Raw genomic sequence first — 57,671 nt, 5'->3', positions numbered from 1 at the left:
TCGATAAATACGGAATAAATCATCGTTTAAATGTTGCTCTTTTGATTGGTGGGGTATCTTTTGAACTCCAAGATCGCAAACTTGAACGAGGAGCTGATGTTCTTATAGCAACACCAGGGCGCCTTCTTGATCATTTCGAGCGCGGTAAATTGCTCCTGATGGGCGTTGAAATCCTTGTTATTGATGAAGCTGATCGCATGTTGGACATGGGCTTTATTCCTGATATCGAACGCATCTGTAAACTAACACCTTTTACACGTCAAACTTTGTTCTTTTCTGCAACAATGGCACCAGAAATTACAAAACTAACGAAACAATTTTTACATTCTCCAGTATCTGTTGAAGTTACAAAAGCTTCCTCAACAGCAACCACAATTACACAACGGCTTGTTAAATCTGGAAATAAATCATGGGACAAAAGAGCAGTTTTACGAGAACTTATCCAAAATGAAGGTGCCGAGCTTCAAAATGCTATTATTTTCTGTAATCGCAAGAGGGATATCTCTGAACTTCTTAGATCACTCATTAAACATAACTTTAATGTAGGTGCATTGCATGGGGATATGGACCAATATTCACGTATGAACACCCTAGCCGATTTTAAAAATAATAAACTTACACTTCTGGTTGCTTCTGATGTTGCAGCCCGTGGTCTCGATATTCCAGCCGTAAGCCACGTATTTAACTATGATGTTCCTACACATGCTGAAGACTATATCCATCGAATTGGTCGTACAGGGCGTGCAAATCGTAGCGGAAAAGCTTTTACAATTGTCACAAAAGCTGATCAAAAATATATCAATGCCATTGAGGAAATGAGTAATGAAAAAATTGAATGGCTCAATGGAGATCTCTCAACTTTAATAGCCGATGATCAAACAGAAGATATTGTTGTAAAGAAAAAGTCTTCAAAATCATCAAAGAAAACTGCTCCTAAAGAGCCTGTTGCTCACACTAAAAAATCTGTAGAAGAGAATAAAACAGAATATATCAAAAACGCAAATAATAAGGAGAAGCCATCTGAGCAACAACGCTCACGAAAAAATAAGAATTACACGCCCCTTGGATTTGGTGATGATATTCCTGCATTCATGCTCATAAAAACGCGTAGATAGACTCGTCCTTTACTCTCTGTAAGCATAAAGTAAATAAAAGATGCCTTTTAAAAGTTTCTCTTATTTCTTAGAGAGCCTTTCTATTACCTTTTCACGCCCTAAAAGCTGCAAAAGCTTTCCCATTTCAGGTCCATGATCCATGCCCGTAAGTGCTTGACGTAATGGCATAAATAAAGATTTTCCTTTCCGACCTGTTTTTTCTTTTAATGCTGTTGTCCAAATTTTCCAACTTTCCTCATTCAAAGCACCTTCAGGTAAGAAATCGAGTGATTGACGCACAAATGCACGATCCTCTAGTGCTACTGTATCAAAATTTTGTTCATCATGAATGATTTTCCACCACAAAACAGCATCTTTGACTTTATCAATATTGCGTCTTATCGCGTTCCAGAAATATTCCACCTTATCTCCCTCAATAGAAAGTTTTTTAAGGCGTGTTTTAACTTCCTCATAGGGTAGTTCATGGACAAGATGGCTATTCAAAGTACAAAGATCAGTAATATCAAATTTTGCAACGGATCTTGACGTATCTTGGAGATTAAAATGTTCTAAAAGCGCAGCTTGATTGGGATAGGGATGCACATTTTGCGATGTCCCAATCAAAACAGCAAGACATTGAACAGCGATAGATTCAAATCCTTCTTCCCGTAGAGAACGAATAGAAAGATCATTATTACGTTTTGAAAATCCTTTTCCTAAAACTGTCGCCAATAAATTGGTATGAGCAAAAACCGGTAATTCTGCATTAAGGGCTTTAAAAATAGCAATTTGAGCGCCTGTATTTGTAATATGATCATCCCCGCGAATAATATGCGTAATAGCCATATCTACATCATCAACAATAGACGGCAATGTATAAAGATAGCTTCCATCTTCACGAATAAGAACAGGATCTGAAAGAGAAGCCAAATCAATCGTCTGCTTCCCCTTTATCGCATCATTCCAGCAAACTTCTGTTCGCTTTGTTTGCAAAGGATCACTTTCAAAATTAGGAAGAAGAAAACGCCAATGGGGTTTACGACCTTGAGATTCAAAGTTTTTTTTCTCTTCTGCCGTCAATTTTAATGCTGCACGGTTATAAATAGGAGGCAATTTGCGTGAAAGCTGAATTTTACGACGCCGCTCTAATTCTTCTGCAGTCTCATAACAGGGATAAAGAAGCCCGCGTTGTTTGAGAATTTCCGCAACTTCATCATATCGATTAAATCGCTTAGATTGATAATAAATTGAATCTGGTTGAATACCAAGCCATTCAAGGTCAACAGCAATAGCATCAATATATTCTTGTTTAGAACGTTCAACATCTGTATCATCATAGCGCAAAATAAATTCTCCCTTATACGCTTGCGCATAAAGCCAATTGAAAAGTGCAATACGGATATTGCCAATATGAATATAACCTGTTGGAGAGGGAGCAAAACGAACTTTAACCATAAAATAATACTCAATTTTTATCACGAAAATGATTGACTATGGGATAGCGACGATCGCGTCCGAAATTCTTGTAACTGATTTTTACACCGGGTGCAGATTGTCGTCTTTTATATTCGGCACCATAAAGAAGCTGTTCAACTTTCTCAACAGTTTCTCGTGAATGCCCACGTTTAACAATATCACAAATACTCATGTCATTTTCTACAAGAGATTGTAATATATCATCTAAAATAGGATAAGGGGGAAGAGAATCTTCATCTTTTTGATTTTCTCGCAGTTCTGCAGAAGGCACTTTTTCTATAATATTGGATGAAATGACAATTCCTTCTGGTCCTCTCAAATTGTGCAAGTGATTTTTATTGCGCCATTCAGCTAATGCGTAAACCTGCATTTTATAAATATCTTTAAGAGGATTAAATCCGCCATTCATATCCCCATATAGTGTTGCATATCCTACAGCCATTTCTGACTTATTGCCTGTCGTTACCACCATTGATCCGAATTTATTCGAAAGAGCCATCAAAAGTGTACCGCGTATGCGACTTTGAAGATTTTCTTCTGTTACATCAGAGGGTAACCCTGAAAAAATAGGTGCCATTGTCTTTAAAAAAGCCTCAACAGGTTGTGCAATCGGTATGATTTCATAATGACATCCTAAAAGATCAGCACATTCTTTGGCATCTTTCAATGATTCTTGCGAAGTGAAATGATAAGGCATCATAATGGTGCGAACCCTCTCAGCACCAAGAGCATCCACCGCCATTGCCGCACACAGGGCTGAATCAATTCCTCCTGAAAGACCAAGAATAACATCCTTAAAGCCGTTTTTATTAACGTAATCTTTCAAGCCTAAAACACAAGCTTGATAATCGGCTGCTAATCCATTGAGAAGATTTTCATTAGGACCTAAAACACAGTTCCATCCCGTCGTTGTTCGTTGCCAATGGCTCAAAGCTATCTGCCTTTCAAAGTGTTTCATTTGAAACACTTTTTTGCCTTGCCCATTTAAGGCAAAAGACCCGCCATCAAAAACGAGCTCATCTTGACCACCAACTTGATTAGCATAAATAATTGGTACCCCAGATCGTAGAGCTTGCGTATGAACAACATCTATACGTTTTAAAGTTTTATTACGATAGTAGGGAGATCCGTTAAGGACGAGAATAATTTCCGCTCCTTTATCTTTAAGCTCTGTACTCAGAGAGAAATCATTCCATAGATCCTCACAAATGACTATTCCTAATTTGATTCCATGATAAACAATAGGCTCAGGACGTGGACCTGAAGAAAACAAACGCTTTTCATCAAATTCGGCATAATTAGGTAAATCAAACTTTAAGCTTTCAGCAATAACTCGCCCTTCATCAAGAAGCATGAGACCGTTATAAACATTGCCATTACGCCTTAATGGAAGACCAATGACAATTCCTGGTCCGCCTACGGTTATTTTTGCTAAATTTCCAACAGCCTCTTCACATGTTTTTGTAAAAGCAGATTTTAGAACAAGATCTTCTGGTGGATAAGCGCTTATAAAAAGCTCCGATAATAAAACAAGGTCAGCTCCCTCTTCTTTAGCCTTTTGATGTGCCATAACAGCTAGAGAAAAATTCCCCTCAATATCACCGACAATAGGATTTAATTGGGCAATTGCTACCCGAAAATCATTTTTCATAAGTCTTTTTATCACTTCATCAGTTTGGCAACCACAACTTTATTTTTAATCATCAGAAACATCGCTTTTTTTTAAATTCTCTTCTGTCATATGATCTAAAATATTAGGTAAACTTTTGCTATCCACCAGTGGCAATTGCTAACGGGTCAGTGGCACGATTTTTTTTAAGGAGTTCCGCAACAAGAAACGCCAATTCTAACGATTGATCTGCATTTAATCGTGGATCACATTGCGTATGATAACGATCAGACAAATCGTCCACAGAAATAGCATGTGCCCCACCGGTGCATTCAGTGACATCACGACCTGTCATCTCAATATGAATGCCTCCTGGATAAGTTCCCTCTCCATGATGCACAGCAAAAAAATTCTCGACTTCTTTTAAAACATAATCAAAGGGACGCGTTTTATAACCACTAACAGTAATTGTATTGCCATGCATTGGATCACATGACCATATAACCGCACGCTTCTCGCGTTCAACGGCGCGGATGAGTTTAGGTAGATAACTTTCAACCTTATCATAACCAAAGCGCGTAATAAGGGTAAGCCGACCTGGCTCGTTTTCAGGATTTAGAATATCAATTAATCTTAAAAGCTCATCAGGCTCAATGGAAGGGCCACACTTTAATCCTATAGGATTTTTGATACCACGACAATATTCAACGTGAGCATGGTCAATCTGACGTGTACGGTCTCCAATCCATAACATATGGCCAGATGTTGCATACCAATTTCCTGAAGTTGAATCAATTCGCGTCAAAGCCTCTTCATAACCAAGTAAAAGTGCTTCATGACTGGTATAAAAAGATGTTTCACGCAATGAAGAATGCGTTTTGGATGTAATCCCTATAGAACGCATAAAATCAATTGCTTCAGAAATACGCTCTGCCAATAATTCATAACGTTCCCCCTGCGGACTGTTAGAAACAAAACTCAACATCCATGTGTGAACATTTTCTAAATCAGCATAGCCACCTTGTGAAAAAGCACGCAAGAGATTAAGTGTTGCCGCAGATTGGCGATAAGCCATGGACATCCGTTGCGGATCCGGAATACGAGAATCGGCTCTAAATTCAATGCCATTAATAATATCCCCCCGATAAGCAGGAAGATCAATCCCTTCTTTACTTTCGATATCAGAAGAGCGTGGCTTTGCAAATTGACCAGCAATACGACCAATTTTAACAACAGGCTTAAAACTACCAAAGGTTAAAACAATCGCCATTTGCAAAAATACACGAAAAAAATCACGAATATTATCAGCTTCATGTTCTGCAAAGCTTTCGGCACAATCACCACCTTGCAATAAAAAAGCTTGGCCTTTCGCAACGGCTGCTAATTCATTTTTTAAATCACGTGCTTCACCGGCAAAAACTAAAGGAGGATAGCTTCTCAGTTTTCGTTCAACATTTTCTAACATAGACTTATCCGGATAAGTCGGAACTTGTTTAATTGGCCTTTCTCTCCAAGAGTCAGGCACCCATTCTTTTATCATTATACTCTCTCTAAAGACTAAACTTACAAAACTTACAGCTTGGCATATCAAAAACTTTTCACCAAAATATATGCTGTTTAACTTTCTATTTTCTTCCCATTTTCATATATATAACTTGGTTTATACATCGTTACCAATTCTTCTGCCATCGTTGGATGCACTGCCATCGTTTCATCAAAGATATCCTTCGTTAGCTTACCCTTGAGAGATATCCCTATAAGCTGTGCCATTTCACCAGCATTTTCCCCTAAAATATGAGCGCCCACAACAATACGGCTTTCACCATCAACAATGAGTTTCATAAGCATTTTCTCTGAAATACCAGAAAGAATATTACGCATAGGACGAAAAACTGTACGATAAATTTCAAGACGCTTATAACGCTTTACCGCCTCCTCTTCTGAAAGACCAACCGTTCCAATCTCTGGTTGAGAAAAAACTGCCGTTGTAATTAAATCATAATCAGGTGTTGTGGGAATATTCTCAAATGCTGTCTTAACAAAACACATTGCATCATGAATCGCAACGGGTGTTAATTGAATATGACCTGTTACATCACCAACAGCCCAAATATGGGGGATATTTGTTGTCATTTTCTCATCAACAACAACTGCACCAAATTCATTAACTTCTATACCTACTCTCTCAAGTCCTAAACCAGCAGTATTGGGCATCCGTCCCGTAGCTAACAGAACTTGGTCAGTGCTGATCGTTTGCCCATTTGATAAAACAATATCATAACAGTTTTCGGCAGCCTGTACTTTAGAAATTGTTATGCCATAGAGAATAGAAATCCCTTTTTCAATCATTGCATCGCTGAGCAATTGCCGCAAATCATGATCAAAATTACGAAGGATTAAATCACCGCGATGAAGGAGTATTGTTTTTACACCTAATTCATGAAAAATATTAGCAAATTCAACACCAATATACCCTCCACCAACAATCACTATTGATTTTGGGAGTTGATTAAGGTCAAAAATCTCATTAGAAGTAAGGCAAAATTCACCGCCTTCTATGGACGTATTTGGTGCAAGTTTTGCCCCTGTTGCAATCAAAATTTTTTCTGCACTTACCCGCTCACCCGTGGCAGAAAGCTCTAATGTGTGATCATCTATAAAAGTAGCACGACTTTCATAAATATGCACATTGTTATTTTCTAATCCCTTACGATACAGGCCTTCTAACCTTGATATTTCTTTATTTTTAGCTGCAACCAACTTTTCCCAGCTAAAAATTGGATCCGCATATTCCCACCCAAAACCAACACTTTTCTTAAATTCTCTTACATATTGTGATGCATAAACATAAAGTTTTTTGGGAACGCAACCACGAATAACACAAGTGCCCCCTATACGATATTCCTCTGCTATAGCTACCCGCTTACCAAGACCTCCAGCAAGCCGTGCTGCACGCACTCCACCAGAACCACTTCCAATAACAAATAAATCAAAATCAAAAGAACCCACGAACTAATCCTTCTCATATATCTACAAACAATAGGCTAAGATCATTTATTATCAAATAAAAGTCTTTTTTCTTTTGAAGAAGCATTTTAAGCAATATTCTTAAAGGGTTTATTCTTATTAAAATATTTAAAACGGCGGGAAAACCGCCGCTATTAAAAAAATCAGAAATTGCCCATTGTTGTCATAATATCAATCAAGCTATTTTTTATTTTCTGAAGATTCTGATTTTATAGGCATATTTGTAGGCATAGTAGAATTATTCAAATTAAGTGTTTCAGACATCTCTTTTTTCACATTTTCTACAAGATCCCGCATAAGAGCAGTACGCCATATATCAAATGCTGAATAAGAATCACGTGCAATATTGGGGACTTCTGTCAAAAACTTTTTACCGGTGTCAGAATTATAAAATGCTGTAATGGCATCAAGCTCTTTTTGAGTAAAATATTTTGCATACACATGAGCAATCTCTTTTTCTAGATCAGAGCGCCTTTTAACTAAAGCAAGCGCTTGTTTATCAACAATATCAGAAATAGCTGTTGCCAAATTCGGATCATCACTGATTAGTTCATTTTTGAAATCATGGACTGCATTTGGTAAAAAGCTATCAAATTGATCCGTTGCATGAATGGATCTGATCGCCTTTCGCGCTGAATCTAAATGTTGATCACTCACACCTTGTGCATAAACCATTCCAACATTCACAACAAAAATAGCAATTGCACTAAAATATACGACAAAACGCTGAAAAGAAAATATTACTTTCATTTAATGATTACCCCGATCGCTAATTATAATTTTAATTCGTTATTCTACCTAAAATCTTTAAGACCCTTTTTTACTGTGCTAACATATCATCATGTAAATGCCTTTTCTAAAAATCAAACGGTTCTAAAACTTTTATTTGCCCATCAGCCATAGCGACAATTGCACGTGAAGCCAACCCCAAAAAAAGGCCATGCTCAACAACACCAGGAATAGCAAGAAGTGCATCCGATAATGGTTTTGGTTGCAAAATGCAGCCCCAAAATGCATCAAGAATAAAATGGCCACCATCTGTTTCAAAAGGATTTTTTCCATTCATTCGCAATGCAATTTTTCCAGAAAGCCCTAAATCATCAGCAACTTTTTCGATGGCTTTGCGTGTTGTATGGATACCAAATGAATTAACTTCAATCGGTAGTGCAAAAGCACCAAGTCTTTTTACTATCTTTGTTTCATCAGCAATGACAAGCATTTCACGGGATGCCGATGCCACAATTTTTTCATACAACAATGCTCCCCCTCCCCCTTTAATGAGCATCATCTGAGGACCAATTTCATCTGCTCCATCAATATCAAGATCCAATTCAGGTATTTCTTCTAAAGTGCTAACAGGAACTCCAAACTTACGACAGAGCTGTTCAGAATGTCGTGAGGTAGCAACACCAGTCACACGTAGACCATCAGCAACACGCTCACCAAGAAGACGAATAAACTCATTGACTGTCGAACCAGATCCGATACCAAGCCGCATACCATCTTCAATAAATTCAAGCGCTCTAACAGCTGCCATTTTTTTTAACTGCTGAACATTCATGAATGACTTTGCCTTCTATCCGTATAAGCAACACTTATCACCCCTATTCCCACCGATAATAATGATAATAAAAGATAACCTCTTGACGCAATCTATTTAAATTGACCATCGCTTTTGCTTGAAAAGATGTTACTCGTTATAGAAATATATGATAAGAATAAAATAGAATAATCAACAATTATCTTTTTTATTTCTTTGAGAAGATTTGTTAGCATTTTTCTCATTCAATAAGAATTTTTGATTTATCTTGTGCTATCAATAGGATGCACAAAGACGCACATAGCAACTTTTTTGAAAAAATTAAAATGATCAGATATAAAAATCATCTATTTCTAGAAAACTGTAGATTATTATTTCGTTTCAATGACATTGATAAATTTACCAATCTAAATACCGCAAAATATTATCAGAAAAGTCTTCTATTCTTTTCTGTTTTGTCATCGTCCAGATATGAAGAAAAATGCGATTTAATTATATATTTTTTTGTGCATACCGTCTATGCATATTCCATGGTCTATGAAACCCTAGAGAAGACCAAATAATATCCCCACTTTTGGTCATCATCACGCTTCCTCGTGATAACAATTGTTGAGGGGTAAATATTATTTTTGCCTTCTTGTGACATACTGGATTATGCATCGCAATTGTAAATGTCTGAATGAGAATATCTGCCTCTACACATTGATCTGTTTCTCTGTGTAAAACGATCACTTTTAATCCATTATCCAATAAGGATGAACAGACATGACGATCACAAATAAATTGTCCGTGCAATGAAGGCCCATACTTTGTTGGTTTAATCATTTCATTCACACGGAATGACTTTTTCCATATGGATGACGTTAACTTAGAAATATGGTAACGATCAATATATAATTTTTTATCATGGATAACACCCACCAGACGCATATTATCTGCAATCATCAGCTGTATAGGTGAATGCATCACACAAATACAAATACCAACCAAAATAAAAAAACTAAAAAAGAGCCTGATAGGTGTTTTGCAAAAAGTCAATCCAACCAAGCCTATACTCAGTAAGATCAACGCAGATAACGGCATAAAACCAGGATTTAAATCAGGAGAAATAGCCTTGATAGCATGTGCAATCTTTATTACAAGATCAACTCCAAAGCCCATAATTTGAAGGGGAAGCCATTCGAATCCTCCTAACATTGCAAGAACTGCGATTAATCCAAAGGGAATGACAAAAATTGAGATAACAGGCAAAGCAAAAGCATTACTGATAATGCTCAAAGATGCCATATTAGAAAAATGATAAGCAGCATAAATTCCACTTGCACTCCCTGCAACAAAGGAAGAAGCACACGTTGAAAGAATCGATAAGAAAACAAAATTCATCACTCCTCCTCCAACATAAGAGGGAGTTGTTTTTCTTTTACGAAAAAATGATCTTCCACTCCACCAATCAAAAAAAGCGATCAAAGCAGCAGTCGCAGAAAAGGACATTTGAAAGCTAGGACCTAATATTTCATGGGGTGTCATCGCCAGAGTTATCAACCCTGCAATGGAAAAATTACGCATTGTTATAGCAGAGCGATTACACAATATAGCAACCAACATAACAGCAATCATCACAAAACTTCTTTGCGCTGATATTGCTAAGCCCGACAATAACAAATAAAAAGCTGTTATCATAAACGCAACGATAGCAGCAAACTTTTTACTGGAATAATAGGAAGAAAAAACTGGAAAAAATGCTAAAAAACTACGGATACTCAAAAGAACTATGCCGCTTAACAACGCCATATGTAAACCTGATATTGATAAAATATGGGCTAATCCAGCTGTACGTAATGCTTCATTTGTCTCATTTGAAATACCAGCACGCTGCCCTGTTATGAGGGCAGCTGCAACACTCCCCTTTTCTCCTTCAAGGGCTATACGGATTCTTTGTGTCATCTTCGTGCGTAAATTTTCAATTTTCTGTAGAATGATAGCGAATATCCCATCAGGCTGAGAAACGGATATTTTTCTTGGTTTTCCTAAATAAACGCCTTGTGCCCCAATTCTTTTAAAGTAATTATGAAAACTAAAATCGTAGCCTCCTGGACGCACCGGCCCAGAGAATGCACGCATCTTCACTTTTCCATGCAGTCCATCACCAATCGCTAAGCCAGATGGCAAATATTTTGCCGATAAACGAACACGATGAAGACTATGGCGTAATATGGGCTTTTCTGTACTCAAAATATCCAAAACTAAACGAAATCCTCCTTTGGCACCTGACTCAATAGAAACAATTCTTCCCGTCAATGTAGTGACAATGTCACTGCCTAACATGGGTGTTGCAATACGCCACGTTTCTATTTTTGCCGCTAAAGTACCCAATATAATACAAAACAGAAATCCCACGGGAATCCATATTTTTGGATAAAAACGTGCACCATAGAATATTCCCAGAAAAATACTGACCAATGCCCCCAATTGTCCCCAACTTGGTTCCCACTCTAAATGAAAATAGAAAACGATTCCTAGGGCAAAAAAGACTAAAATCAGCGAAAAAAGGATACCAAAAGCAACCTCTTTATTAATACAATCTTCTAACCATTTGCGAAAAAAAATGATTACTTCTTTTAAGAGTGTCAATAAAAAAAGTTTTTGTTGGTTATAGCTACCGTTCTTTGCATCATCATATCTAGAAAAAACACTCTGCCCTATCTGACATGGCTTTTTTCTTTCTGTAACAGATTTTTCGGATAAACCCTCTTTACTTTTATAAAACATCAGTCCCCCACTTTAACTCGCAATACGGCTATTGCACGCCCCATCACTTATGCTAACATAACCTTTCTATAAAGTTCCATAAGTAATATCTCAATTTAAAGGAAAATATTCGTGTCTGTTATTACCCGTTTTGCCCCTTCACCCACAGGTTTCCTTCATATTGGTGGCGCTCGTACTGCTCTTTTTAATTGGCTTTATGCAAAACATACCGGTGGAAAAATGCTTCTACGAATTGAAGATACAGACCGGGAACGTTCAACAGAAGCAGCTGTAAAAGCCATAATAGATGGCTTGCACTGGATGGGTCTTAACTATGATGGCGCCCCTATTTCGCAATTTGAACGTGCAGAACGTCACCGCCAAATCGCCGAGCAGTTGGTCAAGAATGGCAAAGCATATTATTGTTATGCTTCACCTGAAGAATTAGCTGAAATGCGTGAAAAAGCCCGTACAGAAAGGCGCCCGCCCCGTTATGATGGACGTTGGCGGGACCGTGATAGTTCTGAAGCTCCTAAAGGTGTTAAGCCTGTTATTCGCATCAAAGCCCCTCAAGAAGGAGAAACCATAGTACATGATCTTGTTCAAGGTGATGTTCGTTTTCCTAATAAAGATCTTGATGACTTTATTATTTTGCGTTCTGATGGTTCGCCTACCTATATGCATGCTGTTGTCGTTGATGATCATGATATGGGCATCACACATATCATACGTGGAGACGATCATCTTACCAATGCAGCCCGACAAATAATCATCTTTAAAGCAATGGGATGGGATATTCCTGTTATGGCACATATTCCTCTTATCCACGGTGAAAACGGCGCAAAATTATCAAAGCGGCATGGGGCGCTCGGTGTTGATGCTTACCGAACCATGGGATATCTTCCTGCTGCTTTGCGCAATTACCTTGTCCGTTTAGGGTGGAGTCACGGGGATGACGAACTTATATCACTTGAAGATATGATTTCTTGGTTTGATATTGAGGATATTAACAAAGGTGCTGCTCGTTTTGATCTCAAAAAGCTCGATTCCATTAACGGACACTATATGCGCATGAGCAATGATCAAGAACTTTTTGATGCCGCTCTTGATATTCTACCAGAAACCGATAAGGGAGCACAAACCATTGAAAGACTTGATGAAAAACGCCGTGTTCAATTTTTAAAAGCAATCCCACATTTGAAAGAACGTTCAAAAACACTGTGCGAGCTGATTGATAATGCCGCCTTCATTTTTACGCAACGACCATTACAGCTTGATGAAAAAGCACAAATGCTCTTAGATAAAAATGGACGAACCATTTTAAACGCTCTTTATCTTGCCCTGAAAGCTTGCCCCTCTTGGGATACAAAAGCTTTAGATGAAACTCTTCGCTCTTATGCCCAAACAGAAAATCTTAAATTTGGATCTATCGCCCAACCACTTCGCGCAGCTCTTACAGGACGCGCAACATCGCCAGGAGTTTTAGATATTCTTATTTTATTAGGACGCGATGAATGCCTTCATCGTATCAAAGACCAACTTATCAAAAAAATATACTCATGATATGTACTGAATAGATCTCCTCAAATAGATCTCTATACAAATATTTCAACGCAATCTAAAAGAGTTTTTTATGTTATATCATTGAAATACAATTTGTATTGAGTAATAATGATCGCTAAGGAAATATTTTAGATTGCATGTACTCACTTTTAGAGGCAATCTGCCCTTAGTATAAGTAAGAAAAGCTTCAGTTATTGTATATCTCCTACTCTGATGAAGCAGAGTCTTAATTTTTAGAAGCGAAGGATCTGAAAGGAATACCGAATGTCTGAGAATAACGCACATCTTATTGTGAATGATAAAAAAGTAGAACTTCCCCTGCGTAAAGGCACAAGTGGACCTGAAGTCATCGAAATTGCTTCTCTCTACAAAAAAACCGATATTTTTACTTATGATCCTGGTTTTACTTCAACAGCTTCTTGTGAATCAAAAATTACTTATATTGATGGTGATAAAGGCATATTGCTTTATCGTGGTTATCCTATCGACCAATTGGCTGAAAAAGGAGACTTTCTCGAAAGTTGTTATCTTCTCCTTTATGGTGAACTCCCAACACAGAAAGAAAAAAACGACTTTGATCGATGTATTATGCAACATACCATGGTCCACGAGCAGTTTTCACGTTTCTTCCACGGCTTCCGTCGTGACTCTCATCCCATGGCCGTCATGGTTGCCTGCCTTGGCGCTATGTCTGCGTTCTATCACGACTCTATTGATATTACAGATCCTCACCAGAGAATGATTGCTTCTGTACGTCTTATCTCAAAAGTTCCAACGCTTGCTGCTATGGCCTATAAATACAGTATCGGACAAGCCTTTGTTTATCCACGCAATGATCTTAGTTATGCTGCAAATTTCCTCCATATGTGTTTTGCTGTTCCTTGTGAAGAATATAAAATAAATCCAGTGCTTGCCCGAGCGATGGATCAAATCTTTATCCTTCATGCAGATCATGAACAAAATGCTTCTACATCTACAGTGCGTCTTGCTGGATCCTCAGGTGCTAATCCGTTTGCCTGTATTGCAGCAGGTGTTGCATGCCTTTGGGGACCAGCACATGGTGGTGCCAATGAAGCATGTCTAAAAATGCTACAAGAAATAGGTTCTATTAAAAGAATTCCTGAATTTATTGCACGTGCAAAAGATAAAAATGATCCTTTCCGCCTTATGGGCTTTGGGCATCGTGTCTATAAAAATTATGATCCACGTGCAAAAATCATGCAAAAAACTTGTCATGAAGTTTTAAAAGAACTCAACATTCAAGATGACCCGCTTCTTGATATTGCAATAGAGCTTGAAAAAATTGCTTTAAGTGATGAATATTTTATTGAGAAAAAGCTTTATCCCAATGTTGATTTTTATTCCGGCATTACATTAAAAGCTTTAGGTTTTCCAACCGAAATGTTTACTGTTCTTTTTGCATTAGCACGCAGTGTTGGGTGGGTGGCACAATGGAAAGAAATGATTGAAGACCCTGCCCAAAAAATTGGTCGTCCTCGACAACTTTACACAGGTTATGCTATGCGTGACTATGTTCCTATAGATGAACGTGTAAATTAAAGAGATAAATCAATCAATAAAGCTTCAGTTTACTGAGGCTTTATTGAAAGTGATCAAAAAGCATCCTTTAAGGATTTTTATAAAACCTCATTTTAAAGCTCTTTCTCGCCAAAGAACATCATCATAAAAAATTTACGAAAAAATTCTAAATTTTGGCTCTGTCAATAAATTGATAATACTCTTTTGAAAATTAGCTACACATTTAGTAAAAAGAAATTGAAAATTTTACCCTATAATTCTCATTATTTTCAATGAAACGTATTTTCTATGATTCCCTCATATCTAAAACACTTATTACATATTAAAACTTAGCAATGTTAGAGTTTCACTCTCTATCTTCTTCAAATACAGTAGATTAGAATGAAAATGAAATGCACTCTTAAAATTTGCTATGCAAAATGACTCTTTCTATAGGAATAGCTATAAAGATCAACTTATTATAATGATTATATCCTATACAGGCATTCATCTTAAACATCATCGGCTAAAATCAAGCTTCTTAGAAGAAAATTTTCACAATCGTTAGAAAATAAATTTATTTTGACATTCTGCATTTCATATAAAAAGTGGAAATAATAATATTTTATCCTGTTAAGGACTAAAATTTTCTTTGTATTTAAATTAATAGTTTTTCTTTTAAAGATAATTTACTTATTTTTAATAAAATTATTAAAATTCATTATATAAGCGATAAGAGGTTTACTTCTTTCCTGTATTTTCTATTCCCATACTTGATAAAAATAAATCATTTTTTTGATAATAATATCTAGCATAATGAAAACAACTCAATTTTTTACATTGCTCCCAAAGAGCTTAAAGATTATAAAAATGCATAATGGTTTCATATTTGCCAGCTTATCTAATAGGAGAACATAATGAAATTATTAGTAGGAGCTCTTATAATAAGCGCAACACTGTTTACTCTATCGGCCAATTCTCAAACGCTGAAAATTGCAAGTGATGCTTCTTATCCGCCATTTAGTTATATTGACTCAAATAATAAACTGCAAGGATTTGATATTGATATAGCTTATGCACTTTGTAAAAAAATGAATATTGAATGCACTATCGTCGTACAAGACTTCGAGGGAATGATTCCCGGACTTATTGCCAAAAAATACGATGCTATCATTTCTTCCCTTTCTCCTACAAAAGAGCGCTTACAAAAAATTGATTTTACAGATCCTTACTACAATACAGTACTCGCTGTTATTGTTAGCAAAAATTCGGAAATTAAAGAGATCTCAACACAAAGCTTTAAAGGTAAAAATCTTGGTGTACAATCAAATACAACACAGGCTTCATATTCAGAAGACCATTATGCCTCTGGAGAAGTGAATATCAAACTTTATCCTACAGCAATAGAAGTTACTCGTGACCTTTTAAGCCATCGGCTTGATATAATCATCTTTGATAAATTAAAAGCATTAAATTGGCTTGAAAATGAAGGAAAGGATTGCTGCGAGCTTCTAGGAACTTTAGAAGAAACAAAATTTCCTATTGCAATTGCACTCCGTCAAAATAATACTGATCTTAAAAATAAGTTCAATAAAGCAATAGAAGAAATCCGCGCCGATGGAACCTATGATGAAATTATGAGAAAGTATTTTGCATTCGATATCGATTAAATATCACTATGAATTAAACTTGAAGCTTTATATTTTAAGGAATATTTTCAAACTCTTTGTTGAACATGCAAGTATGATTGAAAACCCAGTATTTTTATAAGAAAAATTTATATTTATAAAAAGTTAATTTTTAATTGTTTCTCGATATTTAAACCTTTCATGGAATCTAATAATAATTGAGATTGTATTTTTATTTTATAAAAATCTAATTTTTTCTTCATGTTCAAATTGAATAGCCTTATTTTGCAAGAAAATTTCTCGATTTTTATTTATGAGATAATGCAAAGCACTCATTTTATGAAAATTAAGCCATCATAAAAGCAATAAGATATTCATTTTCTTTAAATCAATAAAAAAGATAATTTTTTGATAATAATCTGCAACATAATGATCTAAAATAAACGCCGATAAATTTTTGCATTGCTCCCAAAAAGCTTACAGATTATAAAACGTGACGATTTCATATTTGCCCGCTTATCCAATAGGAGAATATCATGAAACTATTAGCTGGAGCTCTTATAATAAGCGCCACGCTATTCGCCCAATTGGCTGATGCGAAAACATTAAAAATTGCGAGTGAAGGCACCTATCCTCCTTTTAGTTATATTGACTCAAATAACAAACTGCAGGGATTTGATATTGATATATCTTATGCACTTTGTAAAAAAATGAATGTTGAGTGTACTATTGTCACGCAAGATTTCGAGGGAATGATCCCCGGACTTATTGCAAAAAAATATGACGCTATTGTTGCTTCTCTCTCTCATACACAAGAGCGTTTACAAAAAATTGACTTTACAGATCCTTACTATGACACAGCACTGGCTGTCATTGTTACTAAAGATTCAGGAATTAAGGAACTCTCAACACAAAGCTTTAGAGGTAAAAATCTTGGTGTGCAATCCAATACAACACAAGCTTTGTATGCGGAAGATCATTATGCCTCTAAAGAGGTAAAAATCAAACTCTATCCTTCCACAATAGAAATGAATCGTGACCTCTTAAATCATCGACTTGATATGATTATTGTTGATAAATTAGAAGCGTTAAATTGGCTTAAAAATGAAGGAAAAGATTGCTGTTTCCTCCTAGGAACTCTGGAAGAAACAAAGTTTCCTGTTGCAATTGCAATCCGTCAAAATAATAATGATCTTAAAAATAAGTTCAATGAAGCAATAAAAGAAATCCGTTTGGATGGAACTTATGAGAAAATTATGAGAAAATATTTTACAAATGATGTTTATTAAATATCAATGTGATATTTAAATGCAACCTACTGTCTATTTCTAAAAAACATTATCTAACTCTTTCATGAGGAACACAAGAATGATTGAAAATTTAGCATTGCTATCATTTAGCAATGGTGGATGGGGAGCGGTTATACTTTCCAGTGCAGGAATGACATTGTCATTGGCGTTGTGCTGTGGTCTTCTAGGGCTTCCCTTAGGTCTTCTCAATGCAGTAATGATTCGATCCAATATTAAGATAGCTAAAGCTCTAGCACGTCTCTTTTCAACGGTATTTCGTGGATTACCAGAGCTTTTAACTCTGTTTTTAGTTTACTATGGATTACAAAACCTTATTCAAAATGCCTTTGACTATTTTAATCTTGAAATCATGTTCAGCATCAATGCTTTTGTTGCTGGTGTCCTTGCACTCAGTCTGGTTTTTGCAGCTTTCTCTTGTGAAGTTTGGCTTGGAGCATTTAATATTTTTGATAAAGGTCAATATGAAGCTGCCAAAGCTTTAGGCCTTTCACGATCAACCACATTTTTTCGTATTGTCTTCCCTCAGCTCATCCGAAATGCCTTACCAGGACTTTCTAATAATTGGCTTACTTTACTGAAAGATACATCCCTCGTTTCAACTATCGCGCTTGTTGACCTCATGCGACAAACGAATTTAGCTGTCGCGGCAACCAATAAACCCATGCTATTTTATCTTGTAGCATGCTTACTCTATTTATTATTTTCAGCGTTTTTTTCTACAATATTACGCTATGTGGAAACATACACTCAAATAGGCTATAAAAAGGTGCTAGGTTAATGATTCCGGAGTGGCTTTATTTCCTTTTTAATCCTGATCTTTTAAGCCGTTATGGCCCCAAATTTGTTGATGGCTTTATTGTTACTGTTGAGCTTGTTTCTATTTCTTGTTCTCTTGGTTTTTTCCTTGGTATGCTTATCGCTTTTGCGCGTTTATCAAAGAATACGTTTTTACAATATTTCGCAAATGCTTATGTCTATTTTTTTCGCGGCTCTCCTTTGTTAGCCCAACTCTTCCTTTTTTATTATGGGCTTGGTTCAATGAACAATTTTTGGCAACAGGTTGGTCTATGGTGGTTTTTTCAAAACGCGTGGTATTGTTGTCTTTTTATTTTTACACTCAATTCTGCTGCCTATCAATCTGAGATCTTTAAAGGAAGTTTTTTATCCGTAACAACTGGGCAACGTGAAGCATCAAAAGCTTTAGGTTTAAGCAACTCTGTCACATTTTTTAAAGTTATTCTTCCACAAGCAATGATTATAGCATTACGCCCTCTAGGCAATGAGTTTATTTTAATGATTAAATCCAGTGCCATTGCCTCACTTATTACTGTTTATGATTTAATGGGGATTGCTAAACTCACTTATTCACGTACATTCGATTTTCAAGTTTACGTTTGGGCAGCCCTTATCTATCTTTTTATTGTTGAACTCATTCATCGTTTTATTGTTTTTATCGAACATCGCCTCACTCGATATTTACGATAAATAAATGATCATAAAAGAACTTTACCAAATCAAAATGTTGAATTAATAAATTCATTCATCAATGAAAGAATAAAACAAGATGAATTTGAAAAATAATCAATCGATCTCTCCCAATAAAAACCCTGTGATCTCCATTCGAAACCTCAATAAATGGTACGGAAACTTTCAGGTTCTACATGATATCAACTTTGATGTTCAAACTGGTGAACATATCGTTATTTGTGGCCCATCCGGATCTGGAAAATCAACGTTAATTCGTTGTATTAATCAATTAGAACAAGCACAAAAAGGTTCGATCCGTATCCATAACGTTGATATCCATACCGCCCCTGTACAACAGCAAAAAAATGTTCTCCGTAAGATAGGAATGGTCTTTCAGAACTTTAATTTATTCCCCCACATGAGCGTTATACAAAATTGTATTTTAGCCCCTATGACAGTTCAAGGTCTTTCCAAACAACAAGCAAAAGAACGAGCAATTCATTACTTAACGCATGTCGGTATTGAAAAACACTGTGAAAAATATCCTTTACAACTCTCTGGTGGGCAACAACAGCGTGTTGCGATTGCCCGTGCACTTTGTATGGAACCTGAAGTAATGCTTTTTGACGAACCAACCTCTGCTCTTGATCCAGAAAGTGTAGGAGAAGTTTTGCAAGTAATGGCTCAATTAGCAGATACAGGAATCACAATGCTTTGTGTTACTCATGAAATGGACTTCGCACGGAAAGTCTCAGAAAGAATACTCTTTCTAGAAAACGGAAAAATTGTTGAAGATACAGCATCTGAAAAATTTTTTACCAATCCTAAAAGCCAACGTGCTTGTGAATTTCTTGCTAAAATTAAATATTAATCATTAAAATATTGCTTTATTTATACAATTTTATTCCTACTTTTTAAAAGAGTGATAATTGTTTGTGCGCCAACAACCCCCGATGGTACTTCAGTTTTCATTTTCTGTTCTACCATCTCAAAGGAATCAAGTTGTGCCTGTCGCAATAAAGGATTAGCCAAAAGTTGTTCTACCTGTCTTGCTAACATGCCAGGACGGATTAATTCATTCAAATATTCCGAAACAATAGGCTTATCAGCAATAATATTTGGAAGAGCAGCACTCCATAACATCATTTTAGGAAAAATAAATAATTTAGAAAAGAAATCAAGTTTATAGCAAAGAACCATAGGAACTTTTGCTAAGGCTAATTCAAGTGAAACAGTTCCATGTGCAGCAAGAGCAACATCTGCTTGTGCAAAAGCACGCCATTTTTCATCTTCACCAACTACAATTTCTATCTTGCTTTTCCAGCCCTGCACAAAGTCCCGGATTCTATCTACCAAATGAGGTAAGGTTGGTAAAATAATACGTAAATGAGGAATACGTTGTACAAGAATCTCTACTGTTTCTCGAAAAATAGGCATTAAAGAACGAATTTCTGAATTGCGCGATCCTGGCAAAATAACTAATGTAGGCGATAATGCTTGTGTATCGATCAAATTTCTTTGTTCTAATTGGCTTTTTTTTTCTGACTGAATTCTCAAAAGGGGAGGATATGTCAAAAGACGATGTCCAACATAAGTCGTGGCAGGGCCTCCCAAATCTTGCATAATCTTTTCTTCAAAAGGAAAAACCGCTAAAACATGATCAACAAATCCACACATAGCTTTTGCACGCTCTGGCCTCCATGCCCAAACGGTTGGTGCAATATATTTAATGATAGGAATAGAAGGCGCTAAAGCACGTACCTTTTTTGCAATACGATGCGTGAAATCAGGACTATCAATAATAATTAAACAATCAGGTTGTTCTTGTGCAATAAATTTGGATAAATTGCGAATGTGTAGCAACAACAACGGTAGTTTTTTCAACACCTCCTTTAAACCTATTAAAGCAATATCATGGGAATCAAAAAAGCTTTTTAAGCCTAATGCCTTTAAATGGCTCCCCCCAACACCAATCAAATGAATATTGCATCCTATCTGTTGTGATAAACAAGAAATTAGATCGGCCCCAAGTAAATCACCAGATTCCTCACCTGAAACCACTGCAATCTTTAAGAAACAATTATTCATGACCAAACTTCTCAAATGTCTCTATAAATAGAGAATATTTGTTGGCTTTTTCTATTGTTGTTTTCACTGATAATATTAGACTTCTATTTGCCTCCACCGCAACACCAGATAAACCACTCTTTGCAATATTCATTATTGTCGCGGGACCAATTGATGGCAAATCAACGCGATTATCCTGTTGTGGTTTTGCACATTTTACAAGAACACCACCCTTAGAGGGAATTTGCCCTCTTTCTCGCATTTCACAAACACGCCACAACATATTATCAGTTCCCTCAGCGCCCTCCAAAGCAACCACCCTTCCCTGAACAACAACAACGGCTTGTCCAATATCCAATTGACCTAAAAGTTTTGCTGCTTCTGCTGCTAAAAAAATATCTTTTTTCTCTTTTGGCGTAGCACGCCGTATTGTTAAATTAAATGCTATGGGAGCTAAAAGATCTGGTACTATTTCATGGGCACCGATAACACAAAAACCATACGCTTCAATAATCCGTATAAAAGCTTTTAATAACGCATCATCTCCCTTCCTCAAAGCTCCGATTAACTTAGGCAGAGCTAAAAATGTTGTCCAGTCCAGTCGCAATTGTTTAAGAAGTGGTCGCTTTTTCACACCACCTGCCAAAACAACATTATAAACTCCAACCTCTTTTAAGATTTTAACGAGTTGTGCTAACTCTACAATTGATAGCTCGCAATGCTCATAACGATAAAGAATAGAATCTGCTTCACCACGCAAAAGTACAAGAAAAGGATTTTGCCCATTCTTCTCAAGAACCTGCGCAACAGTAATCGGTAGAACACCATTTCCTGCTATAACGGCAGTACGGCCGGAAAGAAAATTTCTGGCACCGTAAATAGGCATTTTTAATCCTTATGTTCTTTTATTCTATTATCTTCAAATTTTGGTGTACAATAAAAACGCTTTCCTTCTTCTTTAATAAAATTAACAACTTCAGAAACAGACTGAGAAGAAGAATAAAAAGAAGCAACATCACTAACACGCTCTTTAAATGGTTTGCTATGATCAAAAAGCATCGCAACCGCATGACGTAGTGCGTGAATATCCTGACGCCCAAGGCCTGCACGCTTCATGCCAATAATATTAAGTCCGGCAAGTTTTGCCTGCACACCAACAGCTGTTCCATAAGGAATCAGATCACCAACTAGTGCAGATACACCGCCAATAAATGCATGATGTCCAACACGAACAAATTGATGAACAGCAGCTCCACCCCCGATAATCACATAATCACCAACAGTAACATGACCAGCAATCATTACGTTATTGGCAAATGTTACATGATTGCCTACATGACAATCGTGAGCGATATGCGCATAACAAAAAAATTGGCAATTATCACCAACAACTGTCATTCCTACACTCGAATCGGAACCCCTATGCATTGTTACACCTTCACGAATCGTACAATTCTTACCAATAAAAAGAGTCGTAGCCCCTCCTTTATGTTTATTATTTTGCGGTTCAGCTCCCAAAACTGCATGAGAAAATACTTTACTCTTAGCTCCTAAAGTCGTCTTTCCCATTATTACAACATGACTTGTCAAACTACATTCATCACCAATAACAGCCTCTGAACTAATATGGCAAAACGGCCCAACGCATACATTCTCACCAAGCTGCGCTCCCTTCTCCACAAGAGCAGTTGGATGGATTTTCGTACCGGACATTTTTAAATTCCTATCAAATATCGTTTATTCTTTTTCAACAATCATCGCAGCAATTTCTGCTTCAGCGACACGGACATCTTCTACTTTTGCAACACATGAAAAACGTCTCATACCAGATCTTTTTTTCAAAAGCTGAACATGAATCTTGAGCTGATCACCAGGCATAACCGGCTTACGAAATTTCGCATTATCAACCGTCATAAGGTAAACTAAATTTGTTTGCTTATTGCCTAAATTTAAAAGTGCTATTGCTCCTGCCGTTTGTGCCATAGCTTCTAAAATCAAAACTCCAGGCATAACAGGCTTTGAGGGAAAATGTCCTGTAAAATGTGGCTCGTTAATCGTTATATTTTTAATACCAATCGCTTCTTGTTCACCATCAATATCAACGATACGATCAATTAATAAAAATGGATAACGGTGCGGTAATATTGATAATAGTTTTTCAATATCGACAGCCTCTAAGTTTTTAGTTTTTTCACTGCTGATCATATCAGCGTTTCTCCTTTTTAACTTTTCCCATACTGCGCAACGCCGCTACTTCACGAAACCATTGTTTAAATGGTCGCGCTGGACTACCTCCCCATTTTTCGCCATCCGGAATGTCATTCATAACACCACTACGAGCAGCAATCTGAACAGATTTACCTATTATGATGTGATCAGCTACTCCCACACTTCCACCAAGCTGAGACATATCCCCTATAGATGTACTTCCCGCAATGCCACATTGAGCGGCAATAAGACAATAGCGACCAATTTTTACATTGTGGGCAATTTGTACAAGATTATCAATCTTGCTTCCTTCACCAATAACAGTATCTTGAAATGTTCCACGATCAATTGTCGTGTTCGCACCAACTTCTACACCATCCTCAATAATAACGCGACCAAGCTGTGGAATTTTCTCGATTCCAGAAACGCCCCCAACATAACCAAAACCATCTTGTCCAATGCAAACACCAGGATAAAGCTGAACTTTATCACCTATTATAGAACACTGAACTGTTACCTTAGGAGCAATATAGCAGTCACATCCAATACGGCAATTTTCACCGATAACAGCTGTGGATGAGATAAGAGTTCCTGCACCAATCTCAACATTTTTACCAATAACAGCTCCCGCTTCAATACACACATCATGCGCCAACTTAGCCGTTGGATGAATATGCGCATGCGATGAAATCCCCTTCTTCCCCAACCAAGGTATTGGCTTAACAGAATCTGGAAACAAAATACGACCAATCTGAGCAAAGTCACGCTGTGGTGTGGATGTCACCAAAATTGCCATAGTTTCGGGAACTTTAAAAACAATCTCATTCGTACACAAAACAGCAACAGCAGAACTATCCAGCAAAGCATCAGAAAACTTCCGATGCTCTACAAAAACAAGCGAACCCTCCACAGCACTCTCAAGTGAAGAAAGAGTATTGATAACTTTATGAGAAAACTCTGGATTAAGAAGCTTTGCACCCGTCAACTCAGCAGCATTTGCAACTGTCAATCGTCGGGACGGCGTAAAAAAAAATGTATCCGCCATCAAAACACTTTCTCTCCCAGCTTAAGCTATTCTCTTCAAGTTTTTCCTTCTTAAAATCGCTCAAATCAGAACTTTGTAGAAATACCAAAGTTTAATTGCTGCACACGATCCCCCTCCTGCTTCATTATTGGCCAAGCATAATCAAAACGCAAAGGACCAAACGGAGAATCCCACATCAAACTCACACCTGCAGATGAGCGCCAAGCACTTTTGGTATTGGTAACAGGCGGCTCACCTTTAAAAACTGCCTTATAATTATTACCATAAAGCGTGGCAATATCCGCAAATAAAGCACCGCGCAACCCAAATCCTTCAGGCACAACAGGAATAGGAAACTGTACTTCAGCAGTCGCATTCATATATGTTGTTCCCCCTAAGAAATAAACTTCACCCTTATTGGAAACCTGACGTGGGCCTATCCCATTATATTTGAACCCTCTGATTATATCAGTATTCGCCTTAAACATATCGAAAATACGAACACCATCTCGGCCCATTCCGTGGATATAACCACCCCCAAAGGAAAGCAAACCAACAATATCCTTCTGGTCAGAAAGAGTCTTGTACATCATCGCCTTACCCGTGGTCTTCAAGAACTTTGCACTCCCACCAAGCCCTGCATATTCCTGAAGCAGATGCACATACCACCCATCATGGGGGGATCTCATATCATCAATCGTATTATAGGTGAAACCATAACTAATTGATGAACGTTTCCAAGGGCTGTGTTTTGCAGCTTGAACAATCGCACCAGAATATTTCCCATATAATTCTATTATGTCACTCTCTTTGTCAAAATCATACTCTCCGCCAAAATCATATTCTTCCTGCACATAAGAATAAGCTACATTAGCAGATAATTGATTATTAATAGGTAACGAAAACCGCAGTGATCCACCTGTCTGCCGTACATCATAGGCTTTATCAGCACGATAAGTACTACGAAAAACATCAACGCCAGCAGATAAACGATACCCTAAGAAATAAGGATCAACAAATGATAAATTATAATTACGAGATTTTTCTTGCCCCGCACCTAATCCTAAACGAACATATTGACCACGTCCCCCAAGATTACGTTCAGTAACAGAAACTTCAAGTGACATACCAGGACTTGTTCCCCCCGTTGTATACCCCCCTGAAAGAGAGAGATCTCCTGTTGAGGCTTCAACGACATCTATCACCAAAACAACTTGGTCAGATTGCTCGGTAGGAACCATTGAAATATTAACGGCTTTGAAAAAACCTAAACTTTCTAGACGACGTTTTGCCCGCTGTAATAAAGTTTGATTGTAGGCATCTCCTTCATTCAAATCAATCTCACGACGAATGACATAATCACGCGTTTTCTCATTACCACGTATATCAATACGCTGAATATAAGCACGTGTACCCTGTTCAATATTATATAAAATTGAAATTGTATGATTTGCTAAATTACGATTTCCCCGCGGTTCAACTTTAGCAAAAGCATATCCCGAATCAGCAACTTTGTTATTAATAGTTGCAACAGACTGTTCAATATCTTCTGCACTATAAACATTACCTGGCTGGGTTTTAAGCATCCTTTTTACAGATTGAACGTCAATTCCATCGACATCACTTTCAACTTGAATATCACTAATTTTATAACGCGCCCCTTCATCAAGAACAAAAGAAATTTTATACGTATTGCTTGCTGCATCAAAAGTTGCTTTAGAAGAGACTACACGAAAATCTGCATAACCACGGTTATAATAAAAGCGACGTAAAGCTTCTTCATCAACAGCGAGGCGCTCTTCACTATAAACATCACCTCCCAACAACTTCGAAAAAATTCCTGAAGTTTTTGTTGAAATCACATCACGCAAACGGCGACTTCCAAAGACATTATTTCCCTTAAAAGTAATATCACCAATCTTTGTTTTTTTCCCTTCAACGACATTAAATACCACATTAACCCGCCCTTTTCCAAGGTTAATCGTTTGAACGTTAACAGTGATATTATTACGACCAAGAGTTTTATAAGCCTCACGAATTGTATTTATATCAGCAGAAAGCTTAGCAGAATTAAAAGGCTCATTCGGTTTTAAAGAAATAAACCGCTTAAGATCTGGGTCTTTAAAAGATTTATTTCCTTGAAACAATATTTGATTGACAACCTCATATTCTTTTACGAATACAACCAATTTATCACCCACCGGATTTATTTTAACATCATAAAATAAACCCAATTCGAAAAGGTTCTTCACAGCACTATCAACATCACCACTGGAAACACCTTGCCCAACCTTAATCCCCATATTGTCTCGAATCGCCTGAGAACTTACAAACTTATTCCCACGAACCTCAATAGAGCGGACTACAGACGCTTGTATTTCTCCGACCGCAGCAATTGACATAAAAACCGTTGCAGGGGCAATCATCCCCATCTTTAACACCAATACAGATGCTGCATTTAAAAACTTTGAATTCGTAGTCATTGGCTTTTTTACCTTACTCTCGTTCCTTGGACATGATGCCTTAAAAAGCTAACTGCCATAACAACCTTTTTACAGCGAGACTTTTCATTCCTTAATTACTCATTATAATGTACAACGCCACAACATTTTGTAGACATGGTAAACAACCTTCAATTTGTTTTTGCTATTATTACTTAATTTATAAAGCATTTTCCATAATTTAATTAGCTAAACCAACAAAAATAATCATTAAAAAAGACAAAGATCATAAAAAGGAGAAGAATGGAAAAACCTAAACGAAAAAAGATTCCCTGAATTTGAGTGGATATTGTCTTCCCAGTAATGACCTCAATGACATGAAATAAAAGATGCCCACCGTCAAGCGGTAGAATCGGAAAAAGGTTAATAAGCCCAACACTTATTGAAAGAAAAGCTGCCAAATTCAACAAAGAGATAAAACCTGTCTCGCTCACTTTCCAAGCAATTTTAACGGTTTTAGAAGGTCCACTTAGCCGACAATGATCCTCTTTGCCTCCTATTAAACGACTCATAAAAAGAACAGTTTGAGTGGCGATAAACACAGTACGATCTGACGCTTTTCTTACAGCTGTTACAAAACCATAGCGAATATGTTTTATATAAGTTGGATCTAAATGTGCAGGATTATTTAAATCAACAGGAACACCTACACCTATCATAGCACTTCGTGTTCGATTACCAAATCCATCATCTCGCTCAACGACTTTTGGGGTAATCATCGTTGTAAAGACTCGCCCCATGCGTTCTATTTTAAACTCTATGGGTTCTCTTCCGTGAAAAGCTACATAATTCATCAAATCTTCAAAGCTTTCAACCCGTCGTCCATCCATTTCAACAAAACGATCACCTAATTCCAAACCGGATTGAAGAGCAGGGCTATCTTTTACCAAAGAACCAACAACGGGCTCAATGGCTACACGACCATAGATAAAGAAAAAAAATGTTAGAATAACAACAGTAAAAAGAGCATTGAAGAAAGGACCGGCAAAAACAGTTGCTGCTTTTTTCCAAGCATGCGCACTAGCAAATGAACCATCAACAATCAGAGATGATTGGGATGATTCCGTATCGATTTTTTCCTCATCCCCAACAAATTTTACATAACCTCCTAAGGGGATAAGTGCTAAACGCCACTTCGTGCCATGCTTATCTGTATAACTCGCTATTTCTGGTCCAAATCCAAGCGAAAAAATTAACGCCTTAATACCACACAACCGACCAATGAGATAGTGCCCAAATTCGTGCACAAAAATGATAATCATAATGATGAAAAGAATACTCAAACTTCTTAAAAGAAAATCACCCATAGTGACGATATGATTTAAAAGCTCCAAACTATCTTCTCCCAATTAGATCATACTAAAAAGATTAAAAGGCGCATCCATATCAGACATAAATGAACCAATTAAATAAAGAAGAAAAGCTGCCCCTACCAATCCATCTATACGATCCATAAAACCACCATGTCCAGGCAATAAAGAACTAGAATCTTTAACAGAAAACCGTCTTTTGAGCCATGATTGCCCTAAATCACTCAATTGTGAAACAATTGACAAAACAAGTGTAAGGAGTGGCACAAAAAAACTGGCTAAATTTATATCAAAAAATCCAAAAGCAACCCATATACCACCGAAAACTCCGACAAATGTACCACCAAGTGCTCCTGACCATGTTTTATTAGGAGAAAATTGTGGTGCTAATTTAGGGCCCCCTAATGCACGTCCGATAAAATAACCACCAATATCTGTTCCCCACACTATCGTAAATAAGAAAATAACAACTTGGAACCCCAACAGTTCATGATCCCGTAGAAAGCATAAAGCAACAACAGGAAAAGAGGCATATAAAAAACCACAAAAAACCCAACCACTCTTTTTTATAGATATAATAGCTAACACTGTAGCTAAAACGATTAAAACACAAAAAATCAATGAAGCAGATACACTCAACACTAAAAAAAAGCCAAAGATTAAATAAAAGATACTTGCTAATATTTTTTGTAAAATACACCATTTCTCTTTAGTAATACTCATCCACTCATAAAGAACAAAACCGCCAATACACCATACAAATAAAAAAAAGAAATTTCCTCCCAACCATGTTAGATACAACGCAATAATGCCAAAAACAAAAGCTGTCAGAATACGATAAACCAAATTAGACAAAACAACATCCAAACAATAAAAATAGAAAATACAAGCTCTAAAATTAACGCAAGAAAAACTCCCCTACGCAGTATTTTTATCTCATACTTGTATAATTTCTCTTATAATTTATCATAAATAATTCAGTCTACTAAGATAGCGCTTATGAAACTAATAATCAATGAAAACAGCTTCAAAAATCTCCGTCAAAATTATAAAATATTTTTTTAATATTTTCTCAAATATAAAATAAAAAAGCAGTTACCTCTGCCCCATACAAATTAACTAATATAGGTTTCGTATAAAAACACTTTTCTATCAACTATTCGTCATTAAAAAACGAATTACGCCACATAACATCTGCTTGATCAATTATACTCACATGTTTTATAATGAGAAATAAGAGAAAGGTTAGGCTTGTTTTTTTCATTATATTCTTTCCCCAACCTTCATCTTAGAATATTTGAATAATTTCTAATAATGCTTTCATTATGCATTTTAACAAAGACATGTTCAACTAAAAAACCGCACCATGCTGTTAAATAGTGTCTCCCACCAAAGGGCATGATTTACCACGCAGACTAAAAAATTAAAACATCTGCCCTTTCAAATCAGTCTCTCCCATATCAAAATGATAGAATACCTTCCTGCATAACACCTTGCTACCACAGAGCACACCACGCCCTACAATTATCCCTAGAAACAATTTACAGGCTAGGAATATAACATCCTTTTTCTAGCGACAAAATCGTCTTAAACGTGCATAATTTCAGATTCTTTTACGGCTAAAATTTTATCAATATCAGCAATAGTTTCATCTGTGAGTTTTTGAACTTTCTCAGACAAACTATGGGCTTCATCTTGTCCAATTTCACCATCTTTTTCTAACTTTTTCAAATTGTCCAGACCATCCCGACGAACATGACGTGTAGCAACACGCGCTTGCTCTGCATAGTGATGCGCAATTTTTACAAGTTCTTTACGGCGCTCTTCATTCAACTCAGGCAAAGGAATACGTAAATTCGTACCATCAGTTATGGGATTTAAACCAAGACCAGAATCGCGAATAGCGCGCTCTACAGCTCCGACCATCGTTTTATCCCATACAGAAACAGAAAGCATCCGAGGTTCAGGAACAGAAATATTAGCAACTTGATTTATATGCACAACAGAACCATAAGATTCAACGGTCAACGGTTCTAATAAACTGGCCGATGCACGTCCAGTCCGCAAACCACCTAATTCATGTTTAAAAGCCGTAATAGCACCATCCATGCGACGTTTCAGATCATCCATAATTGATGTAACATTCATATTTCTGTCTCCTTCAATTGTTCTTTGAAGCTTACCCTTATTCCGATACTATTGTAAAGCGTCCTGTTCCATTCAAAACCTTAGCCAAACCGCCTTTTTCATGAATGGAGTACACAATAATCGGTACATTGTTCTCACGTGCTAAAGTGACCGCCGTTGAATCCATAACAGATAATCCCCATTGCAAAACTTCAACATGTGTTAATTGGTCAAAACGCTTAGCCGTAGGGTCTATTTTTGGATCTGCTGAATAAATACCATCAACTTGTGTTCCTTTAAGAAGGACATCCGCACCAATTTCTGCTGCACGTAAAGTGGCAGCAGAATCAGTGGTAAAAAATGGATTTCCTGTACCCCCTGCAAAAATAACAACTTTTCCCTGATTCATATAAGCTATTGCTTTACGTTGCGAGAAACTTTCACAAATTTGTGGCATAGCAATCGCAGAGAGTACAACCGTTTCAACGCCTAATTTTGTCAATGATGTTCGCAATGCTAAAGAGTTAATAGCCGTTGCAAGCATTCCCATATGATCACCTGTCACTCGCTCTCCACCATGCGAAGCAACAGCAACGCCACGAAAAATATTTCCCCCACCTATCACAACCGCAACCTCTATCCCCATTGCGCGCACTTCTGCAATATCAGCGGCAATACGGTCTACAACAGAAACATCAATGCCAAAATTCTGCCCTCCCATAAGAGCTTCACCAGAAGCCTTTAAAAGAATACGTTTATACGGAAGTGCTAATGCCATTAATAATCTCCCCAAAAGCTCATTTACTTTTTGCTTTTGACATCACGAAGGGCACCACTTTTTTCACGTGACGCCCTCTCAACAATTACACTGTTCCCCTCAGAGATTCTACAACCAATGATATGACTTTAAATCTCTGATCAAGAGTTTGCAATAACTAGCCTTTTACAGCAGCAGCAACCTCTGCAGCAAAATCAGACTCCTCTTTTTCTACACCTTCACCTAGTGCAAAACGAATAAAGCCTGTGATTTTTGCTGGTGCACCAATTGATTTCTCAGCGTCCTTTAAAGCTGCCTCAACAGTCATATCAGGATTCATAACAAAAGCCTGTGAAAGCAAAACAACCTCTTCAAAAAATTTACGCATACGCCCTTCTACCATTTTTTCAATGATATTTTCAGGCTTTCCAGACTGACGTGCTTGATCTGAAAAAATTGCTTTTTCACGTTCAACAGCAGAAGCATCAACACCTTGTGCTGTAAGTGCTAATGGATTGGTTGCCGCAATATGCATTGCGACCTGCCGACCAAAAGCAAGAGCAGCCTCTTTATTTCCTGTTGTCTCAATCGCAACCAAAACACCAAGTTTTCCAAGCCCATCAGCCACACTATTGTGTATATAAGTCGCAACAACACCATTCTCAACAGACAATTTAGCGGAACGACGAAATGTCATATTTTCGCCAATTGTGCCAATTGCATCTTTAATTGTAAGCTCTACAGTCTTCTCAGAACCTGGATAAAGAGAAACAGAAACAGATTCAACATCCCCTGACGTATCTAAGGCAGCAGTTGCTACTTTACGCACGATGTCTTGGAATCCATCATTGCGTGCAACAAAATCTGTTTCAGAATTAATCTCAACCAAAACTGCATGTGAATCTTTTGATACGACTCCGATTAATCCCTCAGCTGCTGTACGACCAGCCTTTTTATCTGCTTTAGCTATTCCTTTTTTACGAAGCCAATCAACAGCAGCTTCCATATCACCATTGGTCTCTGCTAGGGCGGCTTTACAGTCCATCATACCAGCGCCAGATAGTTCTCGAAGTTCTTTTACTTGTGCAGCAGTAATGCTCATATTTGCCTCTTTATTTTGTAACAGTGAAAGCGTGCAAAATCCCTCTGCACGCCTATAACTTCTTCTTTAGACAATAAAAGTACCTTAGTTAGGCATTTTATATTATTCAGAAACCTCTGAAACTGCATTTTCTTCCAAAATAGGCTCCATAGGTGCATCAACTTGAGCTCCTAAATCGATACCCATTGCTCCTTGCTGGCGTGCAATACCATCAAGAGCAGCACGGGCAAAAAGATCGCAATAAAGAGAAATTGCACGTGAAGCATCGTCATTACCTGGTATTGGATGTGTCACGTCATCGGGATCACAATTGGTATCAATAATAGCAATTACAGGAATACCCAAACGCTTTGCTTCTTGGAGTGCAATATTTTCTTTATTTGTATCGATAACAAATATAAGATCTGGAACAGAACCCATATCTTTAATACCACCAAGCGCACGATTAAGCTTTTCACGATCACGTTCGAGATTTAAACGTTCTTTTTTGGTAAAGCCTTGTGCTTCAGCGGCAAGAATTTTGTCAAGCTTACGCAAACGATGTATTGAATTGGAAATCGTTTTCCAATTTGTGAGCATGCCACCAAGCCAACGCGCATTAACGTAATATTGAGCAGAACGATTGGCCGCATCAGCGATAATGTCAGATGCTTGTCGTTTCGTACCAACAAAGAGAATACGACCACCACGCGCTACAGTATCTGAAACAAGTTTAAGTGCTTGATGTAAAAGTGGAACGGTCTGAGCAAGGTCAATAATATGGATATTATTACGCTGACCATAAATATAGGGAGTCATTTTGGGATTCCAGCGATGAGTCTGGTGACCAAAATGCACACCGGCTTCTAAAAGCTGGTGCATAGTAAAATCGGGTAGTGCCATAAATCTTATCCTTTCCGGTTCAACCTCCGCGGAAAAAGCAGGAAGACCTGCTACCGGCGGATGCTTGCTAGAAGTTTCTCACAGATCATTTGCAAACACCCAGACTCCGCGTGTGGAATAGCGCAAACATACTAATATTTGATTCTTTTTCAAGTTATTTTCTTTAATCATTTAATATTTGCATTTTCACATTGATTAAGATCTTTTCCAAGTTCCAAGAATTCGAGACTGTTCAATTTTGCACGCACTGAAAAAGTTCCATAATCTATATGAAGATCTCGCATGACACCATTCTCATGTAAGAGAAAACTGCTACGATAAACCGGCAAACCATCTTTATTTTCTCCATCATCAAAATAAGAAATTGTAACAGGCCAATATTCTTCTTCATCCAATTTTCTTACTTTTTCCGTTTCGCTATCAGATAAAAGCGTTTTCTTTTCCCCTATGACGATACTTTCTTTTATAACTTTATCTGCTTTATTTGTCCCATCAAATACAGTAACATTGTAAAAATGATCTCCTGCTTTTGCATGGCGGATAATATTTTTTAGTTGCATCATTGGAAATTCAGCCATTGCAAGCTTATACTCTTTTCCCTTTGGCTTTTTTAAGGTAACTGTAATACCATCTTGCGTACGCTCCGCAACCCCCTCGGCACGATGCACAACCTCTTCTCCCTCTTGATCTGTAATATTAAAACGAAATATACGGCTGTCTCCTGTTTCATAACTCGTCGTCTGTTGATCCGTCAAACGTACTGGCATATCTTCAATGTGAACACGGCTAATGAAACGAAAACGTGTGCTATAGCCCTGGCATGCCGAACCAGTGAGCTCGTAAACCATTCGTCCTGACATCGCAGAAATTGTCATTTCATGAGAAACACTATCGAGATGAAAATCATAAATTGCTCGATGAGGCACAATAAAAATGGGCTCTTCAGCTCTCGCAGTACATAAAAAAACAATATATAAAATTATTATAAATAATGATCTAATCATTCCCAACTTCCGAACTTTATCCCCGTTGCATAACATCATACAATAAGGCAAAAAAGGCTAATTTCTCAATTAACCACACATTTTCTTAAATCAAAAAATAGATTATGCAATGAATATATTATAAAGCAGCTATGGAGTTAAAATTATGACCAATATGATTGAAAAAAACTTAGAAAAATTCGGAATCACTCTTCCTGAAGTAATCTCCCCCCTTGCCAATTACATCACCACTTCACAAAGTGGCAATCAACTCTTTATTTCTGGACAACTCCCTCTTATTAATGGAAAACCTATAGCTATCGGTAAAGTTGGTGCAACTGTGAATACCGAACAAGCCCAAAAAGCATCTGAAGCTTGCGCTCTCAATATTCTCGCGCAACTCAAGGCAACTCTGGGTGACTTAAATAAAATAAAACGTGTGGTCAAAATTACTGTTTTTGTGGCTGTAGATTCTCATTTTACCGATATTCCTTTTGTTGCCAATGGAGCTTCTAATTTATTCGTCAATATCCTTGGTGAAATTGGAAAACACGCCCGTTCTGCTATTGGTGTTGCCTCTCTTCCTATGGATGTTCCTGTAGAAGTTGAAGCCATCATAGAAATTTAAACCTTCATTAAGACAGTGCATTATCCTAAATATAACTGAAGTCAAAGTACTTCTTTGTCTTACACTCTGATAAACCTTGCATTTTTTCGTTTTTAAATTAGAATCTTAAACTTACGATAAAAGGAAATATTTGTATGAAACAAGCTTATGACAATAATAATATTTTTGCTAAATTGATTCGCAATGAAATCCCTTCTGTTCGTGTCTACGAAGATGATGATGTTATTGGATTTATGGATATCATGCCACAGGCACCAGGTCATACGCTGGTCATTCCTAAAAAAGGCTCTAGAAACTTACTTGATGCAGATCCTGAAACATTATTTCCTGTTATTAAAGCTGTTCAAAAAATTGCAAATGCTGTCAAAAAAGCCTTTCAAGCAGATGGCATAACTGTCATGCAATTTAATGAAGCAGCTAGTCAACAAACCGTCTATCACCTTCATTTTCATATTATACCACGTATGGAGGGAATAGAGCTTACCCCTCATAATGATATGGTAACGCCTCCAGAAATACTTGAAGAGAATGCAAAAAAAATCCGTGCAGCTTTATAACACACCTTTAAGTTGTTGTGCTTTTTTTTCCTACACGTTTTTTTGTAAAGTTTTCCATTTTACTTTTCTTTGAACTTACAGATATATCGGAAGATGAAATTTCTAACTGTAAGCTTTCTTTTTTACCATTTGATTTTTGTGTCAATACGCGAACGGTACCACCATTGCGTAACTTTCCAAATAAAATTTCATCAGCTAATGGCTTTTTAATATATTCTTGTATAACACGCCCTAATGGGCGTGCTCCCATCTGAGAATCATATCCTTTATTAGAAAGCCATAAAGTTGCAGAAGGGCTTAACTCAAAACAAATTCCCCGATCAGCTAATTGTGCTTCAAGCTGAAAAATAAATTTTTGCACTATCTGATTGATGATTAAATGAGATAAAGGTGCAAACGGAATAATTGCATCTAACCGATTACGAAATTCTGGTGTAAAGAGTCGATTGATTGCTTCTATATCCTCACCATCACGATGTACTTTCCCAAATCCAATAGCTGATTTTGCCATATCTGAAGCACCAGCATTGGTTGTCATAATCAAAATAACATTGCGGAAATCAATTTTCTTACCATTATGGTCTGTTAATCTACCATAATCCATTACCTGCAATAAAATATTAAATAACTCTGGATGCGCTTTCTCAATCTCATCTAGCAATAGAACTGCGTGAGGTTTCTGATCAACGGCATCTGTAAGGAGACCTCCTTGATCAAACCCTATATAACCTGGAGGTGCTCCGATTAAACGTGCTATCGTATGCCGTTCCATATATTCTGACATATCAAAACGCAATAATTCAATGCCTAAAGATGATGCAAGCTGTTTTGCAACTTCAGTTTTTCCTACACCTGTTGGTCCTGAAAATAAATAACTTCCTATTGGTTTATCCGGTTCGCGTAAACCTGCTCGCGCCAATTTTATGGATGAAACTAAGACGGAAATTGCCTGATCTTGACCATAAACAACATGTTTGAGTTCTCTTTCAAGCTTACTCAGTATCTTCTGATCATTCCGAGAAACTGTTTTTGGTGGAATTCTTGCAATTGTAGCAACAGTCGCTTCAATTTCTTTAACACCTATACTCTTCTTGCGTTGTTTTTGTGGCAAAAGCTTTTGCGCTGCTCCACTTTCATCAATAATATCAATTGCTTTGTCAGGTAACCTACGGTCAATTATATAACGTGAAGATAATTCTACAGATGCCTTCATCGCCTGATCTGTATATTTAATCTGATGAAAATCTTCAAAATAAGGCTTCATCCCCTGCAAAATCTTAATCGCATCTGTAACAGAAGGTTCATTAATATCAATCTTCTGAAAACGACGCTCTAAAGCACGATCTTGTTCAAAGAATTTGCGATATTCTCTGTAAGTCGTCGAACCAATACATCGCATAGTTCCAGAAGATAATACAGGTTTCAAAAGATTTGCTGCATCCATATTTCCCCCTAATGTCGCTCCTGCTCCAATTAAGGTATGAATTTCATCAATAAATAAAATAGCATCTGGATATAGCTCAAACTCTTTAATAACTTGCTTTAAGCGTTCTTCAAAATCACCGCGATAACGTGTACCAGCAACAAGCCCCCCCATATCAAGAGAAAATATTGTTGCATTTGATAAAACTTCAGGCACCTGCCCATCAACAATGCGCTTTGCCAATCCCTCAATTATAGCGGTTTTCCCCACTCCAGGATCACCAACCAAAAGCGGATTATTTTTTGACCTTCGACATAAAATCTGAATCATGCGTGAAATTTCTATTTCACGGCCAATTAATAAATCAATTTTCCCATTACGTGCTTTACAATTGAGATCAACACAATAACTCGTTAAAGCACTTGTTACCCTTTCATTATTGTCCGAAATCTGCTGATCTAATTGCTCTTCAAGTCCTTCAAGTAACATGGATAACCCATCATCACGCGTGACACCCTGTGAAATAAAACGTACAGCATCATAGCGTGTCATTCCCATCTCTTGAAGAAAATATGCTGCATGGCTTTCACGTTCAGAAAAAATTGCAACAAGAACATTTGCCCCCGATACTTCATCTTTTCCAGCCGATTGTGCATGAATCACCGCACGTTGGATAACACGCTGGAAAAAAGCTGTAGGCTTTGTATCCTCATCAGCTCTAATCTGTTCATCTAACTCTGAGCGAAGATAATTGGTTAAGCGCTCTCGCAATTCCTCCACATCTACTTGGCAAGCCTGAATAACGGAATTTGCATCGGCATCATCTAACAGCGCAAGTAGAAGATGCTCTAGTGTTGCATATTCATGGCGTGCTTGAGTAGCAATTGTTAATGCACGATGCAAAACCTCTTCAAGACTAGGTGTAAAAGATGGCATAGCTCCTCACTTCCATTCCATTACACATTGTAACGGATGTTCATTTTGACGCGCACATTCCCTCACTTGTAATATTTTCATTTCAGCGACTTCATAAGTATAAGTCCCACATTCTCCTATCCCATTGTGATGAACATTTAACATTATCCGCGTTGCCTCTTCGAAACTTTTTTTAAAAAAGTTCTTCAAAACGAAAACAACAAAATCCATAGGTGTGTAATCATCATTAAGCAAAAAAACGCGACATAATTTAGGTTTTTCAAGTTTTTCTCTAGCCTTAGGCATTATAACCGCACCATGCCTACCTTCATCCCAATTCTTGCCCTTTTCATTATGCATAATACGAGCTATAGAGTTTATTATGAGCATCTGTCCCATTATCGTTTTCCATGCAGCACATTTTTATTAATTTTAAATTCTTTCATAACTATTGCAATACCTGTTTGTATTAGAAAAAAAATTTCCTCTATGGTTAGACTTCAATCGCTCACTCATAAAATAACTTCTGTAAACAAATTAGTAATACCATTCGTCTAAACTGCATCAATAAATTACAGAAAAGGAAGCTTTATAGAAGTTTTTTAGGATAAATGGAGAAATAGGATACTGCAAGTGTATATTAATTATCAAAAAATTATGCGCTACTGTAAAACAATAGCAATTTCTTTTGTTATGTTAGCTTTTTCTTACTGTTGGGCATCCGCCACACCTCAAGGGGCCTATCCTGATAAGTATGCGGCTATTGTTATAGATGCTACTACGGGAAAAACTCTATTTCAAGCCAATGCAACACTGAAACGTTATCCTGCTTCTTTAACAAAAATGATGACATTGTACCTCCTCTTTGAAGCTATGCAGATGCGTCGTGTGACACCAAATACACCAATTCCTGTTTCACATTATGCAGCAATGCGTCCACCGACAAAAATTGGATTTAAAGCAGGCCAAACAATTTCTGCAGAATCAGCAGCTAAAGCACTCATTACAAGATCCGCAAATGATGTTGCTGCTGCCATTGCAGAATATCTTGGAGGTAGTGAAAAAAAATTCGCTCAAATGATGACAGTAAAAGCCCGTAAACTTGGCATGAAACATACACATTTTGCAAATGCTTCAGGACTTCCGGATGTGCACAATTATTCTACAGCACGAGATATAGCGACTTTATCATTAGCTTTACGTAAACATTTTCCCAAACAATATAAATTGTTCAAAACAAAAAGTTTTAATTTCCGTGGACATAAAATTAACAGCCACAATAAACTTGTTAAAATAATGAAAGGTGTCGATGGAATTAAAACAGGCTACACACAAATGTCAGGTTCTAATTTAGCAACTTCGATGCGTCTTGAGGGGCGCTCTATTGTCGCTGTTGTTATGGGAGGTAAATCATCTACTGCACGTGACGAGCATATGGCTAGCTTATTGAATCAATATTTGCCCAAAGCAAGCCAAATGAAAAGTGGTGAACGTTTAATAGCTTCTGTACGCTATCACTTACCCACTGGGGCCAATACTCCTATACCGACCATTAAAGCTGATTCAAGTAATTTTGACGATGAAATTTCGACTATGTTGACAGCATTTGCAGAACAACCTAAAAACTCCAATATCGCAATAACGGCTGTAAATAAGGTAATTATACCAATACCGAATCCTCAAAAAACTATACCAGCTGAGACTCATAAAATTGTAACAGTCTCTTTGTCCGAAAATGCCGGATGGGCTATCCAAATTGGTTCTCTTCCTAGTGAAGAACAAGCAAAAACTCTACTTTTAAAAGCAAAAAATATAGCTTTTTCTACTTTAAAGCATGCATCTTCACACATGCAACTGTTTGAAAAAAGTGGGCGGCGTTATTACCGAGCACGCTTTACAGGGTTTCAATCAAAAAAAGCTGCATTTGATGCTTGCTCTACATTAAAGAAAGCAAATTTTAACTGCTATACTGTAGCCTACTAAAAATTTTTGAATTCTGCGTTAAGGATAGTATTATGACAGATAATGCTTTTGCTTCATTCCATAAAAAAGAAATTTTATTGAAGCAATCATCCCTCCTTTCATTGCGTTCTCTTCACGATGCTGCCGCAAAACTTACTGGTTTAAAATATAATTCGACAGCATTAGATACACAGTCTCTTGTTAACCTTCTCATTTGCCAAACAATGCGCAACCGTCGTCTCATAATGCCTCCTGTACGCATTCATTTACGCGTTGCGAGCCAAACTGGTAATGTGCCTATTAAAATCCGTTTAGGAGCAACAAATATTTAATTCTACAGACCCTCTCTAAAAAATTATTTTATTATTAACCATTATCTACAGCCTTAGAAAACCTTTTGATAAACATACTTTTTTCTTAAATTGTTGAATTTTTCTGACAGCTTTTCCAACTATCCAATATCTCCAAGCTTTTAATAAAAACATTGTTAATGACATAAAAATACCCAATATTTTTCCACTTTTTGGATTTAATATAAAAAATTGTCCTTGATATCTTTCTGGAAAAAATGAATAGCTTCATTAGATGAAAGCTTATCATTTGATGGGATTATTGTAAAAGTTCAATAAAGAAAATCTCTCTTAATAACGCTCCCCATACAACATAAACGCTGTAAAAAAACAATCTCACTCCTCTTACTTGTATTTATGTCAAAAGGCACAGAAAATTGGAAAATACAAATACTATCGATGAAAAAACGTAAACAAATTATCAGATTAAATATTATAATAACGATTTCCATAAGATTTTAATTTATAATTATAATTTATTTTTTGCATATTGAATAAGAGATTTTCGTAAAATGCTCTTATTCTACTTCTTATATTGAATCAGTCAAAATCGCTCGCTTGCTCATCACGAGAAAAATTGGCATATAAACTATTTAAAAAAGGATGATAGTGCTGGTTTTCTCCCTTTATAAATAAAAATGCTAATACTCTATAGATTTTATACCATCCATGGAAAACTTACATTATATTATTCATATGCAAGATACTGATTTATAAAAATAATTAATTATTTTGCATGTTAGATGAGAATCTCGAATATCGTAAGATTCTCTCATTAAAAATCTGTTTATGTTGAATCAATCAAAACCGTCTCTTGCATGTTATGAGCGAGATTAGTGTGTAGCGTGAAACTGTACCAAAAAGACTAAAAATGCCTATAATGAACCGTTTCAAATGCCAAGAGCTTTGTCCCTGTACAGAGGGGCGGCTCTGGCAAAGTGTGCAACCATGCCAGCGTACTCTTTTTATTAAGCATAAAGATGGGGACAGCTCAATGGATTTACTGTTATATCATTCACAGGTGCCATCGTGAAATGAGCTTGGGAGCGTTGAGAGATATTTTTTTAAAACGAACTCACGAACGCGTAACACGATAATGTTCTATTGTGTGCATTCTATTCTCATGAGAATTTTTATAAATATTTCTTAATGTATACGTTATTATTTATTTTAATTTTTTTGTCGGTAAAAAATTTATAAATAAAAAAGATATTTCCAATATATCTCTTAATTATTGTAAATTAGTGTTTTTTTTCAAGGCATTTTTTACCATACTAGGTAGAAAAAACTTCACTTTTAAAAAATTAAAGTCTTTAAAACTCTACTCTCTTCATCATAATTATTCAGATTTAAAACAAATTTTCCTTGGATACTCAGGCATAATCTTCCATTACTTAAAAGATATATGGCTATGGAAACTTTTTAAAGCCATAAAACCCAGCTAAAAATAATGGCAGATTGATCACTAACTTTACTTTACGCTTTCTTATTTTTTCCAAATTACACTTTTTCCCCACTTTAGAGACAAATCAAACAGATGCACAACACTCTCCCCTCCAAGCTTGCATGCAACACCTATTATTCGTTAAGAAAACACTGAATGATCTCAGATTTATTTCAAACTACTGCTGCATTAAAGTGGAACTTTGATTTATAAGGAACAAAAAACATAAGCTTTATTAGGAAATACGATCTCTCTCCCAAAAGTCCAGTTATGGATTGAAAAATGTTCCAGCTCTTAACAAGATATCGCATTGACTGCAAGACCGCCTTTACTTGTCTCTTTATAGCGTTCACTCATATCATGACCAGTCTGGCGCATTGTTTCTATACAAGCATCAAGAGAAACAAAATGATCTCCATTACCATGTAATGCAAGAGAAGAAGCCGTTACCGCCTTAACAGCCCCCATTGCATTACGCTCAATACAAGGAACTTGTACAAGACCTGCAACAGGATCACACGTCATTCCTAAATGATGTTCAAGCGCAATTTCCGCTGCATTTTCAATTTGAGCTGGTGTTCCACCTAACGCTGCGGTCAACCCTGCTGCGGCCATTGAAGATGCCGTTCCAACTTCACCTTGACACCCAACTTCTGCACCAGAAATAGAGGCATTATGTTTGATAACACCGCCTATAGCTGCTGCCGTTAATAGAAAATTATGTATTCCCTCTCGATCTGAATCATCATTAAACTGAAGATAATAACGCAAAACGGCTGGGACGATACCGGCTGCTCCATTTGTTGGTGCTGTAACAATACGACCACCTGCTGCATTTTCTTCATTGACTGCTATAGCATATACCGAAAGCCAATCATTTGCAAAAAGTGGATAATTGCAATTTTTCTTTTGATTTTCCAAAAGTGTATCATGCAGTTTTTTAGCACGCCTTGGAATACGTAATCCACCAGGCAACTCACCTTCTTGTGAAAGACCTCTATTAATGCAATTTGTCATCGCTGAAAAAATTTCATCAAGCCCAGCATCAAGAGAAGAACGCTCTATTTTTATTTCTTCATTTAAGCGTTTCATTTCAGCAATTGAAAATCCTGATTTTTCTGCCATTGATAACATTGTACGAGCAGAATCAAATGGATATGGCACCTCAGACACTTCTGATTCTATATTACCATTCATGTGTCTTAATTCATCCTCAGTTACAACAAAGCCACCACCAATAGAATAATAAATCTGCCGCAAAAGAACATTCCCATCAGTATCAAGCCCTTCAAATGCTAGTCCATTCGTATGACCAGGGAGAATTTCCTTTCGTTCAAAAATAAGATCACGTTGCAAATCAAACTGATAAACGGGATGGCCTTCTGGTTGCACTTTTTTTTCACGTATAACTTTTTCTAACAGGAATCCCATGCTATCAGGATCAACAGTAGACGCTTTTTCTCCTAAAAGTCCTAATATGATAGCTCTATCTGTCGCATGACCAATACCTGTGAAAGCTAAAGAACCATAAAGATAAACACGTATACGAGAAACTTGGTTATCAGATAACTGAGAAAAATCTCGTATCCTTTGCAAAAACATATTAGCCGCTGTCATCGGCCCCATCGTATGTGAGCTAGAAGGACCAATACCAATTTTAAAAAGTTCAAAAACAGATAAAAACACGAACCACCTCAAAACTCCAATATGGTCTGAGTATACGCTTTTCTATAACGTTTGTCCTGTTTAAAATCAAATTGCGAGATAGAGTAAAAAAATGATAGCAATAAACACGAATGTTGCTCGTCTTGCTACCACCCAACACCCTCTTTCTATAGTGCTTTCCATTAGCCAACCTTCAAAACGAACAATGCCCTTAGAGTCATCACTCTCTTAATGTTTCGAACGTAGTAAAATAAGTGTTAATATGCAACATCATAATTTAATAAGAATGAAAAAATTCTACCAAGCATATTTTTCATAATGCACCAAGTTCTTCAAAGTATATGCTTAATGATATAAAATATTTTATGGACATGCTTCGATGAAACGTACAAAGTTTTCTAACGGTTCTCGTTCTGTCTCAAAATTGTTTTCTGGAGCACTCATATCGCGATAACCAAGTGCCATACCACAGATAATATTCCGATCAGAAGGTACAGATAAAAGCGTACGAATTTGTTTATGATAATCAGCAAAAGCTGCTTGGGGACAGGTATCCAATCCAAATCCACGTGCTGCTAACATAATGGTCTGCATAAACATACCCAAATCAAGCCAACTCCCTATTTCCATGTCGTGATCCATTGTAAATAAGAGTCCTACAGGTGCATCAAAAAATAAAAAATTTCGTGCTTTTTGATGAAGCATTTTTTCTTCATCTCCTTTTTGAATTCCAAGACTCTGATAAAGATCCAAACCAACTTTTCGACGCCTTGAAATATAAGGCTCACGCCACTGACGTGGATAATAACTATATTCACGCTCTCCTTTTACACCTGAAAGCACAAGTTGTGAAAGCTCTTGCCCTACTTTCTGTAATACACTTCCTGTAAGCACAATCACTTGCCATGGCTGAATATTTGTTCCAGATGGTGCACGTGCTGCAAGTTTTAAGATTTCTTTGATTGTTTCCAAACTAACTGGCTGATCAGTAAAAGCGCGAATTGACTTTCGTGACAATATAGATTGAAAAACACTCATAGGAGAAACTGTCATTGTTTTTACTTTCTTTATGAAAAATAGTTTTTTCTTATCAAGGATAATATACTGCGAAAATACCTTTGCAGCTTTTTCAAACACTCTATTTCTTTAAATGACTTACACATTTCACGCAGTGGTAAATATTCCCCTTAGAGATAGTATAATCTATCTCTTTTAAGAGAAAGAAATTTGTCTAAAAGAAGACAAAATAAATTTATAATCAATGTCTAACCACCAACTCCGCTAAGCTCTCAAAAAACTCTCCTCAATTCGTTCTAAATCCTGTAGAAGATCATCAACATCATGCTGCATCTGCTTTAAATCAGTTCGTTTTTTATGAATTCCTGCAATTAATTTCTTAAGCTTTTTCTCATTATCAGGTGGTTTTCCAACCATTGTCAAAATATCAGATATTTCAGACAACGAAAATTTAACTCTTTTAGTACACAGGATTTGTTTTAACTTATGACGACCCGTTTATGTATAAAGCCGTGTATTTGCAAACCGAAAAGGGATAAGAAATCCCTCTTCTTCATAGCAAAGTTCGAGCTATTATTGAAAACTCACGTGTTAATTTTCCAATTGAATAATATTCGTACATTTTATTATTCTGTCTTTATAGATCACATTGTTATAAGAAATATGTCTATTTTTTATAAAACTTAGTGAGCACCTTAATCTCTAATTTTCTGCATTCTACTTTAGAAGAAAATACATTCACAAACATTGTATAGTAGAGAATCAATTATTTTTATATTACAGAAAGACTATTGATCTTTCATTATAAGTCCTTTTAAATCTTTATAGAAGATATCAATCAGAAATTTTCCTAAAATTCAAAATCAATCATTATTTGATTTGTAGATAATCAACTCTTTTCCTTGAATATGTTTTTTGAGTTTCACATACTTGGGAAAAAACTTTCTATACTGCCTTCAGAAATAAGAAAACTTTAAAATGAAGCAACAAGAAAGATAAGCATCATTACAAAACAATAAGCTACTAAAGATGTTAAAAATAACTATCGCCTTATAATTTTTGATATTTTTCAAGAGAATATACAACTTCTGCATTTCGAAATAAGAAAACGTCTGAACTTTCTATTCAGACGTTTTTTTATTATGTGATGTTGTATTTAAATTATTCAGCAACAGCCCCGGTTGTCATATTTGTCAACATAGCCTTAGCCACTTCGTTATTACTAGACTTACGCTGCTCATCTACAATCAAATCATCACGAACTGCAGCAATACGACGGATTTGAGAAATTGTACCACCCGTACCTGCTGGAATAAGACGACCGACAATAACGTTCTCTTTAAGTCCTTGCAAAGTATCAATTTTACCAGAAACTGCTGCTTCAGTAAGAACACGTGTTGTTTCCTGAAACGATGCCGCCGAAATGAAAGAAGGCGTTTGAAGAGAAGCTTTTGTAATTCCAAGAAGAATGGGATTACCAGATGCAGGTTTCTTCCCTTCTGCAATCAAATTATCATTGATTTCATCAAGTTCAATACGATCAACATTATCACCTGGAATATAACCAGAATCTCCAGATTCAGTAATTTCAACTTTTTGCAACATTTGACGAACAATCACTTCAATGTGCTTATCATTAATAAGAACTCCCTGCAAACGATAAACCTCCTGAATCTCATTAACAAGATAAGATGCCAAAGCCTCAACTCCCTTAATCGCCAAGATGTCATGAGGTGCTGGATTCCCATCAAGGATATAATCCCCCTTTTCAATTTGATCGCCTTCTTGGAAGTGGAACAACTTACCTTTTGGAATCAAGTATTCTACTGCCTCAAGAGTTTCATCATTTGGTTCAATAATGATACGACGTTTATTCTTATAACCACGGCCAAACCGAATTGTACCACTAACTTCAGCAATAATCGCATGATCCTTTGGACGGCGCGCTTCAAAAAGCTCAGCCACACGAGGAAGACCACCCGTAATATCTTTCGTTTTGGCACTTTCCATTGGCAAACGAGCAATAACATCACCAGCCTTAACATGAGCACCAAGTTCAACAGAAAGAATAGTTTCCACTGACATCATATAACGGGCTTCACCTCCCTTATACAATTTAGCAATAGATTCACCTTCTTTATCCGTGTGAATAATAATGGCTGGTTTAAGATCCGCACCACGTGGATTAGCGCGCCAATCAATCACCAAACGCTTCGTAATACCCGTAGATTCATCAGCTGTTTCAGTGACAGATAAACCATCAATCATATCTTCAAAACCCACATAGCCTTCAACTTCCGTTAAAATTGGACGTGTATAAGGATCCCATTCTGCTATACGTTGGCCACGTTTAACCACATCACCATCATCAACAAAAATATGAGCACCATAGCTAACACGATGTACAACGCGCTCTTTTCCTAACTCATCCTTGATAAGGATAGCCATATTACGCCCCATAACAACCAAATGGCCTTCAGAGTTACGAACCACATTACGATTACGAATTTCCACCTTACCTTCATAAGATGCCTCTAAATACGATGAATCCACAACCTGCGCAGTTCCTCCTAAGTGGAAAGTACGCATAGTAAGCTGTGTTCCCGGCTCACCAATGGATTGAGCAGCAATAACACCAACGGCTTCTCCCTGATTAACAGGTGTTCCACGCGCCAAATCACGACCATAGCATTTTGCACAAACACCAAGACGTGTTTCACATGTTAATGCAGAACGAATTTGAACAGATTGAATCCCAGCTGCTTCAATCTTCGCAACATCAGCTTCCTCAATCATTGCTCCACCTTCAAGGATAACCTTTCCAGAGACAGGATGTAGAATATCAACAAGCGCTGTACGACCAAGAATTCTTTGCCCAAGGGAGGCAACAATTTGTCCTGCATCAACAATCGGCTGCATGGTAAGCCCTTTTGCGGTACCACAATCAACTGCTGAAATAATAGCATCCTGTGCAACATCAACAAGACGCCGTGTTAAATAACCAGAGTTCGCCGTCTTTAACGCAGTATCAGCAAGTCCTTTACGTGCACCATGCGTGGAATTGAAGTATTCATTAACAGTTAGACCTTCTTTAAAATTTGAAATAATGGGTGTTTCAATAATTTCACCCGATGGTTTTGCCATTAATCCACGCATACCGGCCAATTGTCTCATCTGGTTAGCAGAACCACGAGCACCAGAGTGCGACATCATATAGATCGAATTCATCGGTCGTTGACGACCTGTTTTAGGATCAAAATCGACGGCTTGAATACGTTTCATCATTTCATCTGCGACGCGATCTGTACATTTACCCCAAGCATCTACAACCTTATTGTATTTTTCACCTTGTGTAATCAAACCATCATTATATTGCTGTTCGTACTCCTTAGCCAAAGCTTCTGTTTCTGCAACTAAACGCGACTTACTATCAGGAATAACCATATCGTCCTTACCGAATGAAATTCCTGCACGACAAGCATAAGAAAAGCCAAGCTGCATAATACGGTCACAAAAAATAACCGTCTCTTTTTGTCCACAGTGCCGATAAACATGATCAATCATTTTAGAAATGTTCTTTTTCGTCATCTCTTGATTGACAATATCAAATGAGATATCCGCATTTCTTGGCAAAAGCTCACCGATAATCAAACGACCAGGTGTCGTATCATAAAGTTTAGAAACTTCTTTTCCATCCTTCCCCATATTCTTAACACGGCCTTTAATCTTCGTATGAAGCGTTACAACCTTATTTTCTAAAGCATAATGAAGCTCACCTATATCAGAAAAAGCCATTCCCTCACCTGGTTCTTTTTCAGAAACAATCGAAAGATAATAAAGACCAAGAACCATATCCTGTGATGGAACAATAATGGGAGCTCCATTAGCTGGATGAAGAATATTATTGGTTGACATCATTAAAACACGGGCTTCAAGCTGTGCTTCAAGAGAAAGCGGAACATGAACCGCCATCTGATCTCCATCAAAATCTGCATTAAAAGCAGTGCACACCAGCGGATGAAGCTGGATAGCTTTCCCTTCAATCAAGATAGGTTCAAAAGCCTGAATCCCCAAGCGGTGCAATGTTGGTGCACGATTGAGCAAAACAGGGTGTTCACGAATAACCTCATCCAAGATATCCCAAACTTCTGGATGTTCTTTTTCAACAAGCTTCTTTGCCTGCTTTACCGTTGATGAATAGCCTTTTGCATCAAGCCGCGCATAAATAAAAGGCTTAAATAATTCAAGAGCCATTTTTTTGGGAAGACCACATTGATGCAATTTTAATTCAGGACCCGTCACGATAACAGAACGCCCCGAGTAATCAACACGCTTCCCAAGTAAGTTCTGACGAAAACGTCCTTGCTTGCCCTTCAACATATCTGATAAAGACTTAAGAGGACGTTTATTGGCTCCAGTAATCACACGCCCACGCCGTCCATTATCAAACAATGCATCAACAGCTTCTTGTACCATACGCTTTTCATTGCGCACGATAATTCCAGGAGCACGCAATTCAATCAGCCGTTTCAAGCGGTTATTACGATTAATAACACGCCGATAAAGATCATTCAGATCTGATGTCGCAAAACGCCCACCATCAAGCGGAACCAATGGACGCAAATCCGGTGGAATAACCGGAATTGTTTTCATAATCATCCACTCTGGCTTATTTCCAGATTCAAGAAAATTTTCAACGATTTTAAGTCGTTTAATCAATTTTTTCTGCTTTAACTCTGAAGTTGTTTCAGCTAATTCAAGACGCAAATCATTAGCGATTTTATCTAACTCCATACTAGCTAAAAGCTCGTAAATAGCTTCAGCGCCAATCATAGCTGTAAACTGATCTTCTCCAAATTCATCAATAGCAAGCATATATTCTTCTTCAGAAAGAAGCTGATGGAGCTTAAGAGATGTCAATCCTGGTTCGGTTACAATATAATTCTCAAAATAAAGAACCCGTTCAATATCTTTTAAAGTTAAATCTAAAAGTGTAGAAATACGACCTGGTAATGATTTAAGAAACCATATATGCGCAACGGGTGCCGCAAGTTCAATATGCCCCATACGCTCACGACGTACGCGGGAAAGAGTAACCTCTACACCACACTTTTCACAAATAATGCCCTTATACTTCATGCGTTTATATTTGCCACATAGACATTCATAGTCCTTAATAGGGCCAAATATACGTGCACAAAAAAGACCATCACGCTCTGGTTTAAACGTCCGATAATTAATCGTCTCAGGCTTCTTAATCTCACCATACGACCAGGACAAAATTTTCTCAGGACTCGCAATAGAAATACGAATAGAGTCAAATGTCTGCGCTGGCGCTTGAGGATTGAAAAGATTCATGACCTCGTGGTTCATGCTGTTCTCCTTCAAAGATTCTTAGAACCTGTTGTAATATCTCATTTATTTTATAACAGATCTTCTTTAAAATACATTTACTTTTAAAAACAACCTGTATAGCCTTAATAAGGTTATTGAGCCTCTTAAAGTAATAAGAGCGCAGCCTTTTTCTAGTGCGCTCCTTGAATTATTATTCTGTCGTATCAGACAATGCCCGCTGTGCAATAAGTTCACGCGCATCATCAAGCTCCACATTAAGAGCAAGTGAGCGCATTTCTTTTACCAACACATTAAAGCTTTCGGGTATACCTGCCTCAAATGTATCATCACCACGCACAATTGCCTCATAGACTTTTGTTCGACCAGCCACATCATCTGATTTTACTGTTAGCATCTCCTGCAAAGTGTATGCAGCACCATAAGCTTCAAGTGCCCAAACCTCCATTTCACCAAAACGCTGACCACCAAATTGTGCCTTACCTCCTAATGGCTGCTGCGTAACAAGTGAATAGGGACCAATAGAACGTGCATGAATCTTATCATCAACAAGGTGATGCAATTTCAACATGTAAATATATCCCACCGTTACTGGACGATCAAAAGGCTCCCCAGTACGACCATCATAAAGCGTAACCTGCCCTGAACTATCTAATCCTGCGTCTTCCAGCATCATGTTAATATCAGACTCATGTGCTCCATCAAAAACAGGCGTTGCAATTGAAACCCCTTTCTTCATCTGTAAAGCCAATTTGTAAAGGCTTTCATTATCATACTGACGAACTGGTTCATTATGATTATCATCAGGCATAAGATTTTCAATACGCTGACGCAAAGGAAGTATATCCCCAGTTTCTTGATATAACTCTAACAAATCGCCAATCTTCTTGCCCATCCCGGCACATGCCCAACCAAGGTGCGTCTCAAGAATTTGTCCAACATTCATACGACTAGGCACACCAAGTGGATTCAAGACGATATCAGCATGGGTCCCATCTTCAAGAAATGGCATATCTTCTACGGGAAGAATACGTGAAACAACACCCTTATTCCCGTGACGCCCCGCCATCTTATCACCTGGTTGGATTTTGCGTTTCACAGCCACAAAAACCTTCACCATTTTCATGACACCAGGAGGCATTTCATCACCTCTTTGGACTTTTTCAACTTTATCCATAAAGCGACGTTGTAATGCTTCTTTTGATTCATCATATTGTTTACGCAAAGCTTCAATTTCATTTTGAAGCTTTTCATCCTCAACAGCAAATTGCCACCACTGTGATCGTGGATAATGCCCCATTACTGTACTATCAAGCTTTTTACTACCCGAAAAGCCTTTCGGACCTTCTACAGCAACTTTACCTGTCAACATATCGGTAAGACGCGCATAAACATTGCGATCAAGAATCGACTGTTCATCATCTCGGTCTTTTGCTAAACGCTCAATTTCTTCACGCTCAATTGCCATCGCACGTTCATCTTTTTCCACGCCATGGCGATTAAAAACGCGAACTTCAACAACAGTACCAAAAGTCCCAGGAGGCATACGCATAGAAGTATCACGAACATCAGATGCCTTTTCTCCAAAGATTGCACGCAGAAGCTTTTCTTCCGGCGTCATGGGACTTTCACCTTTTGGGGTAATCTTTCCAACTAAAATATCACCTGGTTGAACTTCAGCACCAATATAAATAATGCCAGCTTCATCAAGGTTTCTTAACGCTTCTTCCGCAACATTAGGAATGTCGCGCGTAATTTCCTCAGGTCCAAGTTTTGTATCGCGTGCCGCAACTTCAAATTCCTCAATATGAATTGAAGTAAACACATCATCAGCAACAATGCGCTCGGATAACAAAATAGAATCTTCATAATTGTATCCATTCCAAGGCATAAATGCTACGAGAACATTCCGCCCAAGAGCTAAATCACCAAGATCCGTAGATGGACCATCTGCAATGATATCACCTTTCTCTACCCTATCACCAACATGTACAAGAGGACGCTGATTAATACAAGTGGACTGATTAGAACGCTGAAATTTCTGTAAACGGTAAATATCAACGCCTGATTTTGAAGGATCTAAATCTTCTGTTGCACGAATAACAATACGGGTAGCATCGACTTGATCAACAACACCACTACGTTTTGCACTCACAGCAGCTCCTGAATCGCGTGCAACAACGGATTCCATTCCCGTACCAACAAAGGGTGCCTCAGCGCGTACAAGAGGAACTGCCTGACGCTGCATGTTCGATCCCATCAACGCACGATTCGCATCATCATTTTCCAAAAATGGAATAAGCGCTGCTGCAACTGAAACCAACTGTTTTGGTGAAACATCCATCAAATCAACATGATCGCGTGGCGCCATTAAAACTTCACCTGCATGACGGCAAACAACAAACTCTTCTATAAAGCGGCCTTCACTATCTAATGAAGAATTAGCTTGAGCTACATAATGCTTTGCTTCTTCCATCGCAGAAAGATAAATAACTTCTTTTGTGACTTTACCATCAATAATTTTTCGATATGGGCTTTCAATAAAGCCATATTTGTTAACCCGAGCAAAGGTTGCTAAGGAGTTAATCAGACCAATATTCGGGCCTTCTGGTGTTTCAATCGGACAAATTCGACCATAATGCGTAGGATGGACGTCACGAACTTCAAAACCCGCACGTTCACGAGTCAAACCACCTGGACCAAGAGCAGAAAGACGGCGTTTATGGGTAATTTCTGACAATGGATTGGTTTGATCCATAAACTGAGACAATTGTGAAGACCCAAAAAATTCACGGACCGCTGCTGCCGCAGGCTTTGCATTAATCAAATCCTGTGGCATAACTGTATCAATTTCAACCGATGACATACGCTCTTTTATCGCACGCTCCATACGAAGAAGACCAATGCGATATTGATTTTCCATTAACTCCCCGACGGAACGAACACGACGGTTGCCAAGATTATCAATATCATCAATTTCACCACGTCCATCACGCAATTCAACCAACATCTTAACAACAGCAATAATATCCTCTTGGCGTAAAATGCGAACTGTGTCTGGACAATCAAGATCCATACGTAAATTCATCTTAACACGCCCGACAGCGGAAAGATCATAACGCTCTGGATCAAAAAACAATGAATGGAACATTGCTTCTGCTGTATCGATTGTTGGTGGTTCACCTGGACGCATCACCCGGTAAATATCAAATAACGCATCCTGCCGACTTTCATTTTTATCTACCTTCAAAGTATTGCGGATGTAAGCGCCAATATTCATGTGATCAATATCAAGAATATTGACTTGATCAGCACTAACATCGAGCAGAATTTTTAATACTTTTTCGTCAATTTCATCACCAGCTTCAAGGTAGATTTCACCTGTTTCGTAATTGACGATATCTTCGGCTAGATAACAACCTAATAAATCATCTTCACTAACTTTAACCGCTTTAAGTCCTTTTTCTACCAAAGACTTTGCAGTACGAACTGTTAATTTTTTACCAGCCTCCGCAACGACTTCACCACTATCTGCATCTATAAGATCAGAAATGAGCTTCATTCCTTTAAAGCGATCCACAGAATAAGGAACACGCCATCCTTCTCCATCACGCTCATAAGTCACTTTATCATAAAACGTCGATAAAATATCCGACGCATCCATACCTAATGCCATCAAAAGACTAGTAACAGGAATCTTGCGCCGTCGATCAATACGCGCATAAATGATATCTTTAGCATCAAACTCAATGTCAAGCCAAGAACCACGATATGGAATAACACGAGCAGCAAAAAGAAGCTTTCCTGATGAATGGGACTTTCCTTTATCATGGTCAAAAAAGACACCAGGAGAACGATGCATCTGAGAAACAATAACACGCTCCGTACCATTAACAATAAAGGTACCATTCGTCGTCATTAAAGGCATATCGCCCATATAAACGCCTTGCTCTTTAATATCTTTGATATCTTTGGAGCCAGTATCCTCATCAACATCAAAAACAATCAAACGCAATATGACCTTTAATGGGGCAGCATAAGTTAAATCACGTTGACGGCACTCTTCAACATCAAATTTTGGTAAATCAAATTCATAACCTACAAACTCAAGCATAGCTGTCCCGGAAAAATCTGAAATAGGAAAAACCGATTTAAAAACAGCTTGCAAACCTTCATCTGGTCGCCCACCTTTCGGTTCCTCAACCATGAGAAATTGATCGTATGAGGCTTTTTGAACCTCAATAAGATTCGGCATTTCTGCTACTTCAGGAATCTTACCAAAAAATTTCCGTACGCGCTTACGACCATTGAATTGAGACATCATTGCGTGAGTCTGAGCCATCGTCGCTCCTTGATCTTTACTGTTCAAGGTAGACCAACCTTGAAAGCCTTATACCATTAACCTGCATATGCAGACCAGTTCACTTGACACTCATAATGAGCATCATTAACTTTCCCCACCAACATAAGCCATTTATCTCTTTGACTCTATGATGAAGGGGGAAGTAATCCAAACCTATCCCATTCCTGTTACGAAACCATTGGGAAAAGGTTTTTTACTCATTATTTTCCCTCTTTGTATTAAGAGAAAGAAAATCGGCGAACATAAATGTTCGCCGATAAAATTAAATTTACTTAAGTTCAACTTTAGCACCAGCAGCTTCAAGTTGAGATTTAATTTTCTCTGCCTCTTCTTTAGAAGCACCTTCTTTAATAGGCTTGGGTGCTCCTTCAACCAGATCTTTAGCTTCTTTAAGACCAAGTCCAGTAAGGGCACGAACTTCTTTAATAACATTAATTTTTTGTGCGCCACCTTCAACAAGAATAACATCAAATTCTGTTTTTTCTTCAGCAGCTGGAGCAGCAGCACCAGCAACAGCAGCGACAGCTACAGGAGCAGCAGCCGAAACCCCCCACTTTTCTTCAAGTAACTTAGAAAGCTCAGCAGCTTCCAAAAGGGTTAGATTAGAAAGGTCTTCTACGATCTTCTCTAGATCAGCCATTTTTAAATTCCTTCAATTAAAAGATTTGAACCATTATTAAAACTTATCCAAAAAAACAGAAAAGCATTAAAGCTTTTCCATAAACATGAATACAAACAGCCTTAAGCCGCCTTATCCTCCTGAGCATATGCTCCAATGACACGCGCAACCTGACCAGCAGGGGCATTAACAACCTGTGCAATACGGGTCGCAGGGGTAGAAATCATACCCACAAGTTTTGCACGCAACTCGTTTAATGAAGGCAATGAAGCCAATGACTTCACAGCATCTACACTTAAACTTGTTGCACCCATTGAACCACCAAGGATGACAAATTTGTCATTGCTTTTCGCAAAATCAACAGCAACTTTTGGTGCTGTGATTGGATCTTCTGAATAAGCAATAAGTGTTTGTCCGGTAAACAAACCCACTATCGATTCAGATTCCGTGCCCTGAAGAGCGATTTTAGCAAGACGGTTTTTGGCGACCTTAACGGCACCGCCAGCTTCACCCATTTTCGAACGCAGATCATTCATCTGTGAAACTGTCAGACCGGAATAATGTGCAACAACAACAGAACCAGACTTCCGAAAAGCCTCGTTAAGCCATGTAACAAATTCGCGTTTTTCCGCTCTATTCACTGTCTCTCTCCATTTAACAGATTTGCTTAGAACAAACCTGTTGGTTACCTTTGATAACATAAAATACTTCATGTCACCGATGAGGATCCTGTCCCCTTTTTCACGCACAGCGTTCAAAGGCAACCTTGGCTCAAACCCTTTAAGTCTTTTAACTCTCAGTTTTTACCCCAGTCTCATGCAGGCTTTTTTGATTAAGATACTTAAAAGTATCACCTACAATCTCGGACAGGATATTCCGGAATTTCTTCCGGTACAACCTAAGCTCTATAAAGCTTAGATAGCTAGCTGATCAAAACCAGCATTTAAAATACAATTTTGATGTTCACATACCCCAAAACAAAATTATAAATCAGCTTATACTGTCTCTGAACGAACTGTTGCTGGATCAACTTTAACACCAATCCCCATAGTCGAAGAAACAGCAACGCGCTTAATATACTCACCTTTTGCACCTTGCGGCTTAGCTTTAATAACTGCACTTGCAAAGGCTTTTATATTTTCTACGATTTTTTCAACACCAAAAGAAGCCTTACCAATACCAGCATGCACAATACCGGCTTTTTCAACACGAAACTCAACAGCACCACCCTTAGACGCTTTGACAGCACCAGCAACATCAAGTGTTACAGTACCAACTTTGGGATTGGGCATCAAACTCCGTGGACCAAGAATCTTACCAAGACGACCAACAAGAGGCATCATGTCTGGTGTTGCAATACAACGATCAAAATCTATAGTCCCTCTATTAACGCTTTCAAATAAATCTTCGGCACCCACAATATCAGCTCCTGCCGCCTTAGCTTCCTCAGCCTTATCCCCACGAGCAAAAACGGCAACACGAATATTTCTTCCTGTTCCATTAGGCAAATGAGCAACACCTCGAACCATTTGATCAGCATGACGAGGATCAACACCCAAATTCATTGAAATTTCGATTGTTTCATCAAATTTAGCAACGGCACGCTCCTTAACCATTAAAACAGCATCTTTTAAAGCGTAAAGTTCACTAAAATCGATATCTTTTCGGATATTTTTTATTCTCTTTGCTACTTTTGCCATAATACTAGCCCACCACTTCCAAACCCATCGAGCGAGCAGAACCTTCAACCATACGCATCGCTGCCTCAATGTCATTTGCATTAAGATCTTTCATCTTTGATTCCGCAATCGAACGAATTTTATCGCGAGAAATGCTTCCTACAGACACTTTACCAGGCTCTTTTGAGCCAGATTTCAGGTTTGCTTCCTTCTTTAAAAAGAATGATACAGGAGGCGTCTTGAGAGAAAATGTGAAAGATTTATCTTGGTAATACGTAATAACAACTGGAATCGGTGCCCCCTTTTCCATTTCTTGTGTCGCTGCATTAAACGCCTTACAAAATTCCATGATATTAATACCACGCTGCCCAAGAGCTGGACCAATCGGTGGAGATGGAGTAGCAGCTCCTGCAGGGACCTGCAACTTAAGCTGACCTATACTTTTTTTTGCCATAACAATCTGCCTTTAATTTCACTGGTATACTGACAATTCATCTTGCCCGTCACCCGCTTGCAGTCACGTGGTTCGGATCATTAAGCCGACAAAAGCTATAAATCACCTCCCACTCCTTTCTTAAAGTAATAAAAACTACTCTAAGTTTAATCAGAGTTTTTCAACCTGACCAAATTCCAAATCAACAGGCGTAGGACGCCCAAAAATAAGCACTTCAACCTTAAGACGAGAGCGCTCTTCTTCAACCTCTTGAACAATTCCATTAAACGAAACAAAAGGACCATCAGCAACGCGAACTTGCTCTCCAACCTCAAACAATACAGAAGACTTTGGAGACTCAACCCTTTCCTGAACTTGTTTGAGAATTTGCTCAACCTCTCGATCAGAAATGGGAACAGGACGCGCATCCGATCCTAAAAAACCTGTCACTTTAGGCGTATTCTTAATAAGATGATAAACTTCATCTGTTAACTCAGCACGAACAAGAACATAACCAGGAAAAAATTTTCGCTCAGTATCAACTTTGCGTCCACGACGAACCTCTACAACACGCTCTGTTGGAACAAAAATCTTTTCAAAAAGATGATCAAGTCCCTTCTGCTTTGCCTCCTTATCAATAGCTTCCGCTACTTTCTTTTCAAAATTTGAATATGCCTGAACAATATACCAACGAGCTGCCACAGTCACACTTCCTTACATTCTCAACTAAAAAGATATTTCAGAAGATCAATAACCCGCCAAACACCAAAATGCATAACCTGATCCACAATAAAAAAGAAAGCTGAAGCCAATGCAGTTACCAACAAAACCATAATAGTAGAAATAACCGTCTCACGACGTGTAGGCCATTTCACTTTAATCGTTTCTGCATAAACCTGCTTCAAAAAGGTAATCGGATTGGTTTTAGATGCCATCGTCACACTATACTCTCTCTAGTCCTATTGTGTTTTATAGAACAAAATAAACAGAAAAAAAATGCAAAAGCCAACTTTCAGACTTATGCAATTTCCTTACTTTCTATTCAATACCGTTTCACACACAAAAAAACAAGCCCCATATCAAAAAAAGCGAAAAAGGCAGCAAAATCCACTCCCTTATATGTAAAATCCCCCTTTGGCAGGGGCAGCAGGACTTGAACCCGCGACCTGCGGTTTTGGAGACCGCCGCTCTACCAACTGAGCTATACCCCTAACTCTCAAAATTAAAATACTTTTAACACCCCTTTAACAAGCATTATTTATTCAATGATCTTAGAGACGATACCGGCACCAACAGTACGACCACCTTCACGAATAGCAAAAC

At 37.6% G+C, this 57,671-nt stretch carries 45 protein-coding genes, 1 tRNA gene and 1 pseudogene (1 of these 47 running past the window's edge); 12 read left to right on the top strand and 35 right to left on the bottom strand.

The features are described from left to right. On the top strand, nt 1–1,115 hold the 3' portion of the coding sequence (locus ACFIM8_RS06620; protein WP_375607192.1) for a DEAD/DEAH box helicase. The gene continues 289 nt to the left of window position 1, outside the view; only the last 1,115 of its 1,404 coding nucleotides appear in the window; its start codon lies beyond the left edge, outside the window; it ends in the stop codon at nt 1,113–1,115. Between the two features lie 60 nt (nt 1,116–1,175). On the opposite strand, the gene gltX (ACFIM8_RS06615) is transcribed toward ACFIM8_RS06620, so the two are convergent. From gltX (ACFIM8_RS06615) to ACFIM8_RS06585, 7 genes are all read right to left on the bottom strand, one after another. Then, nucleotides 1,176–2,549 (bottom strand): glutamate--tRNA ligase, encoded by a 1,374-nt coding sequence (gene gltX, locus ACFIM8_RS06615; protein WP_375614680.1) that lies wholly within the window; start codon nt 2,547–2,549, stop codon nt 1,176–1,178. Between the two features lie 10 nt (nt 2,550–2,559). Continuing rightward, a complete protein-coding gene (locus ACFIM8_RS06610; RefSeq protein ID WP_375614679.1) occupies nt 2,560–4,221 on the bottom strand; it encodes an NAD+ synthase in 1,662 nt (553 codons plus the stop codon). A 118-nt stretch (nt 4,222–4,339) separates the two neighbouring features. Then, entirely contained in the window at nt 4,340–5,719 is a 1,380-nt protein-coding gene (locus ACFIM8_RS06605; protein WP_375607195.1) for a class II 3-deoxy-7-phosphoheptulonate synthase, read from the bottom strand. Nucleotides 5,720–5,796: 77 nt separating this feature from the next. After that, on the bottom strand, nt 5,797–7,188 hold the full coding sequence (gor, locus tag ACFIM8_RS06600; protein ID WP_375607196.1) for a glutathione-disulfide reductase: 1,392 nt from the start codon (nt 7,186–7,188) through the stop codon (nt 5,797–5,799). A 198-nt stretch (nt 7,189–7,386) separates the two neighbouring features. After that, nucleotides 7,387–7,956 carry a DUF2059 domain-containing protein gene (locus tag ACFIM8_RS06595; RefSeq protein WP_375614678.1) on the bottom strand — a complete coding sequence of 190 codons (570 nt, stop codon included), beginning with the start codon at nt 7,954–7,956 and terminating at the stop codon, nt 7,387–7,389. A gap of 106 nt (nt 7,957–8,062) precedes the next feature. Further along, a complete protein-coding gene (rpiA, locus tag ACFIM8_RS06590) occupies nt 8,063–8,767 on the bottom strand; it encodes a ribose-5-phosphate isomerase RpiA (protein ID WP_375607198.1) in 705 nt (234 codons plus the stop codon). Nucleotides 8,768–9,238: 471 nt separating this feature from the next. Beyond that, nucleotides 9,239–11,515: a ComEC/Rec2 family competence protein gene (locus ACFIM8_RS06585; RefSeq protein ID WP_375614677.1), complete on the bottom strand. Its 2,277-nt coding sequence runs from the start codon at nt 11,513–11,515 to the stop codon at nt 9,239–9,241. Nucleotides 11,516–11,626: 111 nt separating this feature from the next. Here ACFIM8_RS06585 and gltX (ACFIM8_RS06580) point away from each other — a divergent pair, with 111 nt between their 5' ends. The 7 genes from gltX (ACFIM8_RS06580) (at nt 11,627) to ACFIM8_RS06550 (ending at nt 19,851) form a co-directional block, all read left to right on the top strand. Next, complete coding sequence (gene gltX / locus ACFIM8_RS06580) at nt 11,627–13,057, top strand: glutamate--tRNA ligase (RefSeq protein WP_375614676.1); 1,431 nt, start codon at nt 11,627–11,629, stop codon at nt 13,055–13,057. Between the two features lie 264 nt (nt 13,058–13,321). Then, nucleotides 13,322–14,617 (top strand): citrate synthase, encoded by a 1,296-nt coding sequence (gene gltA, locus ACFIM8_RS06575; protein ID WP_375609502.1) that lies wholly within the window; start codon nt 13,322–13,324, stop codon nt 14,615–14,617. Between the two features lie 875 nt (nt 14,618–15,492). Further along, a complete protein-coding gene (locus ACFIM8_RS06570) occupies nt 15,493–16,245 on the top strand; it encodes a transporter substrate-binding domain-containing protein (RefSeq protein WP_375607202.1) in 753 nt (250 codons plus the stop codon). Nucleotides 16,246–16,739: 494 nt separating this feature from the next. Further along, nucleotides 16,740–17,492 (top strand): transporter substrate-binding domain-containing protein, encoded by a 753-nt coding sequence (locus ACFIM8_RS06565; protein ID WP_375607203.1) that lies wholly within the window; start codon nt 16,740–16,742, stop codon nt 17,490–17,492. Between the two features lie 79 nt (nt 17,493–17,571). After that, on the top strand, nt 17,572–18,291 hold the full coding sequence (locus ACFIM8_RS06560) for an ABC transporter permease (protein WP_375607204.1): 720 nt from the start codon (nt 17,572–17,574) through the stop codon (nt 18,289–18,291). Then, nucleotides 18,291–18,998: an ABC transporter permease gene (locus ACFIM8_RS06555; RefSeq protein WP_375614675.1), complete on the top strand. Its 708-nt coding sequence runs from the start codon at nt 18,291–18,293 to the stop codon at nt 18,996–18,998. Before ACFIM8_RS06560 ends, ACFIM8_RS06555 begins: the two co-directional genes overlap by 1 nt. Before the next feature lie 79 nt (nt 18,999–19,077). Next, nucleotides 19,078–19,851, top strand: a complete 774-nt coding sequence (locus ACFIM8_RS06550; protein ID WP_375607206.1) for an amino acid ABC transporter ATP-binding protein — start codon at nt 19,078–19,080, stop codon at nt 19,849–19,851. 20 nt (nt 19,852–19,871) lie between these two features. On the opposite strand, the gene lpxB is transcribed toward ACFIM8_RS06550, so the two are convergent. The 13 genes from lpxB to ACFIM8_RS06485 all read right to left on the bottom strand — a co-directional run bounded on the left by lpxB (nt 19,872) and on the right by ACFIM8_RS06485 (nt 33,962). Continuing rightward, nucleotides 19,872–21,068, bottom strand: a complete 1,197-nt coding sequence (lpxB, locus tag ACFIM8_RS06545) for a lipid-A-disaccharide synthase (protein WP_375607207.1) — start codon at nt 21,066–21,068, stop codon at nt 19,872–19,874. Continuing rightward, nucleotides 21,061–21,933 (bottom strand): LpxI family protein, encoded by an 873-nt coding sequence (locus ACFIM8_RS06540; protein WP_375607208.1) that lies wholly within the window; start codon nt 21,931–21,933, stop codon nt 21,061–21,063. Before ACFIM8_RS06540 ends, lpxB begins: the two co-directional genes overlap by 8 nt. Before the next feature lie 2 nt (nt 21,934–21,935). Beyond that, entirely contained in the window at nt 21,936–22,760 is an 825-nt protein-coding gene (lpxA, locus tag ACFIM8_RS06535; protein ID WP_375610638.1) for an acyl-ACP--UDP-N-acetylglucosamine O-acyltransferase, read from the bottom strand. A 24-nt stretch (nt 22,761–22,784) separates the two neighbouring features. Beyond that, complete coding sequence (fabZ, locus tag ACFIM8_RS06530) at nt 22,785–23,252, bottom strand: 3-hydroxyacyl-ACP dehydratase FabZ (protein WP_375607210.1); 468 nt, start codon at nt 23,250–23,252, stop codon at nt 22,785–22,787. A 1-nt stretch (nt 23,253) separates the two neighbouring features. Continuing rightward, nucleotides 23,254–24,300, bottom strand: coding sequence for a UDP-3-O-(3-hydroxymyristoyl)glucosamine N-acyltransferase (gene lpxD / locus ACFIM8_RS06525; protein ID WP_375614674.1), 1,047 nt, complete (start codon nt 24,298–24,300; stop codon nt 23,254–23,256). Nucleotides 24,301–24,365: 65 nt separating this feature from the next. Continuing rightward, complete coding sequence (bamA, locus tag ACFIM8_RS06520) at nt 24,366–26,762, bottom strand: outer membrane protein assembly factor BamA (RefSeq protein ID WP_375607212.1); 2,397 nt, start codon at nt 26,760–26,762, stop codon at nt 24,366–24,368. A gap of 203 nt (nt 26,763–26,965) precedes the next feature. Beyond that, nucleotides 26,966–28,114: an RIP metalloprotease RseP gene (gene rseP, locus ACFIM8_RS06515; protein WP_375614673.1), complete on the bottom strand. Its 1,149-nt coding sequence runs from the start codon at nt 28,112–28,114 to the stop codon at nt 26,966–26,968. A 15-nt stretch (nt 28,115–28,129) separates the two neighbouring features. Beyond that, a complete protein-coding gene (locus tag ACFIM8_RS06510) occupies nt 28,130–28,945 on the bottom strand; it encodes a phosphatidate cytidylyltransferase (RefSeq protein WP_375607214.1) in 816 nt (271 codons plus the stop codon). Nucleotides 28,946–29,677: 732 nt separating this feature from the next. Next, a complete protein-coding gene (frr, locus tag ACFIM8_RS06505; protein WP_273790667.1) occupies nt 29,678–30,238 on the bottom strand; it encodes a ribosome recycling factor in 561 nt (186 codons plus the stop codon). Between the two features lie 37 nt (nt 30,239–30,275). Then, complete coding sequence (gene pyrH, locus ACFIM8_RS06500; protein WP_375610636.1) at nt 30,276–30,995, bottom strand: UMP kinase; 720 nt, start codon at nt 30,993–30,995, stop codon at nt 30,276–30,278. Nucleotides 30,996–31,152: 157 nt separating this feature from the next. Continuing rightward, nucleotides 31,153–32,076, bottom strand: coding sequence for a translation elongation factor Ts (tsf, locus tag ACFIM8_RS06495; RefSeq protein ID WP_375607216.1), 924 nt, complete (start codon nt 32,074–32,076; stop codon nt 31,153–31,155). Nucleotides 32,077–32,178: 102 nt separating this feature from the next. Continuing rightward, nucleotides 32,179–32,958 (bottom strand): 30S ribosomal protein S2, encoded by a 780-nt coding sequence (rpsB, locus tag ACFIM8_RS06490; RefSeq protein WP_375607217.1) that lies wholly within the window; start codon nt 32,956–32,958, stop codon nt 32,179–32,181. Nucleotides 32,959–33,125: 167 nt separating this feature from the next. Beyond that, a complete protein-coding gene (locus ACFIM8_RS06485; RefSeq protein WP_375614672.1) occupies nt 33,126–33,962 on the bottom strand; it encodes a cell envelope integrity EipB family protein in 837 nt (278 codons plus the stop codon). Between the two features lie 145 nt (nt 33,963–34,107). Here ACFIM8_RS06485 and ACFIM8_RS06480 point away from each other — a divergent pair, with 145 nt between their 5' ends. Both ACFIM8_RS06480 and ACFIM8_RS06475 read left to right on the top strand, forming a co-directional pair. After that, complete coding sequence (locus tag ACFIM8_RS06480) at nt 34,108–34,569, top strand: RidA family protein (protein ID WP_375607219.1); 462 nt, start codon at nt 34,108–34,110, stop codon at nt 34,567–34,569. A 134-nt stretch (nt 34,570–34,703) separates the two neighbouring features. Beyond that, on the top strand, nt 34,704–35,126 hold the full coding sequence (locus ACFIM8_RS06475; RefSeq protein WP_375607220.1) for an HIT family protein: 423 nt from the start codon (nt 34,704–34,706) through the stop codon (nt 35,124–35,126). 7 nt (nt 35,127–35,133) lie between these two features. Here the strand turns inward: ACFIM8_RS06475 and clpA are convergent, their stop codons facing one another. Further along, complete coding sequence (gene clpA / locus ACFIM8_RS06470; RefSeq protein ID WP_375614671.1) at nt 35,134–37,485, bottom strand: ATP-dependent Clp protease ATP-binding subunit ClpA; 2,352 nt, start codon at nt 37,483–37,485, stop codon at nt 35,134–35,136. 6 nt (nt 37,486–37,491) lie between these two features. After that, nucleotides 37,492–37,863, bottom strand: coding sequence for an ATP-dependent Clp protease adapter ClpS (clpS, locus tag ACFIM8_RS06465; protein ID WP_375607222.1), 372 nt, complete (start codon nt 37,861–37,863; stop codon nt 37,492–37,494). A gap of 234 nt (nt 37,864–38,097) precedes the next feature. On the opposite strand from clpS, the gene ACFIM8_RS06460 reads away from it, so the two are divergent. After that, entirely contained in the window at nt 38,098–39,447 is a 1,350-nt protein-coding gene (locus ACFIM8_RS06460) for a D-alanyl-D-alanine carboxypeptidase (RefSeq protein ID WP_375607223.1), read from the top strand. 32 nt (nt 39,448–39,479) lie between these two features. After that, nucleotides 39,480–39,758, top strand: a complete 279-nt coding sequence (locus ACFIM8_RS06455) for a hypothetical protein (RefSeq protein WP_273790659.1) — start codon at nt 39,480–39,482, stop codon at nt 39,756–39,758. A 1,756-nt stretch (nt 39,759–41,514) separates the two neighbouring features. Here the strand turns inward: ACFIM8_RS06455 and ACFIM8_RS06450 are convergent. The 13 genes and pseudogenes from ACFIM8_RS06450 to ACFIM8_RS06390 all read right to left on the bottom strand — a co-directional run. Continuing rightward, nucleotides 41,515–42,906, bottom strand: a complete 1,392-nt coding sequence (locus tag ACFIM8_RS06450; RefSeq protein ID WP_375607224.1) for an L-serine ammonia-lyase — start codon at nt 42,904–42,906, stop codon at nt 41,515–41,517. Between the two features lie 342 nt (nt 42,907–43,248). Continuing rightward, the gene (locus ACFIM8_RS06445; RefSeq protein WP_375607225.1) at nt 43,249–43,938 is read right to left on the bottom strand and encodes a nitroreductase; all 690 of its coding nucleotides are present in this window, start codon (nt 43,936–43,938) and stop codon (nt 43,249–43,251) included. 228 nt (nt 43,939–44,166) lie between these two features. After that, nucleotides 44,167–44,346, bottom strand: coding sequence for a hypothetical protein (locus ACFIM8_RS06440; protein ID WP_375607226.1), 180 nt, complete (start codon nt 44,344–44,346; stop codon nt 44,167–44,169). A 717-nt stretch (nt 44,347–45,063) separates the two neighbouring features. Beyond that, nucleotides 45,064–49,275 carry a DNA-directed RNA polymerase subunit beta' gene (rpoC, locus tag ACFIM8_RS06435; RefSeq protein ID WP_375607227.1) on the bottom strand — a complete coding sequence of 1,404 codons (4,212 nt, stop codon included), beginning with the start codon at nt 49,273–49,275 and terminating at the stop codon, nt 45,064–45,066. A gap of 172 nt (nt 49,276–49,447) precedes the next feature. Beyond that, nucleotides 49,448–53,596, bottom strand: coding sequence for a DNA-directed RNA polymerase subunit beta (rpoB, locus tag ACFIM8_RS06430; protein ID WP_375614670.1), 4,149 nt, complete (start codon nt 53,594–53,596; stop codon nt 49,448–49,450). A 289-nt stretch (nt 53,597–53,885) separates the two neighbouring features. Then, entirely contained in the window at nt 53,886–54,257 is a 372-nt protein-coding gene (gene rplL / locus ACFIM8_RS06425; RefSeq protein ID WP_012755028.1) for a 50S ribosomal protein L7/L12, read from the bottom strand. Nucleotides 54,258–54,358: 101 nt separating this feature from the next. Next, nucleotides 54,359–54,877, bottom strand: a complete 519-nt coding sequence (rplJ, locus tag ACFIM8_RS06420) for a 50S ribosomal protein L10 (RefSeq protein ID WP_375607229.1) — start codon at nt 54,875–54,877, stop codon at nt 54,359–54,361. A 354-nt stretch (nt 54,878–55,231) separates the two neighbouring features. Continuing rightward, a complete protein-coding gene (gene rplA, locus ACFIM8_RS06415; protein ID WP_375607230.1) occupies nt 55,232–55,936 on the bottom strand; it encodes a 50S ribosomal protein L1 in 705 nt (234 codons plus the stop codon). A gap of 4 nt (nt 55,937–55,940) precedes the next feature. Then, on the bottom strand, nt 55,941–56,369 hold the full coding sequence (gene rplK / locus ACFIM8_RS06410) for a 50S ribosomal protein L11 (RefSeq protein ID WP_273723157.1): 429 nt from the start codon (nt 56,367–56,369) through the stop codon (nt 55,941–55,943). Nucleotides 56,370–56,519: 150 nt separating this feature from the next. Continuing rightward, a complete protein-coding gene (nusG, locus tag ACFIM8_RS06405) occupies nt 56,520–57,050 on the bottom strand; it encodes a transcription termination/antitermination protein NusG (protein ID WP_273790740.1) in 531 nt (176 codons plus the stop codon). A gap of 20 nt (nt 57,051–57,070) precedes the next feature. Next, on the bottom strand, nt 57,071–57,283 hold the full coding sequence (secE, locus tag ACFIM8_RS06400) for a preprotein translocase subunit SecE (RefSeq protein WP_273790652.1): 213 nt from the start codon (nt 57,281–57,283) through the stop codon (nt 57,071–57,073). Nucleotides 57,284–57,483: 200 nt separating this feature from the next. After that, nucleotides 57,484–57,559: transfer RNA gene (locus ACFIM8_RS06395), tRNA-Trp, on the bottom strand. 47 nt (nt 57,560–57,606) lie between these two features. Beyond that, nucleotides 57,607–57,671: pseudogene (locus ACFIM8_RS06390) on the bottom strand (elongation factor Tu); the annotation flags it as partial.

Origin of the sequence: Bartonella sp. AC535YNZD (assembly GCF_042196625.1) — a bacterium.
Classification (GTDB): Bacteria; Pseudomonadota; Alphaproteobacteria; order Rhizobiales; family Rhizobiaceae; genus Bartonella.
This window is presented reverse-complemented; position numbering and strand designations above follow the sequence as displayed.

Excerpts from the sequence above, each read along its gene's own strand:
- gltX (WP_375614680.1), bottom strand. The coding sequence starts at position 2,549 with ATGGTTAAAGTTCGTTTTGCTCCCTCTCCAACAGGTTATATTCATATT.
- ACFIM8_RS06610 (WP_375614679.1), bottom strand. The coding sequence starts at position 4,221 with ATGAAAAATGATTTTCGGGTAGCAATTGCCCAATTAAATCCTATTGTC.
- ACFIM8_RS06605 (WP_375607195.1), bottom strand. The coding sequence starts at position 5,719 with ATGATAAAAGAATGGGTGCCTGACTCTTGGAGAGAAAGGCCAATTAAA.
- ACFIM8_RS06595 (WP_375614678.1), bottom strand. The coding sequence starts at position 7,956 with ATGAAAGTAATATTTTCTTTTCAGCGTTTTGTCGTATATTTTAGTGCA.
- rpiA (WP_375607198.1), bottom strand. The coding sequence starts at position 8,767 with ATGAATGTTCAGCAGTTAAAAAAAATGGCAGCTGTTAGAGCGCTTGAA.
- ACFIM8_RS06585 (WP_375614677.1), bottom strand. The coding sequence starts at position 11,515 with ATGTTTTATAAAAGTAAAGAGGGTTTATCCGAAAAATCTGTTACAGAA.
- gltA (WP_375609502.1), top strand. The coding sequence starts at position 13,322 with ATGTCTGAGAATAACGCACATCTTATTGTGAATGATAAAAAAGTAGAA.
- ACFIM8_RS06570 (WP_375607202.1), top strand. The coding sequence starts at position 15,493 with ATGAAATTATTAGTAGGAGCTCTTATAATAAGCGCAACACTGTTTACT.
- ACFIM8_RS06565 (WP_375607203.1), top strand. The coding sequence starts at position 16,740 with ATGAAACTATTAGCTGGAGCTCTTATAATAAGCGCCACGCTATTCGCC.
- ACFIM8_RS06560 (WP_375607204.1), top strand. The coding sequence starts at position 17,572 with ATGATTGAAAATTTAGCATTGCTATCATTTAGCAATGGTGGATGGGGA.
- ACFIM8_RS06555 (WP_375614675.1), top strand. The coding sequence starts at position 18,291 with ATGATTCCGGAGTGGCTTTATTTCCTTTTTAATCCTGATCTTTTAAGC.
- ACFIM8_RS06550 (WP_375607206.1), top strand. The coding sequence starts at position 19,078 with ATGAATTTGAAAAATAATCAATCGATCTCTCCCAATAAAAACCCTGTG.
- lpxB (WP_375607207.1), bottom strand. The coding sequence starts at position 21,068 with ATGAATAATTGTTTCTTAAAGATTGCAGTGGTTTCAGGTGAGGAATCT.
- ACFIM8_RS06540 (WP_375607208.1), bottom strand. The coding sequence starts at position 21,933 with ATGCCTATTTACGGTGCCAGAAATTTTCTTTCCGGCCGTACTGCCGTT.
- lpxA (WP_375610638.1), bottom strand. The coding sequence starts at position 22,760 with ATGTCCGGTACGAAAATCCATCCAACTGCTCTTGTGGAGAAGGGAGCG.
- fabZ (WP_375607210.1), bottom strand. The coding sequence starts at position 23,252 with ATGATCAGCAGTGAAAAAACTAAAAACTTAGAGGCTGTCGATATTGAA.
- lpxD (WP_375614674.1), bottom strand. The coding sequence starts at position 24,300 with ATGGCGGATACATTTTTTTTTACGCCGTCCCGACGATTGACAGTTGCA.
- bamA (WP_375607212.1), bottom strand. The coding sequence starts at position 26,762 with ATGACTACGAATTCAAAGTTTTTAAATGCAGCATCTGTATTGGTGTTA.
- frr (WP_273790667.1), bottom strand. The coding sequence starts at position 30,238 with ATGAATGTTACATCAATTATGGATGATCTGAAACGTCGCATGGATGGT.
- pyrH (WP_375610636.1), bottom strand. The coding sequence starts at position 30,995 with ATGGCATTAGCACTTCCGTATAAACGTATTCTTTTAAAGGCTTCTGGT.
- tsf (WP_375607216.1), bottom strand. The coding sequence starts at position 32,076 with ATGAGCATTACTGCTGCACAAGTAAAAGAACTTCGAGAACTATCTGGC.
- rpsB (WP_375607217.1), bottom strand. The coding sequence starts at position 32,958 with ATGGCACTACCCGATTTTACTATGCACCAGCTTTTAGAAGCCGGTGTG.
- ACFIM8_RS06485 (WP_375614672.1), bottom strand. The coding sequence starts at position 33,962 with ATGATTAGATCATTATTTATAATAATTTTATATATTGTTTTTTTATGT.
- ACFIM8_RS06480 (WP_375607219.1), top strand. The coding sequence starts at position 34,108 with ATGACCAATATGATTGAAAAAAACTTAGAAAAATTCGGAATCACTCTT.
- ACFIM8_RS06475 (WP_375607220.1), top strand. The coding sequence starts at position 34,704 with ATGAAACAAGCTTATGACAATAATAATATTTTTGCTAAATTGATTCGC.
- clpA (WP_375614671.1), bottom strand. The coding sequence starts at position 37,485 with ATGCCATCTTTTACACCTAGTCTTGAAGAGGTTTTGCATCGTGCATTA.
- clpS (WP_375607222.1), bottom strand. The coding sequence starts at position 37,863 with ATGGGACAGATGCTCATAATAAACTCTATAGCTCGTATTATGCATAAT.
- ACFIM8_RS06455 (WP_273790659.1), top strand. The coding sequence starts at position 39,480 with ATGACAGATAATGCTTTTGCTTCATTCCATAAAAAAGAAATTTTATTG.
- ACFIM8_RS06445 (WP_375607225.1), bottom strand. The coding sequence starts at position 43,938 with ATGACAGTTTCTCCTATGAGTGTTTTTCAATCTATATTGTCACGAAAG.
- rpoC (WP_375607227.1), bottom strand. The coding sequence starts at position 49,275 with ATGAACCACGAGGTCATGAATCTTTTCAATCCTCAAGCGCCAGCGCAG.
- rpoB (WP_375614670.1), bottom strand. The coding sequence starts at position 53,596 with ATGGCTCAGACTCACGCAATGATGTCTCAATTCAATGGTCGTAAGCGC.
- rplL (WP_012755028.1), bottom strand. The coding sequence starts at position 54,257 with ATGGCTGATCTAGAGAAGATCGTAGAAGACCTTTCTAATCTAACCCTT.
- rplA (WP_375607230.1), bottom strand. The coding sequence starts at position 55,936 with ATGGCAAAAGTAGCAAAGAGAATAAAAAATATCCGAAAAGATATCGAT.
- rplK (WP_273723157.1), bottom strand. The coding sequence starts at position 56,369 with ATGGCAAAAAAAAGTATAGGTCAGCTTAAGTTGCAGGTCCCTGCAGGA.
- secE (WP_273790652.1), bottom strand. The coding sequence starts at position 57,283 with ATGGCATCTAAAACCAATCCGATTACCTTTTTGAAGCAGGTTTATGCA.